This window comes from Ramlibacter sp., assembly GCF_041916345.1.
Taxonomy (GTDB): domain Bacteria; phylum Pseudomonadota; class Gammaproteobacteria; order Burkholderiales; family Burkholderiaceae_C; genus Ramlibacter.
Window position 1 is genome coordinate 1 of the sequence record NZ_JAYRZR010000002.1, and the last position, 57,377, is coordinate 57,377.

The window sequence follows — 57,377 nt, forward strand, 5'->3', positions numbered from 1 at the left end:
GCCACAGCCGGGCACCTGCGCAGCGTCCAGCGCCAGCCCGAGCGGATCAAGAGCTACTTCGAGCATGAGCCTGTTCGCTATGCGGCTTGATTCAACTTCATTGATGCCGACTCAATAGTAACGCCAACTCACCCCGTTTGGATCGTAGGCAGGGGCTGGAAAGAAGCTGGCGAGCTCAAAGTTGGGAGAGCTACGCCAAGATTTGTGGAGATTCTTGATGGAGTGCGGGCAGAGGTGAGTGGATGGACGCCTATCTATGCAACCACTGATACGAGCATCGTCTGGGTGCCGCAGTCGAACAAAGGTGAAAGCCTCTATCACCCTGGTACCTTGTACGACGTTTCGCGTAACAGGTATGTCATGGACGAAGAGCAGCCTCAATATTCAAAAGCCGCGTGGTGGGGCGAGGACCGCGGGCTGAAAGGCAAAAAACCCGGTAAAGAGCACCTCTACCGAGCCACGGTGTACAACATCGAGGTGGAGGATTTCCACACCTACTACGTGGGCGAGCGTGGGACCTGGGTGCACAACAAGAACTTGCAGATCAACTTGCAAGGCGGTACTGGTTTGACCGCGCGGGTCAACCCTACCGTTTTTCATACCCGGGCTGAACTTTTGGCCTACCTGCGCAAGAACGCTGCCTCGATTCCAAGCGATTCGATTTTCATCATCCGCAGTCAGTTCGAAAGCCAATATTTGTGGCGTGGCGAGCCGCAACCCCGAAGCGCGAAGTTTGAGGACAAGGTGCCGTCCCGTCTCTACAAGCGGACTCAGAACTCCAAGGGCGAGACCCTCCCCGTGAACTATGAGTACGCTGTTGTGTACCGCGATGCCCGCTATCCCGAACAGGAGCTGCGTTATCTGGCGGTCGAAGGCAGATTGGACGACTTCACCTTTGTCGACAATAAGTTGCTTCTCTTCAAGAACGACGACGAGCTTGGCGTTCTTGATTCGATGTATAGAACCGCCTTGCGATTTCAGCAGAATCCTGCCGCTGCCGAAAGAATGCTCTACCAGTTCAATCCCCGCTTGGATGGAAAGGCATCGGCGGAGCTGATCAGAGCGCAGAGTTTCTTGGATGATATCGTTGCCGGGAGAAAGGGATATGGCTTCGTTGACAACAGAACGCCGACCCCAGCTGAAGCCGCACTAAACAATCTCATCGCCCAGATGATTCAGGCGGGCCGGTTTCTAGTGAGAGACGCACCGTTGTCTGCCTATACACCGCAACCGCAGGAGGTGCTTGAAGAGGGCGCTGGACTCAGCGTCGGTGAACTCGAACTCGACCATGTCTACCTTCAGCTGCAGCAGGCGCGCCAGTATTGGCTGGACCAAGGTGCCTCTTTGTCGCAGTTGAACAAGGCTCGCTTTGCGGTAGCCGACCTGCCCGCGGGGTGGGCCGCGCGCGCTGATGGCGATCATCTGATCACGCTCGACGCCCGTGGTGCAGGCTGGGGCTGGTATGTGGATGCAACGCCTGCAGACAATAGCGAGTTCATGCCGGTGTCGGCAGATCCGACCACGCAGAACGCCCTCGGCGACTACGACGCCCCTGTGGGCGGGCCTGCGGCAGGCAAGCTCGATCTACTTACAGTGCTGATTCATGAACTGGGCCACGTGCTCGGCATGCCCAGCACTGCCTTCTCAGACAATGTCATGAGCAGGTATCTTGCCCCTGGTCAGCGTCGGCTCCCCGATGCGGTCGACATCGCAGCTCTTGAGGCTAGCGGTATGCCGTACTACGTGGGTCCGAGCATCGTCTTTGTGCGACCGCCCGACGAGGTGGCCGTCTCTGTGACTGGACCTAGTACGCAAGCAGGCCCAGTGACGGTTGCGCAAGCGTACGAGCTTGCCGGCTGGCAACTGACAGCGGGTAGCGGTCGATCTGTCGTCGATGCGGGCGGACCTGTCACTTTGAGTGAAAGCGCAACGAGCCACACCAGCCTAGCGCAAGCCTTCCACCTCGGAGCGAACGACCGCTACCTCACCTTCACAACTGATCGCCTTGACCTGGATAGTGGTTCCACCGGCCCAGCCGACGCTTTCGAGGTCGCCCTGCTGGACCCCACCTCCTACGACTCGCTGCTCACCGATGGGAGCGGCAACGCAGGCATCGGCCTGCCCCTCGGCGACGCCGCCCTCAACATCCAGCGTGGCCCAGACGGCCAGTTGGTCGAACGCCGCAGCACCGGCATCACCAGCGTCACGAACGCCGACGGCAGCGTCACGTACAGCATCGACCTGCGTACCCTGAACGCAGGCGCGAACGCTGGCCGCGCTGTGCTTCTGAGCTTCGACCTCATCGGCTTCGGCGCCGCCGACAGCCAGGTCACCATCCGCGACATCCGCACAGGCAGTGCACCGCAAACCGTGGACGACACGGTGACCACGGCCGAAGACACGCCGCTGGTCATCGATGCACTTGGCAATGACATCGACGCCACTCAGCCAGGCAACGTCCCTGCCATCGTGAGCGGCCCGGCCCACGGCATCGTCTCGGTCAACACCGACGGTACCTTCACCTACACCCCCAACCCCAACTACCACGGCCCCGACAGCTTCACGTACAACGTAGGCCCGGCCGCTGGCGGCGTGGCTGGCGTGGACGTCTCCAAAACGGCGACGGTCCACATCCAGGTGACCTCCGTGAACGACGCGCCCATGGTTTCGCCGGTGGGAGCGTCGACGGCCGAAGACACGCCCCTGTCGCTCAGCCTGCTCGCGCAGGCCACCGACGTGGATGGCGATGCGTTGACGCTGTCGCTGGAAGGCTCCGACGGGCCGCAACACGGCACGGTGCAGCTGCTGGATGGCGGCGTGGTGCTCTACACCCCCGACGCCAACTACTACGGCACGGACAGCTTCACCTACACCATCAGCGACGGCCAGACGAGCGTGAGCGCGCGGGTAGATGTGCAGGTGACGGCCGTCAACGACACGCCGACCCTGGGCGACCTGTCCATCACTCTGGCCGAAGACGGCTCGGCGCTGGTGAATCCGCTGGAGGCCGCCAATGACATCGACGGTGATGCGCTCACGCCCGCCATCGTCAACGGCCCGCTGCACGGCACGGTGACGCTCAACGCCGACGGCACCTTCACCTACCAGCCCGACGCCAACTACAGCGGCGCGGACAGCTTCACCTATACGGTGTCAGACGGCGAGTTGGTGTCGCAACCCGCGACGATCCACGTCACGGTCACCCCCGTGAACGACGCGCCGACGCTCACCGGCCAGTCGCACACGATGGCCGAGGATGGCGCTGTGGCGATGGACCTGCTCGCCACCGCCGCCGACGTCGACAGCACGACCCTCGCGGTGAGCATCGTGAGCGGGCCCGCGCACGGCACGCTGACGCTCAACGCCGACGGCACGTTCAGCTACCGCCCTGAGGCGGATTACTTCGGCGCCGACAGCTTCACCTACCGCGCGGGGGATGGCGAACTTGAGAGCGGCGTTGCCACGGTGAGCATCGATGTGACGCCCGTCAACGACGCACCTGTGCTCGCCAATCAAGCCCAGGCCGTGCCGGAAGACGGTGCGTTGGATATCGACTTGCTCGCCAGCGCGGCCGACATCGACAGCACCGCCCTGGCCGTGCTGATCGTGGACGAACCGCTGCACGGCACGCTCATCGCGAACGCCGATGGGACTTACGGCTACCGTGCCAATGCCGACTACAACGGCCCCGACAGCTTCACCTACACGGTGAACGACGGTTCGCTGCTGTCAAACGTCGCCACCGTCAGCATCTGGGTGACGCCTGTCAACGACATGCCGACGCTGGACGACCAGTCGTTCGCAGTTGCCGAAGACGGCTCGTACGCGGGCGATCTGCTCGCAACCGCCGATGACATCGACAGCACCAGCCTCACGCCGCTGGTCGTCGACGATCCGGCGCACGGCACGCTGACCGTGCACGCAGACGGCACGTTCACGTATGTCGCCGACCCGGACTACTTCGGTCCCGACAGCTTCACCTACGTGGTGACCGACGGTGAACTGATGTCCGAAGTGGCGACCGTCACCATGACTGTGACGCCGGTGAACGACGCGCCGACCTTGGGGGGCCAAACCCATACGGTCGCCGAAGATGTGGAGCTGGCGGGCAACCTGCTGGCGACGGCGGCCGACATCGAGTGCGCCACGCTGGCCGCCACCATCGTGACCGGCCCGAGCCACGGCACGGGGACCGTTAGTGCCGACGGCACCTTCAGCTACCAGCCGCACGCCAACTTCAACGGCACCGACACTTTCACCTATACGGTGACGGATGGCGACCTGGTCTCGAACGTGGCGACCATCGCGATCGACGTCAGCGCCGTGAACGACGCGCCGACCCTTGCGGGGCAGACGTTGACGGTCGCTGAAGACGGTGACCTCGCGGGCAACCTGCTGGCGAGCGCGAGCGACATCGACAGCGCCACGCTCACGGCGACCATCGTCACAGGCCCGAGCCACGGCACGGTGACCGTTAGTGCCGACGGCACCTTCAGCTACCAGCCGCACGCCAACTTCAACGGCACCGACACTTTCACCTATACGGTGACGGATGGCGACCTGGTCTCGAACGTGGCGACCATCGCGATCTACGTCAGCGCCGTGAACGACGCGCCGACCCTTGCGGGGCAGACGCTGACGGTCGCTGAAGACGGCGACCTCGCGGGCAACCTGCTGGCGAGCGCGAGCGACATGGACAGCGCCACGCTCACGGCGACCATCGTCACAGGCCCGGCTCACGGTACGCTGGCCCTGAACGCCGACGGCACCTTCGGCTACAAGCCGGACGCCAACTACAACGGCGCTGATAGCTTTAGCTACACAGTGACCGACGGCGAGCTGGTGTCCAACGTAGCGACCGTCACGATCGGCGTCACTGCCGCCAACGACGCTCCCGCGCTGGCCGGCCAATCGCTCGTCCTTGCCGAGGATGGCGAGTTGACCGGCAACCTGCTGACGAGTGCGGCTGATATCGACAGCGCCGCCCTGACGGCGACGATCGTCGACGGCCCGTTCCACGGCACGCTGACGCTGAACGCCGACGGCACCTTCAGCTACAAGCCGCATGCGGACTACAACGGCACCGACAGCTTCAGTTACACCGTCACAGACGGTGAACTGGTGTCGAACGTCGCGACGGTCACGATCGGTGTCTCGGCGGTGAACGACGCCCCGACGCTGGCAGACCAGTCGCACACGGTTGCCGAGGACGGCGACCTCGCAGGTAGCCTGTTGGCGAGCGCTGCCGACATCGACAGCGTCGTGCTTACGGCGGCCGTCATCGACGGTCCGACCCACGGCAAGGTGACGGTCAGCGCAGACGGCACGTTCAGCTACAAGCCGCACGCGAATTACAACGGCCCGGACAGCTTCACCTATACGGTGACGGACGGCGATCTGTCGTCCGGCGTAGCCACCGTGACCATCACCGTGACTCCAGTCAACGATGCTCCCACGACGGGTGACCAGTCGATGTCTGTTGCAGAAGACGGGGTTCTTGCCGGCAACCTGCTCGCCGCTGCCGCGGACATCGACAGCAGTGCGCTGACCGGCAGCATCGTCTCCGGTCCGACGCGCGGAACCGTGATGCTGCATTCGGACGGAACCTTCACGTACCGGCCCACCGCTGACTACAACGGTCCGGACAGTTTCACCTACACCGTCACCGACGGCGAGTTGGTGTCGAACGTTGCGACCGTCACCATCGGTGTCACGGCCGTGAACGACGCCCCCACGCTGGCGGGTCAATCGCTCGTCGTGGCCGAGGACGGCGAGCTGACGGGGAACTTGCTCGCGACGGCGACCGACATCGACAGTTCCGCGCTGACCGCGTCGATCGTCAACGGCCCGGCCCACGGTGTGCTGACTGTCAATTCGGACGGCACCTCCAGCTACAAGCCGACCGCCAACTACAGCGGCACTGACAGCTTCACCTACACGGTGACGGATGGCGACTTGGTGTCCAGCCTGGCGACTGTCACGATCGCCGTGACGCCAGTCAACGACGCGCCGACCGCGGGAGATCAGTCGATGACGGTCGCTGAGGACGGCGTGCTTTCCGGCAGCCTGCTGGCTGCCGCCGCCGACATCGACAGCGTGGCGCTCACTGGCAGCATCGTCTCCGGCCCTGCCCATGGCGCGGTGACTCTGCACGCAGACGGTACGTTCACCTACCAGCCCGACGCCAACTACAACGGCCCGGACAGCTTCACCTATGCGGTGACCGATGGCGGTCTCGTCTCGAACCTCGCGACGGTCACGATCGGCGTTACGGCCGTGAACGACGCGCCGACCCTGTCGGGCCAAGCGCTGACGGTTGCCGAAGATGGTGAACTGACGGGCAACCTGCTGGCCGGCGCGGCCGACATCGACAGCGCCCCTCTCACGGCGACGATCGTCGACGGGCCGGCCCACGGCGCGTTGACGGTCAACGCCGACGGCACCTTCAGCTACAGGCCCCACGCCAACTACAACGGCACCGACTCCTTGACCTACACGGTGACGGACGGCGAACTGGTGTCCGTCGTCGCCACGGTCACCATCGTCGTGACGCCAGTCAACGATGCGCCCACGGCGGGCGACCTGTCGCTTGCCGTTGCAGAAGACGGGGTGCTCACCGGCAGCCTGCTCGCGGTTGCCGGGGACATCGACAGCACGGCGCTGTCGGGCAGCATCGTCTCCGGCCCGATGCATGGCGCGGTGACGCTGCATGCGGACGGTACATTCACCTATCGACCGGCTGCGGACTACAACGGTCCTGACAGCTTCACGTACACCGTGACCGACGGTGACCTGGTCTCGGATGTGGCCACGGTGACGATCGGTGTCGCTGCGGTGAATGACGCGCCGACCCTGGCGGGCCAAGCGCTGACGGTTGCTGAAGATGGCGAGCTGACCGGCAACCTGCTGGCTGGTGCCAGCGACATCGACAGCGCTACGCTGACGGCGACAGTCGTCGACGGCCCCGCCCACGGGACGTTGATCGTCAACGCCGATGGCAGCTTCAGCTACAAGCCGGCTGCCGACTACAGCGGCCCAGACAGCTTCACGTATTCCGTCACCGATGGTGCATTGGTGTCGAACGTTGCCACGGTCACGATCGGCGTGACCGCGGTCAACGATTCGCCCTCATTGAGCAGCCAGACGCTGACGGTCGCCGAAGACGGCGTGCTGACCGGAAACCTGCTGGCAAGCGCGGCAGATGTCGACAGCGCCACACTGACGGCCACGGTCGTCACGGGTCCGGCCCAAGGCGTGCTGACGGTTCACGTGGACGGCACCTTCAGCTACAAGCCGAACGCTAACTACAGCGGCCCGGACAGCTTCACCTACAAGGTGAACGACGGCAGCCTGGACTCGGATACAGTCACGATGAGCATCGACGTGACGGCAATCAACGACGCCCCGGTGGCCGGCGCGTTCAACGCGGAGCTGAACGAAGATTCCGCTGTCAGCTTCACGTTGCCGGCCAGCGACTTAGACACGCCCGCAGCGCAACTGCACTACTTGGTCGTGAACGCTCCGCTGCACGGCACGGTGCAGCTGACGACCCATGCGGACGGTACCGTGACGGCGAAGTACACACCGATCGCCAACTACAACGGCACCGACAGCTTCACTTACAAGGTGAGCGACGGCACGCTGGAGTCAAACGTCGCCACCGTGAGCTTCAACGTCAAGGCCGTCAATGATCCGCCGACGTGGACCAGCACGCCGCCGACGCGCTTCGAGATGTCGAACATCACCGGCCCGGACAGCGGGCGCGTCTTCAAGGTGGCCGGCCCAGCCGGCAGCACGACCACGCTGACGTTCGACTTCACCTCGCGCGAAGCTTCGTATGACAACGAGATCGGCCTGTTCCGCGTCGATGACGCAGATGGCCGCATCGGCAACCTCATGCCCAACGACGCCGGCTATGCCAAGGCCGCGCTAGCGTCAAACCGCGCCATCGTGATCTTCGCTAGCGGCGCCGACGAGGGCGCGGTCAAGACCGTGACGCTCACGGGCGGCCAGTTCGTCGGTACTTACCTGATCCAGGACGGCACCACATCCAAGTGGCGCCACAAGAACCCGAACAACCAGACCAGCAAGGAGCCGGTGGCGTTCTTCTCGCTGGCGCAGGCCAATCCCGATGGCGACTTCGACCACATCAAGGCCGACTGGAGCGTGGACTCGGCCGGCCGCCCGACGCTGGCCATCCGGTGGGAAGATCTCACTGGCGGCGGTGACCGTGACTACGACGATGCGGTGATCACGGCCACCGGGCTGCGCTCGACTACTCAGAAGGCCTTCGTCTACGACGCAAGCGCTGTCGATGTGGATGGTGACACCGTGACGTACTCGATCAAGCAGGCGCCGAGCGGCGTGGCCATCAATGCGGCGACCGGCCAGGTCACCTGGGCCAAGCCAGTGGCAGGCAACCACACGTTCACGGTGTCAGTGACCGACGGCAAGGGCGGCGTGGCCGACCAGACCTTCACGCTGACCGTGGCGGAGGCCAACACGGCACCGACGGCGCGCAACGCGTCCTACGAGGTCGATCGCGACAGCAGCATCCGCATCGACCTGCGGGCGCTGATCGCAGATGCGGAAGGTGATGTGCTGACGCTGATGGTGAGCAACCCTGCAAAGGGTACGTTGACGAAGAACGCGGACGGGACGTACACGTACAAGCCGAATCGAGGGTACACCGGGACGGACACCTTCTCTTACACAGTCAGTGACGGGAGGACAAGTACAGCGGCGAAGGTCTCTTTGCAGGTGAGATGAGGGTGCTGATATGCGCACCAAGTCGGGCCCCCTGGCCTAGACGCCACGTTCACTCGTCCGTGCACACCCAACCTTCTGCTGATCCTGCCCTTCGCCCGCCGTTCCCTCGCAGGCATGATGTCCCCCACCCCGCACCTCCCCTCGGCCCATGCATGCCCCGCCTTCCCATTGCCCTCCAGCACCCCCGATCGCCGCTCGACTCGGCCGCCTCATCATGACTGCTGGCCTGGTGGCGGCCCTGTCCGCCTGCGGTGGCGGCGGTGGCGGACCCTCGGAGCCTGCCCAGCCTGACTTGCCGCCCACGGCCGCCAGCGGCCCTCACGAATTCGAGCAATGCAACGACGTGCCCACTGCCCTGAGCGTGGTCCGCGAGCAGGTGGATGGCCGCTGGCAGACGCGGCGCTATGTCGCGCGTGGGGCGCAGCCGCTGGCCCTGATGGTGGCCGCGGCGCCGCTGGAGACGGCGAAGAACCCTGAGGGGGTGCTGTCCCACGGCCCGCTGCTGGCGCAGAACTGCACGCCGGCAGGCACGGGTCGGGTGCAGACGCTGAGCGTGCGTGTGCGCACCGAGGGCTTCTTCGAAGGCGCCGCGGGCGATCACCTGGCGTTCGGCCTGCGGGCTTTCTATCCCACCGCCAACCGCGCGGGCGAGGAGGCGTACGACGCCATCGGCGTGATCTTCCACCGCTGGTGGGGTGGCGTGCTGGGTGAGCGGTTCCGGCGGCCCGGTGGCAATGCCATCGGCCCGGCCGAAGGGCCGCAGGTGGCGCTGCGCGATGGCGTGGATTACCTGTTGGAGATGGAGGCGCAGGCGCAGCAGGTGCGCTGGCGCGTGACCGTCACGGGCAGTGGGGAGAGCACCGGCTGGAAGAGCTATGCGGCCCCGGCCGACTTTGCGCCGGCCTCGGGCACGGGCTTTCTGATCGCGGTGCTGTGCAACGACGACAACGCGCGCTGCGAAGGCTTCGACCGCCCGTTCCGGGTGGATGTGCGGGAGATGGTGTTCGGCTGGTTGTAGCCCAGGGCGCCGTGTTCTACGCCCCGACCGGCACGTAACGGTCGCGATTGCCGGCCAGCCAGTCGCGGGACGCGCGCGAGTCCTGCTGTGAAGGGTGGAAGTCGCGGCGGAAGTACTCGCGCCAGGGTTGCCAGGTCTGGCGGATCAGGCCGCGGCGGCCGAACAGGTAGCTCGCGCCGCTGGTCCATGTGCGCCAGCGCCAAAGGGTGCCGTCACGATGGAGGTTGTTCAGCGTCTGGCGTAGCGTGTCGATGAGGAAGACGGTGGTGATGCGGCGCATCCACTTCACGCGCCACTCGTGGCTGCCGCCCAGGGCCTGGTACAGGTCGAACGCGGTGGACTTGTGCTCCGATTCCTCCGCGCTGTGCCAGAGCCACAGCGTCTTCAGCCGCGCATCCTGGTCGCCCAGCAGATCGGCGTTGGTCAGCATCCAGTCCGCGAAGATGGCGGTGAAGTGCTCGTTGGCAGCGGTGATGCCGAGCCAATGACGCACGTCCGCGCCTTCCATGAGCTTCAGGCGCTTGCGTGCACGCGGCTCCCAGTCGTTGACCAGGCCGAGCTTTTCCAGGTGGGCGTTGTACAGCCCGTGCAGGCGGCGGTGCGTGGCCTCCTGACCGATGAAGCCCTTCACCTCGGCCTCGAACTTCGCCTGCTGCTCGGGGGGCAGGGCCTTGAAGCCGTTGCGCACCGAGTCGATGAAGAACTGCTCGCCGATCGGGAAGCTCATCGACAAGGCGTTGAACAGCGCCGTGCGGAACGGGTCGCCAGCGCACCAGTGGCGCGCAATGGGCGCCTCCATGTCCACGAGCAGGCGGCGGACGACGAGTTCGGTCATTCAGGGCTCCGGATGGGGTAGTGTGGTACGTTCGGGTACCGGGCGCGATGATGGTGGGAAGGGCTGGTACTGTCAAGTACCGGGCCACGACCGACCGACAATCGCCGGGCCCGTCACGCCGGACCATGGCTGAAGCAGAAACCGCCATCACCGAACACCGCCACCGCCTGCTGGAAGGCATGGCACGCGCCGTGGCCGCCAAGGGCTACGCGGACACCACCATTGCCGATGTGGTGCGAGAGGCCGCTGTGTCACGCCGCACCTTCTACGAGCACTTCGCGACCAAGGCGGACTGCCTGGTTGCCCTGTACGAGGCGGCCAGCCACAACGCGCTGCGCGTGCTGCGCCAGTCGATCGACCCCGGGCGCGACTGGCAGGGGCAGGTCGAGCAGGCGATGCAGGCCTACCTGGCCTGCCTGGCGCAGAACCCCGTGCTGCTGCGCACGCTGTTCATCGAGATCCTGGGCCTGGGCCCGACCGGGCTGGCCGTGCGCCGGCGCATGAACGGCGAGCTGGCCGATTTCATGCTGCAGGTGATCAATGGGGAGGGCCGTGCGCGGCTGCAGCCGGAGCTGGCGATGATGGTGGTGGGCGCCGTGAATGAACTGGTCTTGCAGGCTATCGAGCAGGATCGTGTGCGCGATCTCACCCAGCTCGCTGCGCCGGCGGCCTCGCTGGTGCGTGCCGTGGTGGGCCGTTGAAGCCAGAAGGAGCCATCGCTTGAGCACCGAGCCGACGATCGACGGACTGGGCCTCACTTCGCGCTGGGTCGCGGCACTGCGCGAGCGGGAGTCGCTGCGTCCGGATCGCCTGTTCGATGATCCGTACGCCGCCGCACTGGCGGGTGACGCGGGCCGTGCGCTGGCGGCAGCGGTGGAGGCGGACTTGCCTGCCATGGCCGGCACGCGCGGCCTGGCCGTGCGCACGCGCTACCTGGACGACATGCTGGCGGCCGCCGTCGCGGAGGGGGTGCGCCAGATCGTGATCCTGGCGGCCGGCATGGATGCCCGTGCCTACCGCCTGCCGTGGCCGCCCGGCACGGTGATCTACGAGGTCGAACGCGGCGACGTGATGGCGCTGAAGGATCAGGTGATGGCCGATCTGGCGGCGCAACCGAAGGCCGAGTGCCGCCCCGTGCGGATCGACCTGCGTGAGGACTTCGCCGCTGCGCTGCGCGCGCAAGGCTTCCGCGACGGCGAGCCCGCGGCCTTCCTGGTGGAAGGCCTGCTGATCTACCTGCCGGATCGTGCCGCGGTGCTGCGCATCCTGCGCGAGGTCGCGGCACTCGGCGCGCCTGGCAGCTGGATCGGCCTCGACGTGGTGGGCGAACAGTTCCTGTCCTTGCCCATGGTCGACCCCGTGCAGCGCCGGCTGGCGGGCATGGAGGCGGGCTGGTTCTTCGGTACCGACGACCCGGCCGCCCTGCTGCGCGAGGCCGGGTTCGAGCGGGTGAGTGTCTCGGCCTCCTCGCGCTTGCCGTATGCGCCCGCGCGCCCGGCCGAGCGCCAGGAGGGATCGGCCAAGCTCGCCGGCGACGCGTACTACATGGTCACGGCCCGCCGCGGCGCGGGCCTGCTCAGTCGAGCTTGAAGCCCAGCGCGGGCAGCATCGCCTTCTCGCGGGCGAACTGTTCGCGCGCGTAGCGCAGGTAGCCCTCCGGGTCCAGCAGGTAGGGCTCGGCGTCGTGGTCTTCCAGGATGCGCAGCACGGCGGGCGCCGACATCGCCTGCCGAAACGCCTTGTGCAGCCGCTCCACCGTGGCGGGGGCCATGCCGCGCGGGCCGACGAGGCCGATGGGCGAATAGACCGCCACGTTGTAGCCCAGCTCCCTGGCGGTGGGCACCGCCCCCAGCCGCTGGATGCGCCGGTCGGTCAGCGTGGCCAGCACGCGGACCTTGCCCGAGAGGGCCACGGGGCCGACGCTGGGGTCGCCGTACACGTCGAGGTGGCCACCCAGCAGCGCCGTCATGGCCTCGGTGCTGCCCTTGTACGGCACCATGTTGAACCGGCCGCCCGCGGCGCGCGCGAGCTGCTCACCGGCGATGCGGTTCGCGCTGGCCACGCCCACGTTGCCGTAGCTGATGACGCCGGGCCGCGCCTTCGCGTCGGCCAGCAGCTCCTGCAGGGTCTGCCAGGGTGCGTCGGCGCGCACCACCACCATCGTCGACAGGCTGGCGAGGCCGATGACGTAGGTGAAGTCCACCAGCGGATCCCACGTGACCTTCTGCAGCAGCGGATGGCGGATCACGGCGTTGTGCATCAGGGCCAGGATGTGACCATCCGGCGCGATGCCCTGCGTGGCCAGGCTGGCCGTGCCCGGGATGGCGCCGCCTCCGGGCCGCGACAGGATCACCAGCGGCTGGCCCAGTTCGGCCGCCACCTGTTCGCCCATGGCGCGCAGCAGCACGTCGCCAAAGCCGCCGGGCGGCACCGGCAGGATCACCGTGATCGGCCGCGAGGGGAACGGCTCAGCGGCGGCGCGTGCCCAGGGCGTGGCCAGGGCACTGGCGCCCAGTACGCCGCAGACACGCCGACGGGTCAGCACGCCAGCTTCCACAGGGCCGAGAACGAGCGCAGGTAGCGGTGGTAGAGAAAGACCTCCCAGTCGGGCGAGGTGGCGGTGCCGCGCAGCAGGTAGTGCACGCCGGCGTTCTGCGCCGAGGGGGCGATCTGGATCAGCAGGTCGAGGCCGTCGAGGGTGAAGCGGTCCTCGCTGTCGGTGAAGGCCTGCGACGGCAGCGCCATCAGCGCATCGCGGCGCTTCAGGGCTTCACCGGCGTCCTGCCAGTCGCCGACACCGGCAACGAACTCGCCATCCACCACGTAGCACAGCGCGGAGCGGATCGCCTCCGCCTTCGCGCCGGCCAGCGTCAGGCGGGCCAGGCGCTGCCATTCGCGCAGCGCCTGCGTGATCGATTCGCGCGAGGTGGCGGCGGGGATCAGGTAGCGCACCAGGTCCTGCAGGGCATGCGACAACGCCACGTAAGAGGACTGGCGGATGCCAGCCTTCACGATGGTGTAGAGCTTGTCCTCGGTGGCCTCGACCTTGGACAGGTAGCCCTGGATGTCGTAGCGGTCGAGCACCGCGCGCTCGGGTGCGATGCCGGGCTGCCCCGTGCGCACGTACAGCTGCATGGTGCGGTTCCTCATCACCTCGCGGATGTGGTCGCACAGCTCCAGGCCGGCGTGGTCGGTCTCCATCACCACGTCGATCAGCGCCACCGATGCCATGCTGATCTCCGGCCGGCCGAGCGTGAGGCTGTTCAGCACCTCGATGCCCTGCGCCTTGCTGCCAGCGGTGTGCAGGCGGATCGGCAGGCCGTAGACCTTGAAGTGGCGCATGGCCAGGCGGGAGACCTCCAGCACGTCGGGCTCGTCGTCGACCAGGATGACGTTGAATTCGGACAAGTGCATGGCCAGGGGCTCCTTTCGCGGGGGCGGCTGTGAAGGAAAGTGGGTCGTGCCGGCTCAGTCCGGCACCGTGCGGGGCAGCGTGATTGTGACGGTCGTGCCGGCGCCTGGGGTCGATTCGACGTGGACGCCGCCCTTCATCTGCGCCGTGACCAGGGTGTGGACGATGGTCATGCCCAGGCCGCTGCCACCGCGGGACCGGCCAGTGGTGAAGAACGGCTCGAAGAGGCGCGGCAGGTGCTCCGGCGCGATGCCCTGGCCGAAGTCGCGGACGGTCAGCCGGTAGCCTTCCGTCGGCGCAGGGCCGTCATCGGCGAGCGTGAGCTCGACGCGCCCGCCAGCGCCTTCTGCATAGGCGTACCGCTGCACGTTGGCCAGCAGGTTCAGCAGCACCTGCGACAAGGCGCCGGCGTAGCCGGTCCAGGGGCCGGTGGGGTCGGCCATCGTGTTGTGCACCGTCACCTGGATCGGCGACTGGCGGCTGGTCACGGCGAACAGGTTCAGGGTCTCGGCCACCACCTCGGCCAGTCGGCACGGCTCACGCACATCGGTGATCTGGTTGACGGAGACCTTCTTGAAGTCCTGCACCAGCTTGTGCGCGCGCAGCGCGTTGCGCGCGATCAGGCCGGTCGCGTCGGTCAGATCCTCCGCCATCATCCGGCCTTCCTCGGTCTGGGCCAGCGCGGTCATCGGCGCCGACTGCATCCACTTGCCGAGCAGTCCGGCGGCGGTGTGGATGATGCCCAGCGGGGTGTTGAGCTCGTGCGCCACGCCGGCCACCATCTGCGCCACGGAGCGATGGCGCGCCAGCTCGGATTCATCGCGCACCAGGCGCTCGTTCTCGCGGCGCAGCCGGTCCATCGCCAGATGCGTGCCGACGCGTGCCAGCAGCTCGTGGGCGTGGAAGGGCTTGGCCACGTAGTCCACCGCGCCCAGCTCGAAGCCACGCACGATGTCGCCGGTATCCGCCCGGGCGGTGAGAAAGATCACCGGAATGTCGCGCCATGCAGGCGCGGCCTTGAGGCGCGCGCAGGTCTCGAAGCCGTCCATCCCGGGCATCACCACGTCGAGCAGGATCAGGTCAGGGCGCAGGGTCTCCAGCACCTGCAGGGCCTGCTGGCCGTTGGTGGCCACGCTGATCGCGTAGCCCTTGTCGCGCAGGATCGCCGTCAGCGCCTGGATGTTCGCGGGCGCGTCCTCCACGATCAGGATGCGGCTGGGCGGGCTGGGGGTGTTCATGTTGATGGGGCGGGCGGCTCAGCGAGCGCCTCACGCAGTGTGGCATGCGCATCGGCCAGCGCATAGGCGCTGACCTGGTCCGCGAAGCGCTGGAAGAGCGGCGGCGACAGGACCTGCTGGAACAGGCCGCGGTGGGCTTCCAGCAGCTCGGTCGCGCCGGCGTCGAAGCGTTCCAGCAGGGTCAGCATCTCGCGCATCACCTCGGCCTGCGCGAGCGTGTCGCCCTGGGCGGCCATGCTGGCCGATGCGGTGGGCACACCGATCTCGGGCTCCTGGGGCAGGGCGTTGATCACCTGGGCGACGAAGGGGCGCCAGGTGTCGCGGAAGGCTGCGTGCGCTTCAGCAACCGCGTCGGGCGCGGCGCGCGCCCGCAAGGCCTGTTCCAGCGCGCCGGCGGCGGCCTGGACCCGCACCGCGCCGAGGTTGGCCGCGACGCCGCGCACGGTGTGGGCCAAGTGCTCGGCACTGGGCCAGTCGCCGCGGTCCAGCGCCTGTGCGATCTCGTCGGCCGTCGTCGGCTGGCGCACGAACTGGCCCAGCAGCTTGGCGTACAGCGGGCGATTGCCGGCGAGGCGTGCGAGCGCACCGCGCACGTCCAGGCCCTGGATCCGCGACAGTCGATCCTCTTCGGGCGTTGGCGGCTCCTTGGCCTGCTCCTGCGCCGGCTGCTGCATCACCGGCTGATGGTGGCGTGCCAGCGCCGCGAACAGCAAGGCCGGGTCGATGGGCTTGCTCACGTGATCGACCATGCCAGCCGCCAGGCAGCGCTGGCGCTCCTCCAGCGTCGCGTGGGCCGTCATCGCGATGATGGGCAACGCCGCGAGGCGCGGCTCAGCGCGGATGCGCGCGGTAGCCTGGAAGCCATCCATCTCCGGCATCTGCAGATCCATCAACACCAGGTCGTAGTCGCGTCGCTCGTCCACCAGCCGCTGCACGGCCTGGCCGCCGTGGTGGGCGATGTCCACCGTGATGCCCGCGCCTTCCAGCAGCTCGGCGGCGACCTGCTGATTGATCTCGTTGTCTTCGACCAGCAGCACGCGTAGCCCGGGAAAGCGCGGCATCGCAACGGCTGCCTCGGCCGTGTCCTGCGAGGCATCTGGCGCACTGGCGCCCACGGCCGCGACCAGCGAGTCGATCAGCATCGTGCGCGTGACCGGCTTCAACAGGTAGCCATCGAGCTGCAACTGTTCCGCCTCTTCGCGGATCTCCTCGCGGCCGAAGGCCGTGACCAGCACGAGGGCGGGTGGCTTCTTCAGCGAAGCGTCGTCGCGGATGCGGCGGGCCGCCTCCAGCCCGTCCATCCCGGGCATGCGCCAGTCGAGGTAGACCACGTCATACGGTTCGCTCGCGTCCATCCCGCGCACGGCGGCCAGGGCCTGCGCACCGGATTCCACCACGCTGACCTGGCGGACGAGGCCGGCGAGCGCCTCCTGCAGGATCTCGCGCGCGGCCGGGTTGTCGTCGGCCACCAGCACGCGAAGCCGTGCCAGCTCACCCGGCACGGGGGCGACGGTCGCCCGTGCGCTGCCCAGGCCAAAGGAGGCCGTGAAGGTGACGGTGGTGCCCTGGCCGGGCGTGCTGGCGAGGTCGATCTCGCCCCCCATCAGCTCCACCAGCCGGCGGCAGATGGTCAGGCCCAGGCCGGTGCCGCCATGCTTGCGGGTGATGGACATGTCGCCCTGGGTGAACGGCTCGAACAGGCGATCCGCCTGCTCCTGCGTCATGCCGATGCCGGTGTCCTGCACCGAGAAGCGCAGCTCGCAGCGGTCATCGGCCTGGGTGATCAACGCCACCCGCAGCTGGATCTCGCCGCGATCGGTGAACTTCACCGCATTGCTGACCAGGTTGGTCAGCACCTGCCCGAGGCGAAGCGGATCGCCGCGCAGCACCGGCGGCACCGAGGGGGGCAGGCGGGCCAGGAACTCCAGGCCCTTGTCATGGGCCTTCTGCCCGGTGACGGTGATCACGCTGTCCAGCACCTCGTCGAGCGCGAAATCGGTCGTCTCCAGGCTCAGCTTGCCGGCCTCGATCTTGGAGAAGTCGAGGATGTCGTTGATCACCGCCAGCAGCGAGGTGCCCGCCGCATGGATCTTGGTCAGGTAGTCGCGCTGCTTCGGGTTCAGCGGTGTGCGCAGCGCCAGATGCGACAGGCCGATGATCGCGTTCATCGGCGTGCGGATCTCGTGGCTCATGTTCGCGAGGAACAGCGACTTCATCTGCGTGGCCTCTTCGGCCCTTTGCCGGGCGCTGGTCAACGCCTTCTCGAGCTGCTTGAAATCGGTGATGTCCTGGGTCACGCCGTAGATGTCGGTGGGCTCGCCAGCGGCGTTCTTCACCACGTGGCCGAGCGCGTGGATCCAGACGATGCGCCCGTCCACGGGCCGCTTGTAGGCGTAGGTGGAGTCGTAGACCGGAATGGTGCCCGCCACCGCCGCATTGAACTGCGCCATGGTGGCTTGGGCCGCCTCCTCGTCGCCCGCGAAGACGTTGCGCGACCACTCGTCGATGCGGTACCGATGGTCCGGGGCCGGCAGGTCACCGAAGATGCGGGCTGCCCGCTCGGACGAGTTGTACCAGCCGGACCCGTCCAGCGGCACATGCCAGTAGCCCGACTTGGTGAGGTCCAGCGCGCTGTCGGCCAGGAAGTTGATGTGGCGCAGCGCCGCCTCGCTGGCGCGCACCTGGTCCAGCAGTTGCTGCGTGCGCTGGCTGCGCTGCAGCATGTCGAGCTTCAGCGCCACCAGGGGCGCCAGCTCGTCGAGCAGGGCCCGCTGCTGGGGTGAGAGCTCGGCTTCCGTGGCGATCTCCAGCACGGCCAGCACCGCGTCGGAGGCGACGATGGGGACGGCCGCCCGGGCGCGCGGGCCACCGCCGGGCGGCTCGGTCCGATGCATCACGCGGCGCTGCACGGCGGCCTGGCCGGCCAGCCCTTCACCCGGAGAAAAGGCCGCGACGCCGGCCCCTGTGTCCAGCCCGTGGCCGCCGGCGAAGTGGAAGCGCCCGTCCTGCGCATCGAACAGGTGAAATGTGCCTCGCCCGCCACCGATCATGGGCATCAGCGCCGCCAGCAGCGGCGGGCCCAGTTCGGCAGGACGCTCGGCGCCGAGCAGGCGATCGGCAATGCCCGCGAGGCAGGTCTTCACCCACAGATGACGGTCGGCCTCGGCCATGTCCTGCCGGTAGCGCTCGATCGACCGGGCCAGCGCGCCGATCTCGGTGGCATCGTTCAGGAAGCCGATGGTGGCGCCGTGCTCGCGTGCGGTGATCGCGCGCACGCTGGCATCCATCTCGGCGAGCGGGCGCACCACACGCCGCTGGTGGAACAGCACCAGGCCCGCCAGCACGATCACGGCCACGCCCAGCAGGGCCAGGAGCACCCGATCCATCCAGGCGTGCCGTGCCAGCAGCAGGCTGGTGAGGGCCAGCGCCGAGAGCAGGACGATCACGACTGTGGTGACCTGGCTGGCGCGGCGGATGTTCATGCGCGGGGGCCAGTTTAGCTTGCGTGCCCCGTGCGGCAAGCCCCTGCCGGCTGCGCACGAAAAAGCCCGCCGAAGCGGGCTGGGATCAGGCGTGCGGGCCGATCAGCTGTGGAACTTCACCACCAGCGGCACGATGAGCAGGGCCACGATGTTGATGATCTTGATCAGCGGGTTCACGGCGGGGCCGGCGGTGTCCTTGTAGGGGTCGCCCACGGTGTCGCCGGTCACGGCTGCCTTGTGCGCCTCGGAGCCCTTGCCGCCGTGGTTGCCGTCCTCGATGTACTTCTTGGCGTTGTCCCAGGCGCCGCCGCCCGTGCACATGGAGATTGCGACGAAGAGGCCGGTGACGATGGTGCCCATCAGCAGGCCGCCCAGCGCCTTGGGGCCGAGCGCGAGGCCGACGATGATCGGCACCACCACGGGCAGCAGCGACGGGATCATCATTTCCTTGATGGCGGCCTTGGTCAGCATGTCGACGGCCACGCCGTACTCGGGCTTGGCCGTGCCTTCCATGATGCCCTTGATGGTGCTGAACTGGCGACGCACCTCGATCACCACCGAGCCGGCGGCGCGGCCCACGGCCTCCATCGCCATGGCGCCGAACAGGTAGGGGATCAGGCCGCCGATGAACAGGCCGACGATCACCATCGGGTCGCTCAGGTCGAAGCTGATCTTCTGGCCGTAGGTCTCCAGCTTGTGGGTGTAGTCGGCGAACAGCACCAGCGCGGCCAGGCCGGCGGAGCCGATGGCGTAGCCCTTGGTCACGGCCTTGGTGGTGTTGCCCACGGCGTCCAGCGGGTCGGTGATGTCACGCACGGAGGAGGGCAGCTCCGACATCTCGGCGATGCCGCCGGCGTTGTCGGTGATGGGGCCGTAGGCGTCCAGCGCGACCACGATGCCGGCCATGCTGAGCATGGAGGTGGCCGCCACCGCAATGCCGTAAAGGCCGGCCAGGGCGTACGCCACGATGATGGCGGCGCAGACGAACAGCACGGGCCAGGCGGTGGAACGCATGGAGACACCGAGGCCGGCGATGATGTTGGTGCCGTGGCCGGTGGTGGAGGCCTGCGCGATGTGGCGCACGGGCGAGTACTGCGTGCCGGTGTAGAACTCCGTGATCCACACCAGCGCGCCGGTGAGGATGAGGCCCACCGCGCAGGCGCCGAACAGGCGGATCTGCGAGCCGGTGGCGCTGATCGAGTTGTCCGGCATGATCCAGACGGTGACGCCGTAGAAGGCGATCAGCGACAGCACGCCGGCGATGGCCAGGCCCTTGTACAGGGCGGGCATCACGTTCTTCATGCCCGGCGAGGCCTTCACGAAGAAGCAGCCGATGATGGAGGCGACGATGGACACGCCGCCCAGGGCCAGCGGGTACAGCACCGCCTGCACCGAGGCGCCGGCCACCAGCAGGGCGCCGAGCACCATGGTGGCAATCAGCGTCACGGCATAGGTCTCGAACAGGTCGGCCGCCATGCCGGCGCAATCCCCCACGTTGTCGCCCACGTTGTCGGCGATCACGGCGGGGTTGCGGGGGTCATCCTCGGGGATGCCGGCTTCCACCTTGCCCACCAGGTCGGCGCCGACGTCGGCGCCCTTGGTGAAGATGCCGCCGCCCAGGCGCGCGAAGATGGAGATGAGCGAGGAGCCGAAGGCGAAGCCGATCAGCGGATTGAGCAGCTTGGCCAGGCTCTTGTCGGGGGTGAGGTTGCCGTTGCCCACCAGGAACCAGTAGAAGGCGGTCACGCCCAGCAGGCCCAGGCCCACGACCAGCATGCCGGTGATGGCGCCGCCGCGGAAGGCGACGTCGAGCGCCGGGCCGATGCCCTTGGTGGCCGCCTGCGCGGTACGCACGTTGGCGCGCACCGAGACGTTCATGCCGATGAAGCCGCAGGCGCCGGAGAGCACGGCGCCGATGACGAAGCCCACGGCCGTCTGGCCGTCGAGGAAGGCGCCGATCAGCACTGCGAGCACCACGCCGACGATGGCGATGGTCTTGTACTGTCGTGCGAGATAGGCTGCCGCGCCGGCCTGGATGGCCGCCGCGATTTCCTGCATGCGTGCATTGCCCGCGTCCTGCGAGAGGATCCAGCTGCGGGCCCAGAAGCCATAAGCCACGGCCGCGAAGCCGCAGACGAGCGCCAGGATCAGCGCCGAGTTGCCAGTCATCGAAATTTCTCCTGTAGGTCGCTTGAGTCGTCGAGGGGCGCCACGCTAGCGGCACCCCGCTGCGTTGCTTCCTCGTCGCTCCGGGCTCGGAGACGATTGGCCAACGCAGGGACTATAAGGGCAAAGACGTGACGGATTCACGTCAGCGGCAGGAAAGTGCGGGGTGCGAAACTAGAATTCAGGGTTTCCCCCGATTTGCCCGTTTCATCCCTTACAACGAAACCATGTCCCTCGATCAAGTCACCCCCGGCAAGCATGTTCCCGACTCGTTCAACGTGATCATCGAGATCCCCATGAATGCGGATCCCGTGAAGTACGAGGTGGACAAGGAGACCGGGGCCATCTTCGTGGACCGCTTCATGTCGACGTCGATGCACTACCCGACGAACTACGGCTACGTGCCCAAGACCATCAGCGGCGATGGCGACCCGGTGGACGTGCTGGTGATCACGCCGGTACCGCTGATCCCCGGCGTCGTCGTGCCTTGCCGGCCCATCGGCATCCTGAAGATGCAGGACGAAGCCGGCGATGACGCCAAGGTGCTGGCGGTCCCCATCGACAAGGTGCTGTCGATCTACACCCAGTGGCAGAAGCCCGAGGACCTGAACCCGCTGCGCCTGAAGACCATTGCGCACTTCTTCGAGCACTACAAGGACCTGGAGCCCGGCAAGTGGGTCAAGGTGCTGGGCTGGGAAGGCCCTGAGGCCGCCCGGCAGGAAGTGCTGGAAGGCATCGCCAACTACAAGAAGGCGCACGGCTGACGCCGTGGCGGGCCTTCAGGCCCGGTGCGGGTCGGGGTAGATCAGGCCCTTGAGGCCCAGCAGGCCGAAGCGGTCGAAGGGGCGCCAGCCGCCCTCCGGCTGCGCCAGGCGGTCAGCGACCGCGAACCAGGCACTCGGGTTGAGCCCGATGCCGAAATGGCTGGCCACCACCTCGATGTTCTCGATCTCGGGGTGGTCGTGCCGCTGGATGCTGCCCTGCCACGCCACCACGCCGTCCGAGCGCGAGTAGACGCTGGTCGTCGGCACCGGCGGCGCCTGCGGCAGATCGAACTGCGCATGTTCGCGGTCGATGTCGCGCCCGCTCGTCAGCTCATACAGCCGCCAGGCGTTGGTCGACTTGGGGTGGCCCGAGAACGGCGTGCCCAGCGTGATCACGCAGCGCACGCACTCCGGCAGCTCCTTGGCCAGCTCGCGCGCATACACACCGCCGAGGCTCCAGCCCACGAGGCTGACCTTGCGGCCGGTTGCCTCGCAGGCCTGTCGCACGTCGCGCTTGGCGCGTTCCAGCACACCGGCCCGCGGGCCGAAGTTGAAGCCCTGGTTCCAGCCCTCGGTGTCGTGGCCCATGGAGGCCAGGTAGCGCCGCAGGGGCAGGGTGGAGGCATCGCTGGCCGAGAGACCGGGGAACACCAGCACGGTGTGGCCGTCGCCGCGTGGGGCCCGCTGCAGGGCGGGCCATGCCGGCAGCACGGCGCCGAACTCCCACGGGGCACGGAATTCGAGGGCGAGCAGGGCCAGGCTGGGGGGGGCGTGGGGGGCGGTGGAGGGCGTGCGAAGGGCCATGGGCGGGGAGAACTGCAGTCCTGCCTGGGTTGGGATCTCCCACGCTAGCACCTTTGGCGCGCCCCGCGCCCCGCGTTTGCCCGTGTTTAGGGGGGCGGCCCGAATTGCGCGTCACCTTGGCGACGCGAAAGCGGGTTCAGGCGGGTCGATCCCGCTGCCGGCCGACGTGCGCGCCTCAATCCGGCCTGCGCAGCGGGCTGCGGGCGGCCAGGTGCTGCAGGTAGCCCTGCACGCCGTCGCCCTCGCGGTCCAGGAAGCGCTCCACGGCCTGCGCGAAGCCCGGGTGGGCCAGCCAGTGCGCGCTGCTCGTTCGCACCGGCAGCAGCGCACGGGCCATCTTGTGCTCGCCTTGCGCGCCGCCCTCGAAGCGCCGGATGCCCTCGGCCAGGCACCAGGCGATGGGTTGGTAGTAGCAGGCCTCGAAGTGCAGGCAGTCCACGCGCTCCAGCGCGCCCCAGTAGCGGCCGTAGGCCACCTCGCCATCCACGGCGATCAGGCTGCTGGCGATGGGCTGGCCGTTTCGCTCGGCGATGAAGAGCACCCAGGCCTCAGCCTGCGTGCGCGCCATGCGGTCGAAGAAGTCCGGCTGCAGGTAGGGCAGGTTGCCGTGTTCGAGGTAGGTGCGTTCGTAGCAGCGGTAGAAGAAGGCCCAGTCCGCTGGCGTGATGGCCGCGCCGCGCGCGTGGCGGAAGGTCACGCCGGCCTCGGCCACCTTGCGGCGCTCCTGCCGGATCTTCTTGCGCTTGTCCTGCGTCAGCGTGGCCAGGAAGCCCTCGAAAGCTTCAGCGCGGCCGGTTTCCCCGCCGGGCCGCCCCAAGGGGAAACCAGCCCCCTCGGGGGGCAGCGCTGCCCCTTCAGGGGCGAGCGTGGGGGCCGCATTCTGCCAATGGAACTGGATGGTGTGGCGCTGCAGCAGCTCTGACTGGACGCACGCGGCGATGTCGTCCTCATTGCCGAACAGCAGGTGGAAGGACGACAGGCGCTGCTGGCGGCACCATTGCAGCACCGCCTGCAGGAGTGCCGCGCGTTCAGCCGGGCCGCGGGCCAGCAGGCGCGGGCCGGGGACCGGCGTGAACGGCACGGCGCACAGGGCCTTGGGGTAGTAGCGCAGGCCGGCGCGCGCATGGGCCTCGGCCCAGGCCCAGTCGAACACGTACTCGCCGAACGAATGGGTCTTCAGGTACAGGGGGCAGGCGGCCACGAGGGCATCGCCTGACCACAGCGTGAGGTAGCGCGAGGCCCAGCCCGTGTCCGCGCAGGCGCTGCCACTGGCATGCAGGGCATCCAGGTAGGCGTGTCGCACGAAGGGCGTGGGCTCGGCGCAGCCGTCCACCAGCGCGTCCCAGTCGCGCGCGGGCGGCATGGCGCCCTCGGGATACACCCGGATGACATAATCCTCGGCCTTGTCTGGCACGGCTTCCATGGCTCTCACAATCTGCACGGCGCAACTGAACGTCACGGTGGGTGACATGGCGGGCAACGCACGCCGCATCATCGACGCGGCGCGTGCCGCCTACGAGCAGGGCGCGCGTCTGGTGCTCACGCCGGAGCTCTCCATCTGCGGCTACCCGGCCGAAGACCTGCTGCTGCGGCCCGCGTTCATCGCCGCCTGTGATGATGCCGTACGCGAGGTGGCCCGCGAGCTGGCGGGGTTGAAGGGCCTGCATGTGGTGGTGGGCCACCCGACGGGGGATGCCCTGCGGGACCGCTCGGTGCAGGTGCAGCGGCGCTACAACGCGGCCAGCGTCCTGGGCGAAGGCCGCATCCTGGAGACCTACGCCAAGCGTGAGCTGCCCAACTACCAGGTGTTCGACGAGTACCGCTACTTCACCCGGGGGCAGGGCACCTGCGTGTTCCAGGTCGAAGGCGTCAACGTCGGCCTGCTGATCTGCGAGGACGCCTGGTTCGAGGAGCCGGCCCATCTGGCGCGCGCGTCCGGGGCCCAGCTGCTGGCGGTGCTCAACGCTTCGCCCTTCCACACCGGCAAGAGCAATGAGCGCGTGGCCCGCATGGCGGACCGCGCACGCGCCGCCGGCCTGCCGCTGGTGTACGCGCACCTGGTCGGCGGGCAGGACGAGGTGGTCTTCGACGGCGCGTCGTTCGCCGTGCAGGCCGATGGCACGCTCGCCGCGCGCGCGCCGGGCTTCCGTGAAGACCTGTTCATGGTGCAGGCCGAGCCCACGCCGGATGGCGTCCGCCTCGCGGGCCGCGTGGACGCCGCACCCGACACCGACGCCGAGCTGTGGCACGCGCTGGTGCTGGGCGTGCGCGACTACATCGGCAAGAACGGCTTTCCCGGCGTGCTGCTGGGTCTGTCGGGGGGCATCGATTCCGCCCTGGTGCTCGCGATCGCGGTCGATGCGCTGGGCGCGGACAGAGTCCGCGCGGTGATGATGCCCTCGCCCTACACGGCCGACATCTCCTGGATCGACGCCGCCGAGATGGCGCGGCGCATGGGCGTGCGCTACGACGAGATCTCCATCGCGCCCATGTTCGAGTCGTTCAAGACCGCGCTGGCGGCGGAGTTCGCCGGCCGCCCCGAGGACACGACGGAAGAGAACATCCAGGCCCGCATCCGCGGCGTGCTGCTGATGGCGCTGTCCAACAAGTTCGGCAGCATCGTGCTGACCACCGGCAACAAGAGCGAGATGGCCACCGGCTACTGCACGCTGTACGGTGACATGGCCGGCGGCTTCGCGGTCATCAAGGACCTGCTGAAGACCACGGTGTTCCGCCTGGCGCGCTGGCGCAACGCGAACGATCCGTATGGCACCGGCGCCGACCCGATCCCGGAGCGCATCATCACGCGGCCGCCCAGCGCCGAACTGCGGCCCAACCAGGTGGACCAGGACAGCCTGCCGCCCTACGAGGTGCTGGACGACATCCTCTCGCGCTACATGGAGTGGGACCAGAGCATCGAGGAGATCGTCGCCGCCGGCTTCGACCGCCCGACCGTGGAGCGCGTGGCGCGGCTGATCCGCATCAACGAGTACAAGCGTCGCCAGGCGCCAGTGGGGATTCGGGTCACCCACCGCAGCTTCGGCAAGGATTGGCGCTATCCTATTACCGGCAAGTTCCGAGCCTGACCGTCCCCGCATCCCCCTGGAGAACCCATGAAGCAGATCACCGCCATCGTCAAGCCTTTCAAGCTGGAGGAGGTGCGCGAGGGCCTGGCCGAATGCGGCGTGACCGGCCTCACGGTGACCGAAGTCAAGGGCTTCGGCCGCCAGAAGGGCCACACCGAGCTCTATCGCGGCGCCGAGTACGTGGTCGACTTCCTGCCCAAGGTCAAGGTCGAGGTGGTGGTGAAGGACGAAGACGTGGATCGCTGCGTCGACGCCATCGTCAAGGCCGCGCGCACCGGGAAGATCGGTGACGGCAAGATCTTCGTCACCACGGTCGAGCGCGTGGTGCGCATCCGCACCGGCGAAGAGGACGAGACGGCCGTCTGATCAGAACTGGCTCACGTCCACGCCGCGCGGCCGCGTGCCGGCGGCCTGCACCAGGGCCTGCAGCAGCGGGGCGGGCGCCTCGCCCACCGTGATCAGGTCCATCTGCCAGTCGCTCATGAAGCCGTTGGCAACGCTTTCCCGCAGGAAGCCGAGCAGGCGCGTGTAATACCCGCCGCTATCCAGCAGGCCGACCGGCTTGGCGTGGTAGTCGAGCTGGCGCCATGTCCAGGCTTCGAAGAATTCCTCCAGCGTGCCGATGCCACCCGGCAGCGCCAGGAAGGCGTCCGCGTGCTGCGCCATCAGGCTCTTGCGCTGATGCATGTTGTCGACCACGTGCAGCTCGGTGCAGTCGGTCTTGGCCCATTCGCGCTCCACCAGGGCGCGCGGGATCACGCCCACCACGCGCGCGCCGGCGGCCAGGGCGGCATCGGCCAGCACGCCCATGAGGCCGTTGTTGCCACCGCCGTAGACGAGCTGGCCGCCGTGCGCGCCGATCCACTGGCCCACCTCGGCGGCCGTGCGGGCGAACGACGGATCGGCGCCGGGGCGGGAGCCGCAGTAGACGCAGATGGAGAACGTCGGCTGGGTCATGCTTGAAACCTCTGCAGGAGCGCGGCGATCCAGATGCCGGCCGCCAGGAGCAGGGCCAGCAGCACGGCGGCGCTGCCCATGTCCTTGGCGCGTTTGGACAGCGCATGCCACTCGGGGCCGATGCGGTCGATGGCGGTCTCCACGCCTGTATTGAGCAGTTCCACGATCATCACCAGCATCACCGAGCCGGCCAGCAAGGCCGTCTCGACCCAGCTGCGGCCCAGCCAGAACGCCGCCGGGATCAGCACCACGGCCGCGCAGGCCTCCTGCCGGAAGGCGGATTCGCCCCAGCCGGCGCGCAGGCCTTGCAGCGAATAGCCGGTGGCGTGCCAGATGCGGCTGAGACCGGTGCGGCGCTTCTGCGGATTGACCTCGGCGGCCAGGGCCTCATCGGGAGCGGACATGCACGCATTCTCGCCGAGTTGGGTGACGGATCAGCGTGGCGGCGGTGCGTCCACCAGGCGGGTGCCAGCCCAGACGTCGTGCCAGAACTGCCGCTCGCGCTGCAGCCGGCTGGACAAGGCCCACACGGCCACCCAGCCCAGGAAGAGGGCGGTCAGCTGCCAGCCGGTGAAGGGGCGTGCCTGCAGGGCGGCCAGGGGCGGCACCACCCAGATCCAGCAGTACAGGTAGCGCAGCAGGGCGCGGCCCTGCGTCACGGCCCGGCCATGGCGGTCCACCACGCGGATGCGCCAGGTGCGCATGGCGAGCGTCTGGCCCTTGGACCAGCACCACACGCAGTAGACGCCGCACACGACGAACAGGAAGCCCTGCAGCAGTTCGTGCCGCGGGTCCATGGCGTGGCGCATCTGGCCGGCAATGCTGAACACGAGGCCGGCGCTGAACAGCACGCCGAACAGCAGCATGCCCTCATACAGCCAGCAGGCCATTCGCCGCGCGAGCGACGGCGCGGTGAGATCCACGGGGCTGCTCAAGGCTGGACCATGAGCGCCCCGGGCGGGGGCAGCAGGGTGTGGTGGTCGACCTCGGCGGCGCCGGCGATGCGCGGCGTACGGGCATCCGGCCGCTGCGGCGCGGGGGTGCGGGTCAGCTTCTGCGGCGGCACGGGCTGCACGGCGGCTGCCGTGGTGGGGGCAGGCGGCTTCGCCTTCTGGGCCCCGGCCGCGAGGCGCCGCTTTTCCTCGGCCGAGAGGGCCTGGTACGCCTCCCACTTGGCCTTGCGGTCATCGGCGGGCACCTTCTGCGTCTCGGCGAAGTTCAGCCGGGCCTGGGTGCGCTGCTGCGGCGAAAGGGCCGCCCACTCGGCCATGCGGCTGTGCAGGCGCGCCTTCTCGGGCGGCGGCAGGGTGGCGTAGTTCTGCGACAGGGCGATCCACTTGCGCTTGTGCCCTTCGGACAGCGTCGACCAGGTGACCTGCAGCGGCGCCAGGGCCTGCTTCTGGGCGGCGCCCAGCTCGTTCCAGGTGGGGGAGGCCTCGGCACGCGGGGTGGCGGGCGTGGCGGGCCTGGCGCGGCCGTTGGCCTGCGCCACGGTGGTGGGGCTCGTGTGAAGGCCGGGGCCGGCCTGCGCCTGCATCACAGCCGCCGCAGCCGCGCCGCCCGCGAACACGAGCGCCCCCACGGCGACCAGCCAGGGTGCACTCAGGCGATTCGGGCGGGTGGCCGGCATGGAGGCGTCGGGAAAGGGTCAGTCCGGGTGGGACTGCAGGAACTGGATGAAGCCCGGGTCGGTGTAGGCGGCCGGCGGGAGGTCATCGGTCAGGAGGGCGGCGTCGACTTCGGCCAGTTCGCTGGCGCGGCGGTCGGCCTGGAAGCCGTGCAGCGTGACCAGGCCCGCCACCAGGGCGATGAGCGGCAGGACGGACGCGATGCGCGTCCACAGGCCGCCTTCTTCCGGCAGGGCGAGCGAGCCCGCGCCGCCGCGGCTCACCACGATGGGGGAGGGGGCCACCTTGCGGCTGGCCACCGCCCGCACGCGCGCGGCGCGCAGCCGCTCGCTCACCTCGTAGGGCAGATCGGCCTCGGCCGCCGACAGGCGCGCGGCGACACGGCGGCCGAACTGGTCGGCCGCGTGCTGCTGTGCTGAGATGGTCGTCATGGATGGATCCCTTTTGCCTTCAGAGCCTTGCTGAGGGCCTGAAGTGCCCGTGAACAATGCGTTTTCACGCTGCCCACCGAGCAACCCATGGCCGCTGCCGTCTCGGCGACGTCCATGTCCTCCCAATAACGCATCAGGAACGCCTCCCGTTGACGCGCTGGGAGCTCCAGGATCTCCGCTTCGATGTCACGCAAGATCTGCGCCCGGCGCACGGTGTCTTCCGAGCTCTCCGTGGCCTGGGACTCGTCTGCGGCGTCGTAAGTTTCCAGCAGATCGAAATCCCCGTCTTCGCCTGCGGCTTCGAAGTCCCCCAGATTGGAGAACAAAGCATTACGCGTCTTCTGCCGGCGGAACCAGTCGAGCGTGCTGTTCGACAGGATGCGCTGGAACAGCATGGGCAGCTCTTCGGCCGGCTTGTCGCCATAGTGCTCGGCCAGCTTGAGCATGCTGTCCTGCACGATGTCGAGCGCGGCTTCGTCGTCGCGCACGTGGTAGACCGTGCGCTTGAAAGCCCGCCGCTCGACGCTTCGCAGGAAGTCGGAGAGTTCGCGTTCGGTGGCCAAGGCGTCCGGGCTGGTGGGCAGGGGCCGGGTCTGCAGCGTGGGAAGCGCAGGCGGCGCGGCATTATGGCACCGGTGCGACGCACGGCTGGGCAGGGGCTTGCTGCGGTGCGATAATGCGCCCGCAAGTCAAAAGGCAAACGAGCCCGGGTCCGGCGGCGCAATCGGCCTGCCCATGGCACGAGGTTCTAAGTCCCGACGCAGCTTCACGAGAGCGTGTGAAGGGGCACCCCAAGGTTCTGTTTCAGGAAACCCGAAAGGTTGATCATGGAAATCTCGAAGGCGGAAGTGTCCGCCGCCGCTGCCTCCGGCAGCTATGCCACCGCCACCGGTGGTGCCACGCAAGAACTCCGCGGCGCTGAAATCCTCGTCAAGGCCCTGCAGGCCGAAGGCGTGAAGTACGTCTGGGGCTACCCGGGCGGCGCGGTACTGCACATCTACGACGCGTTCTACAAGCAGGACACCATCCAGCACGTGCTGGTGCGGCATGAGCAGGCCGCGGTCCATGCGGCTGACGGCTACGCGCGCGCCACCGGCGACGTCGGCGTGGCCCTGGTCACCTCGGGCCCCGGTGTCACCAACGCGGTGACCGGCATCGCCACCGCCTACATGGACAGCATCCCGATGGTGATCGTCACCGGCCAGGTGCCGACGGCGGCCATCGGCCTCGACGCCTTCCAGGAGTGCGACACGGTCGGCATCACGCGCCCCATCGTCAAGCACAACTTCCTGGTGAAGGACGTGCGCGACGTCGCCGAGGTCATGAAGAAGGCCTTCCACATCGCCCGCAGCGGCCGCCCCGGCCCGGTGGTGGTGGACATCCCGAAGGACGTGTCGTTCAACAAGACCCCCTACGCCGGCTACCCGGACAAGGTGGAGATGCGCTCCTACAACCCGGTGCGCAAGGGCCATGGCGGCCAGGTTCGCAAGGCGGTGCAACTGCTGATGGCGGCCAAGCGGCCCTACATCTACACCGGCGGCGGCGTGATCCTGGGCAATGCCACCGACGAGCTGCGCACCCTGGCCAACCTGCTGGGCTACCCCGTCACCAACACGCTCATGGGCCTGGGCGCCATGAGCGGCACCGATCCCAAGTTCCTGGGCATGCTGGGCATGCACGGCACGATCGAAGCCAACAACGCGATGCAGAACTGCGACGTGCTGCTGGCCGTGGGCGCGCGCTTCGACGACCGCGTGATCGGCAACCCCAAGCACTTCGCGCAGAGCGAGCGCAAGATCATCCACATCGACATCGACCCCTCGTCGATCTCCAAGCGGGTGAAGGTCGACATCCCCATCGTGGGCGACGTGAAGGAGGTCCTGGCCGACCTGATCGCCAACATCCGCGAGGCGGGCGTGCGGCCCGATCCGGCGGCGCTGGGCGCCTGGTGGGAGCAGATCGACGGCTGGCGCAAACGCGACTGCCTGAAGTACGACCGCGGCAACAAGGAAGTGATCAAGCCGCAGCACGTGATCGAGACGCTCTGGAACCTGACCAAGGACGTCGACACCTACATCACCTCCGACGTCGGCCAGCACCAGATGTGGGCGGCGCAGTTCTACAAGTTCAACGAGCCGCGCCGCTGGATCAACTCCGGCGGGCTGGGCACGATGGGCGTGGGCATCCCGTATGCCATGGGCATCAAGCTGGCCAAGCCCGACAGCGAGGTGTACTGCATCACGGGCGAGGGCTCGGTGCAGATGTGCATCCAGGAGCTGTCCACCTGCCTGCAATACAACACGCCGATCAAGGTGATCAGCCTGAACAACCGCTACCTGGGCATGGTGCGCCAGTGGCAGGAACTCGACTACGAGGGCCGCTACAGCCACAGCTACATGGACGCGCTGCCGAACTTCGTGAAGCTGGCCGAGGCCTACGGCCACGTGGGCATGCTCATCGAGCGCCCGCAGGACGTGGAGCCCGCCCTGCGCGAGGCCCGCAAGCTGAAGGACCGCACGGTCTTCATGGACTTCCGCACCGACCCGACGGAAAACGTCTGGCCGATGGTGAAGGCGGGCAAGGGCATCACCGAGATGCTGCTGGGCAGCGAAGACCTCTAAACCTCAAAGGACGGCCGGGCTATCGCGTGTCGAGCCTGCTGCTTACCGGCAGCGGGGGAGGGCACCGAAATGCCTGCGCCGCAGACTCATGAAACACATCATCGCAGTGCTGCTGGAGAACGAGCCTGGCGCTCTCTCCCGCGTGGTGGGCCTGTTCTCGGCCCGTGGCTACAACATCGAATCGCTCACCGTGGCGCCGACGGAAGACCCGTCGCTGTCGCGCATGACGATCCAGACCACCGGGTCGGACGACGTCATCGAGCAGATCACCAAGCACCTCAACCGCCTCATCGAGGTGGTGAAGGTGGTCGACCTCACCGAAGGCGCCTACACCGAGCGCGAGCTCATGATGGTGAAGGTGCGCGCCGTGGGCAAGGAGCGTGAGGAGATGAAGCGCATGGCCGACATCTTCCGCGGCCGCATCATCGACGTGACCGAGAAGAGCTACACCATCGAGCTGACCGGCGACCAGAGCAAGAACGACGCGTTCCTGGTGGCCATCGACCGCAGCGCCATCCTGGAGACGGTGCGCACCGGCGCCAGCGGCATCGGCCGCGGCGAAAGAATCCTCCGCGTCTGAAGACGCCCCCCCAATTCCAACGACTGATTTCTAGGAGAGAACCATGAAGGTCTATTACGACAAGGACTGCGACCTGAGCCTGATCAAGGGCAAGACCGTCGCCATCATCGGCTACGGCTCGCAGGGTCATGCGCACGCGCAGAACCTCAACGACAGCGGCGTGAAGGTCGTGGTCGGCCTGCGCAAGGGCGGCGCCAGCTGGGACAAGGTCGGCAAGGCCGGCCTGAACGTGATGGAAGTCAACGACGCCGTGAAGTCGGCGGACGTCGTCATGATCCTGCTGCCCGACGAGCAGATCGCCGAGGTGTACCGCAACAACGTGGAGCCGAACATCAAGCAGGGCGGCTCGCTCGCCTTCGCCCACGGCTTCAACGTGCACTACAACCAGGTTGTGCCGCGTGCCGACCTCGACGTGTGGATGGTCGCGCCCAAGGCCCCCGGCCACACCGTGCGCAGCACCTACACCCAGGGCGGCGGCGTGCCCCACCTGGTGGCCGTGCACCAGGACAAGTCGGGCCGCGCCCGTGACCTGGCCCTGAGCTATGCGATGGCCAATGGCGGCGGCAAGGCCGGCATCATCGAGACCAACTTCAAGGAAGAGACCGAGACCGACCTGTTCGGCGAGCAGGCCGTGCTGTGCGGCGGCGCGGTCGAACTCATCAAGATGGGCTACGAGACGCTGGTGGAAGCCGGCTACGCCCCCGAGATGGCCTACTTCGAGTGCCTGCACGAGCTGAAGCTGATCGTGGACCTGATCTACGAAGGCGGCATCGCGAACATGAACTACTCGATCTCCAACAACGCGGAGTTCGGCGAGTACGTGACCGGCCCTGAGGTCATCAACGAGCAGTCGCGCGAAGCCATGCGCCACGCGCTCAAGCGCATCCAGAACGGCGACTACGCCAAGATGTTCATCCTGGAAGGCCGCACCGGCTACCCCAGCATGACGGCGCGCCGCCGCAACACGGCCGCCCACAGCATCGAGGTGGTGGGTGCCCAGCTGCGCGCCATGATGCCCTGGATCGCCAAGAACAAGCTGGTCGACCAGACGCGCAACTGACGAGGGTGCCGTCATTCCCGCGCAGGCGGGAATCCAGGAGGCGGCCGGATGGCCGCCTTTTTTTCGCCCGACCCCCGCGCGCCTTAAACTACCGTCATGCACGATCCCCAGCCCGAGTCCGCCGATGGCATCGTGGTGCGCAAGCGCCGCAAGGGCATCTACATCCTGCCCAACCTGTTCACGCTGGCGGCGCTGTTCGGCGGGTTCTATGCCGTGGTGATGGCCATGAACGGCCGCTTCGACCTGGCGGCCACGGGCGTCTTCGTGGCCATGGTGCTCGACAGCCTCGACGGGCGCGTGGCCCGCATGACCAACACGCAGAGCGCCTTCGGCGAGCAGATGGACTCGCTCTCGGACATGGTGTCCTTCGGCGCCGCGCCCGCGCTCATTGCCTACGAGTGGGCGCTCAAGGGCCTGGGGCGCTGGGGCTGGATCGCCGCGTTCGTCTACTGTGCCTGCGCCGCGCTGCGCCTGGCTCGCTTCAACGTGAACACTGCGGTCGTGGACAAGCGCTACTTCCAGGGCCTGCCTTCCCCGGCGGCGGCGGCGCTGGTGGCGGGCTTCATCTGGCTGATGACCGAGTACGGCATCAAGCCCTACGACGTGAACTGGGTGATGTTCGCCATCGCCCTGTACGCGGGCCTGACGATGGTGACGAACGTGCCGTTCTACAGCTTCAAGGACATCAGCATGAAGAAGAGCGTGCCCTTCGTCGTGATCGTGCTGATCGCCCTGGGCATCGCCGTCATCAACATCCACCCGCCGGTGGTGCTGTTCGGCATGTTCGTGATCTACGGCCTGTCGGGCTATGTGCTCTATGGCTGGCGCAAGGCGCGCGGCGAGCGCGCCAGCGTCATCAGCACCTCCACCGACGAGCCGGAAGAAAGCGGGCTGCACCGCTAGCCCTTGCGGCCGGTGCATCTGTGCTACATTCAATGACCATGAAGCGAATCGCGCTGGCCCTACTGCTATCCCCCCACGGGCGGAGACGGTAGCGCACGCGCATTTCCCGGATCACGGCCCGTATGCACCAGCAGCGGGCCGTTTTTCTTTGTCGGGGCTGCTGGTTCCCACCCACCGAGCGAGAAGAACCATGCCGATGTTGAAGAACCCTGCCGCCAAGTACCGCCCGTTCGCGCCGGTCGTCCTGAAGGACCGCACCTGGCCCGACGCGGTGCTGACGAAGCCGCCCGTGTGGTGCAGCGTCGACCTGCGCGACGGCAACCAGGCCCTGATCGAGCCGATGGACATCGAGCGCAAGCTGCGCATGTTCCGCATGCTGGTGGCGATCGGCTTCAAGGAGATCGAGGTCGGCTTCCCGTCTGCCTCGCAGGTCGAGTACGACTTCCTGCGCAAGCTGATCGAGGAAGACCTCATTCCGGCCGACGTGACGATCCAGGTGCTCACGCAGGCGCGCGAGCCGCTGATCCAGCGCACCTTCGAGGCCCTGCAGGGTGCCCGCCGCGCCATCGTGCACCTGTACAACGCCACGGCACCGGTCATGCGCCGCGTGGTGCTGGGCCTCGACGAGGACGGCATCGTCGATCTGGCGGTGACGAACGCGCGCCTGTTCCAGCAGCTGGCCGCGCGTCAGCCCCAGACGGAGTGGATCTTCCAGTACTCGCCCGAGATGTTCTCCGGCACCGAGCTCGCGTTCGCCAAGCGCGTGGTCGACGCGGTGACCGAGGTCTGGCAACCGACGCCCGATCGCAAGTGCATCATCAACCTGCCTTCGACGGTGGAGCATTCCACGCCCAACATCTTCGCGGACATGATCGAGTGGATGCACCGGCACCTGGCGCGCCGCGACAGCATCGTGCTGTCGGTCCATCCGCACAATGACCGCGGCACGGGCACCGCGGCCGGCGAGTTCGCGGTGATGGCGGGCGCCGACCGCCTGGAAGGCTGCCTGTTCGGCAACGGCGAGCGCACCGGCAACCTGGACCTGGTCAACGTGGCGCTCAACCTGTACAGCCAGGGTGTGGACCCGGGCCTGGATTTCTCCGACATCGACGAGATCCGCCGCACCGCCGAACACTGCACGCAGCTGCCGGTGCACCCGAGGCACCCGTACGCGGGCGATCTGGTCTACACCTCGTTCTCGGGCAGCCACCAGGACGCCATCCGCAAGGCCTTTGCGGCGCGCCGCGAGGGCGACCTCTGGGACATGCCCTACCTGCCGCTCGACCCCAAGGACCTGGGCCGCTCCTACGAGGCCGTGATCCGCGTGAACAGCCAGTCGGGCAAGGGCGGCATCGCCTACCTGCTGGAATCCGAGTACGGGCTGGAGCTGCCGCGCCGCCTGCAGATCGAGTTCAGCCAGGTGGTGCAGGCCGTCATGGATGCGAACGGCACCGAGCTCACGGCGGCCGACCTGTGGCGACTGTTCGAGGGCGAGTTCGCGCTCGACCGGTCGGCCGTGGCGCACCAGGTGCTGGCCATGGGGGCCGGCGAGGAGGTGACGCTCGATGCGCAGGTGAGCGCGGGTGATGCGACCTGGCAGATCCAGGGCACCGGCAACGGGCCGATCGCCGCCTTCGTCGACGGCCTGTCGAAGGCCACCGGCGAAAGCATCCGCGTGCTCGATTACCATGAGCACGCGATTGCCGCCGGCGCCGATGCGCGGGCCGTCGCCTACCTGGAAATGCGGGTGGGCGACCGCACGCTGTTCGGCGTGGGCATGGATTCCAACATCGTCTCGGCGTCGCTCAAGGCCATCGTGTCCGGCCTGCAGCGCGCGCGCCAGACCAGCCAGCAGGAGGCAGCATGTCCGACCAATTGATCATCTTCGACACCACCTTGCGCGACGGCGAGCAATCGCCAGGCGCCTCCATGACCAAGGACGAGAAGCTGCGCATCGCGCGCCAGCTCGAGCGCCTGCGCGTGGACGTCATCGAGGCCGGCTTCGCGGCCAGCTCCAACGGCGACTTCGAGGCGGTGAACGCGATTGCCGCCGCCATCAAGGACTCCACCGTCTGCTCGCTGTCGCGTGCCAATGACCGTGACATCGCCCGCGCGGCGGAGGCGCTGAAGCCCGCAGCCCGCGCGCGCATCCACACCTTCATCGCCACGTCGCCGCTGCACATGGAGAAGAAGCTGCGCATGACGCCCGATCAGGTGCTGGAGCAGGCGAAGCAGTCGGTGCGCTTCGCGCGCAACCTGTGCGGCGACATCGAGTTCTCGCCCGAGGACGGCTACCGCAGCGAGGTTGATTTCCTCTGCCGCGTGCTGGAGGCGGTGATCGCCGAGGGCGCGACCACCATCAACGTGCCCGACACGGTGGGCTATGCGGTGCCCGAGCTGTACGGCAACTTCATCAAGACCCTGCGCGAGCGCGTGCCCAACTCCGACAAGGCGATCTGGTCGGTGCATTGCCACAACGACCTGGGCATGGCCGTGGCCAACTCGCTCGCCGGCGTGAAGATCGGCGGCGCGCGCCAGGTGGAGTGCACGATCAACGGCCTGGGCGAGCGCGCGGGCAACTGCTCGCTCGAAGAGGTGGTGATGGCGGTGAAGACGCGCCGCGACTACTTCGGTCTCGACGTGAACATCGACACGCGGCACATCGTCGCGGCCAGCCGCATGGTGAGCCAGACCACCAGCTTCGTGGTGCAGCCGAACAAGGCGGTGGTGGGCGCCAATGCCTTCGCCCATGCCAGCGGCATCCACCAGGACGGCGTGCTCAAGGCGCGCGACACCTACGAGATCATGCGCGCGGAAGACGTGGGCTGGAGCGCCAACAAGATCGTGCTGGGCAAGCTCTCGGGGCGCAACGCCTTCAAGCAGCGCCTGCAGGAACTCGGTGTGCAGCTCGACAGCGAGGCCGACATCAACAGCGCCTTCACCAAGTTCAAGGAACTGGCCGACCGCAAGAGCGAGATCTTCGACGAGGACATCCTCGCGCTGGTGAGCGACGAGGCAGTCACGCACGACCAGGAGACCTACCGCCTGGTGTCGCTGCGCCAGCACAGCGAGACCGGCGAGCGGCCGCAGGCCGAGGTGGTGTTCTCGGTCGACGGCAAGGAGGTGCGTGGCACATCCGATGGCAACGGGCCTGTCGACGCCTCGCTCAAGGCCATCGAAAGCCACGTGAAGAGCGGCGCCGAGATGGTGCTGTACTCCGTCAACGCCATCAGCGGCTCCACCGAGAGCCAGGGTGAGGTGACAGTGCGGCTGCAGAACTCCGGCCGGGTCGTCAACGGCGTCGGCGCCGACCCTGATATCGTTGTCGCGTCAGCCAAGGCGTACCTCAGCGCGTTGAACAAGTTACAAAGTAAAGCAGACCGCGTGGCGGCACAGGGCTGAGGGTTAGCCCCTATAATTTGTGCGAAATCTTAGGATATGTTCCTAAGTGCTTGATTCATGTATGTTTTCCGTCCCTTCCCTGGGGTTCGCGCGGTCGAGGTGCCAGGAAGTTCCCCGAGGGATGTCGCGAGGAGAGACACGTTTTGAACAGGTTCGCACAATCCCTGGCCTGCGCGCTGCTGGCCCTGGCCTTCGGGACGGTCGCCCACGCGCAGTCCGAGTCGCGCGTGGCCAAGCGCGATGGCAAGCCCACCGTCACCAAGAAGGCGCGCGTCAGCAAGTCGTTTGATGCCCAGTCGGGCAAGGTGGCCAGCCGGCCGGCGAAGCGCAGCGTGGTGCGTGCCGCCGTGCCGCCACGCCCCTCGTACGGCCAGCTCGCCGGCCTGCACACGGTGCAGGACGACCTGGACCTCAAGTCCTCCGTGGCGCTGGTCATCGACCAGGACACGCGTGAGGTGCTGCTGCGCAAGAACGACATGGCGGTGCTGCCCATCGCCTCGCTCACCAAGCTCATGACCGGCCTGCTGGTCAGCGAGGCCGGCCTGCCCCTGGACGAGCCGATCACGATCACCCAGGACGACGTCGACACCGAGAAGGGCACCGGCTCGCGCCTGAAGGTCGGCACCACGCTCTCACGCGGGGAGCTGATGCACCTGGCGCTGATGGCCAGCGAGAACCGCGCCGCCCATGCGCTGGGCCGCACCTACCCGGGCGGCCTGAACGCCTTCGTGGAGGCGATGAACCAGCGGGCCCGCCAGCTCGGGATGAACGACACCCGTTACGTGGAACCCACGGGCCTGTCGAGTCGCAACCAGTCGAGCGCGCAGGATCTCGCGCGCCTGGTCGCCGTGGCGGGCAACGACCCCATGCTGCGTGAACTGTCCACGTCGCCCGCGCATGAGGTCGATCTCGGCACGCGCACGCTCAAGTTCAACAACACCAACCGGCTGGTGCGCAACCCCGAGTGGGACATCGTCCTGCAGAAGACGGGCTACATCTCCGAAGCCGGCCAGTGCCTCGTGATGCAGGCCAAGGTGGCGGGCCGCAAGCTCATCATGGTGTTCCTGGATTCGGCCGGGCGCCTCAGCCGCATCGGTGACGCCGAGCGCGTGCGCCGCTGGGTGGAGGCCACGCCGCAGCGCATCACCCCGCCGACTTCCGGCACGCTCGCGCCCAGCGGCAACATCGTGATCCGCCAAGTCAACGGCTGATTGCACCACCGCCCGGCGGTGGCGGCTTTCAGGCCGCCATGCGCTGGGTGGGCGGCTTGTGGCCGAGCGCGGCCGAGATCTCGTTGGCGGTGGCCTGCAGCTTCGAGAGCCAGGCCTCGTCCAGCCGGTCGGCCGGTGCCGAGATCGACAGGCCGGCCACCAGCTTGTCCTGGTCGTCGTAGATGCCGGCGGCCATGCAGCGCACGCCCAGTTCCAGTTCCTCGTTGTCCCGCGCAATGCCGTACTGGCGCGCCTTCGCGAGCTCGCGCTCCAGCGCGGGCAGCTGGGTGATGCTGTTGCGCGTGTGGCCCGCCAGCCCGGTGCGGGTGGCGTAGGCGCGCACGCGCTGGGGGTCGTCCGCGGCCAGGAACAGCTTGCCGGTGGACGTGAGGTGCAGCGGGGCGCGCCCGCCGATCGCGCGCACCACCTGCATGCCAGAGCGTTCGCTGTAGGCGCGCTCGACATAGACGATCTCGTCGCCCTGGCGCACGCTCAGGTTCACCGGTTGCTGGATCTGCTTGTGCAGCTCCCGCATGGGCGCCAGCGCCGCGTCACGCACGTTCAGGCGCGCCTTCACCAGGTTGCCCAGTTCGAGCAGCCGCATGCCCAGCCGGTAGCTGCCGGCCTCGGGACGATCGACGAAGCGGCCCACGGCCAGGTCGTTCAGGATGCGGTGCGTGGTGGAAGGGTGCAGGCCGGTGCGCGCACTGATTTCCTTGAGCGAGACCGCGTCCTCGCGGGAGGCCAGCACATCGATGAGCGCGAACATGCGCTCGATGACCTGGATCGTCGGGGTGGCGTGGGGCTGGGAATCGGTCTTTCGCATGCCACGCCATCTTATCTGATGAAATGGAACGGGGCCGCGAATCCGGCGACGATGGGCCGGCAATGGCGGGCCAGTGGAACCTCAGGTATGGGCGGGGCCCTGCGCGGCGACCCAGCGCCCGTCGACCAGCACCTCGTGCGGGTTGAAGCGCGCCTTGTAGCTCATCTTCGGGCTCTCGCCGATCCAGTAGCCCAGGTACACATGCGGCAGGCGCAGCTTGCGCGCTTGCTCGACCTGCCAGAGCACGCTGTAGGTGCCGTAGCTGGACCCGCGGTCGGGCTCGTAGAACGTGTAGACGGCGGAGATGCCGTCATTCAGCACGTCGAGGATGGACACCATGCGCAGCGCGCCGGGGGTGCCGTCGGCGTTGCGCTCACGGAACTCGACCAGGCGCGAGTTCACCCGGCTCTGCAGCAGGAACTGCGTGTACTGATCGATGCTGTCGTGGTCCATGCCGCCACCGGCGTGGCGCCCTGTCTGGTAGCGCAGGTACAGGTGGTAGTGCTCGGGCACGAAGCACAGCTTGAGCACGCGGGCCATCAGGTTGCCGTGCTGCTGCCAGGCGCGGCGCTGGCTGCGGGTGGCCCGGAACGCATCGGCCTTCACGCGCAGGGGCACGCAGGCGCGGCAGCCGTCGCAATACGGGCGGTAGGTGAACATCCCGCTGCGTCGGAACCCGTTGGTGACCAGGTCCGAGTAGGCGTCGTTGTGGATGAGGTGACTCGGCGTGGCGACCTGGGACCTCGCCTGGCGGCCCGGCAGGTAACTGCACGGGTACGGCGCCGTGGCGTAGAACTGCAGCGTCTGGAGCGGAAGGTCCTTGAGGTGCGTCACTCGGAGGCCGGCATGCGCAGGAGTGCGTTCCAGTATACGGGGAGGAACTGCCAGCGTGGTGTCTCTTCCGGGGTCACGCGGGCGAGGTGTTGCACAAAGTCGGCACGCGCGATCTCGCGTGCGCCCAGCGAGGCGAGGTGCGAGGTGTTCTGCTGGCAGTCGATCAGTGCCACGCCCGCCTGTCGGCACCACGCCACGAGCGCGGCCAGCGCGAGCTTGGAGGCATCCGGCACGCGGGTGAACATGGACTCGCCGAACACGGCGCGTCCGATGGCCACGCAGTAGAGGCCGCCGGCCAGCTCACCGTCGATCCACGTCTCGACACTGTGGGCGTACCCGGCGCGATGCAGGTTCACGTAGGCCTCGACCATGTCCGGCACGATCCAGGTGCCGGACTGGCCGTTGCGCGGACTGCCGGCGCAGGCGCGGATGACGCGCGCGAAGTCGTGGTCGAAGCGGATCTCGAAGCCCGGGTCGCGCAGCAGTCGCGCGAGCGTCTTGCGCAGCGAGCGGTGCAGCCGGAACTCACCGGTGTAGAGCACCATGCGCGGGTCGGTGCTCCACCACAGGATGGGCTGGTCGTCGCTGAACCACGGGAAGATGCCATTGCTGTAGGCCCGCCGGAGGGTGTCCACATCGAGCGCGCCGCCGGCTGCGAGCAGGCCGGGCGCAGGCTGCCGTTCGTCCCACGCGCGCGCAGGGTCGGGGAAGGGGTCACCGGGTTGAAGCCAGGGCAGTCGCATCGCGGCATCCATTGTGCCGATGCAGCGATGGTGCCTGGGCGCGAGTGGCTCAATCGCCAGCGGCGCGCCGCAGGCGCCGCTGGCGCTCCTGCCGGATCAGGATCGCCCAGCCTGAATACACGAGGGCGTAGGCCGCCAGGCCCAGCACGACGCCGGCCAGCGGAAAGCCCACCAGCAGGGCCGGCCCCCACGAGGCCACCTGCTCCCAGATCGCGGCGGGCCAGGTTGCCGGTGCGGTCCAATCGAACGCCGTCGCGACCTCTGAGGGCGTTCCCGCCACGCCCGGGGGGACGACAAAGGAGCCGAGGAAGGCCGAGAGGCCCCAGATCGGCGCCATCGTGAAGGGATTCGTCAGCCACGTGGCCGCCGCCGCCGCGGCGACGTTGGCGCGCAGCGCAACGGCCGCAGCCATGGCCGCCGGCATCTGCAGGGGCACCGGGAACACGCCAATGCCGATGCCCAGCGCCACCCCCAGCGCCACGCCGCGCCGGTGCAGCACCCACAGGCGGGGATGTTCCCGCAGGTAGTGGCCCAGCCAGGCGAACCCGCGCGTCTGTTCCATCGTCTCAGCGGTGGGCAGCCAGCGGCGAAGGCGCTTCTTGAATTCGGCCATGGGGCAGCAGGTCTTGCGTGAAGAATGGCGCCGGAGGAATGGACGCGCCCGGCAAGAAGGCGCACGCCTGACCGAGACTTTAGCAGCGGCCAGCCGCCGAGGCCACTTCCGCGGCTAAAGTCCGCGACCATGAACGTGATCCTGTTTCTCGGCGGCCTGGGCCTGCTGGTGGTCGGTGCCAACACGCTGGTGAGAGGGGCGTCCGGCCTGGCGCTGTCCTTCGGCATCAGCCCGCTGGTCGTCGGGCTGACCATCGTCGCCATGGGCACCAGTGCGCCCGAGGTGGCCGTCAGCATCGGCGCCGTGATGGACGGCCGCAACGACATCGCGATCGGCAACGTCGTGGGCAGCAACATCTTCAACGTGCTGTTCATCCTGGGCCTCAGCGCCTTGATCACGCCACTGGTGGTGAACATCCAGCTGATCCGGCAGGAGGTGCCGATCATGGTGGGGGCCGGCCTGGTGCTGCTCGCGCTGTCGCTCGACGGGCGGGTGTCCATGCTGGACGCCGGGCTCCTATCGGCGCTTCTCGTGGCCTACACCGTGTTCCTGATCATGCAGTCGCGCCGCGAGACGCAGGCTGCGCAGGAGGAACTGGCCAGCGAGGTCCATCCGGTCGCTGCCGGTGCGTGGGACAGCCACTGGGCCGCGCAGATCGGCCTGATCGTCGCGGGTCTGGTCGCCCTGGTGTTCGGTTCGGACTGGCTGGTGCAGGCCTCGGTGAACTTCGCGAAGGCCATGGGTGTGAGCGATCTCGTCATCGGCCTCACGATCGTCGCGGCCGGCACCAGCATGCCGGAGGTCGCGACCAGCATCACGGCCGCCATCAAGGGTGAGCGCGACATCGCCGTCGGCAACGTCGTCGGCAGCAATACCTTCAACATCCTGGGCTGCGTCGGTCTGTCCGGCCTGGTGTCGGGTGACCTTGGCCTGAACATCGCGCCGGCCCTGCTGGCCTTCGACATCTGGGTGATGCTGGCCGTGCTGCTGGCCTGCCTGCCGGTCTTCATGACCGGTCGCGAGATCGCGCGCTGGGAGGGCGGCGTGTTCCTGGGCTACTACGTCGCCTACGTGACCTATCTCATCCTGGCGGCGCAGCAGCACGACGCGCTGCAACGCTTCTCCGGCGTCATGCTCGGCTTCGTGGTGCCGCTGACAGTGGTGACCCTGGTGGTGGTCATGATCCGTCGGCCGGCGAAGGCCGATGGGCCGTCGTGACGGGGCCATGCACAACGGGGCCATGCAAAAAGGCCAGCAGGCATGAACCTGCTGGCCTTTGCATTTCTTGGCTCCCCGACCTGGGCTCGAACCAGGGACCTACGGATTAACAGTCCGGCGCTCTACCGACTGAGCTATCGGGGAACAGCCTTCGATTATAGCCACATTTTTTCGAGGTTCCGCAGCCGCCTCATCAAAGTGATGCCGTGAGGGCCAGGCGCACGGTGCGTGGCGCACCCGGGTACAGGTAGACGTGACCGAACTGGTAGGGCGATTCGCGCCACTGGCGGCGATCGGCGAGGTTGTCGATGCCCAGCGACCAGGTGGTGTCGATGCCGTTCACGCGGCGTTCGTAGCGCAGGCTGGCGTCGACGCGGGTCCACGCGGGCAGGGTGATCGAGCCATCGGGCAGCACGCTGCGCTGTCCCTCGTGTGAAAGTTGCCCGGCCAGCTCCAGCCCTGGCACCGCGGGCAGCTTCCAGCCGGCCTGCAGCCGCAGCACCTGGCGCGGCACATTCGTCGGCCGCTGGCCGTTGACCGCGGGCTCCGCGATGCTGCCCTTGCGCTTCGCGTTCAGCAGCGTCAGGCCGCCGCCGACTCGCCACGGGCCCTCGCGCCACTGGCCGCTCACCTCCAGTCCGCGGTGCAGGGCCGAGCCGTCGTAGCCGCCCACGCAGGGCGTGAGGCCCAGGCGCGAGCAGGCGTCGAGGTTGCTCACGGGGCGCTGGATGCGGAAGGCCGCGAGCTGCCAATCAAGCGCACCGTGCGTCCCCTTGAACCCGGCCTCGATCTGCCGTGACTTCAGCGCAGGGAGCGCGGCACCGGCGTTGACGTACTGCGAACTGCGATTGGGCACCACCTGCGACTCGATGCCCAGGCCCCAGCTGGCATAGGCCAGGGTCTTCGGCTGCAGCTTCCAGCTGAGCGCCAGCCAGGGCGTGGTGACGGCCTGCTCATAGGCCGTGGGGCGGGAGCCATCGGTGCGCACGCTGTCACGGTCCAGCCGCGTGTGGCGCAGGCCCAACCAGGTGGTGAGGCGGTCGTTCCAGCGGATGGCATCCTGCAGGCTGAACTCCAGTGCGTTCTCGTCGCGGTTCGTGTTCTGGTCGGTCAGTGTGGGGTCGGCTGGCAACACGGCGGTGCCGTCCACCTGGCCAATGCCGACCCAGTTGTAGGCCTGCATCTGGAAGCGGTTGCGCACGCGGCTGGCCTGCACGCCCAGCGTGAGGTCGTGGCGCGCACCGCCCGTGGCCCACTGGCCGTGCAGGCGCAGAGCCGCGGCGTCCTGCCGGCGGCGCTCGTTCTCGCTGCGGAAGTCGTACTGGTCGAAGCTGCCGTCGCTGCAGTAGCGGTCGTAGTTGTTCTCGGTGCTGCAGCCGTAGGGGAATGCCATGCGGTCGTCGGTCTTGAGCCGTTGCGAACCCAGTTGCGCCACCCAGCGCCAGCCTGCGCCCAGCGTCTGCTCGTAGCGCAGCGTGCCGGTGAGGCCTTCCATCACCACGGGCAGGGCCCAGGGCTGGTTGTTGAGGTTGAGGCGCGGGTCGGGCACCGCGGGCAGGGCGGTCCCCAGCAGGCTGAAGCCGGCCTGGCTGGGCTGCGACTGACGGCTCCACTCGAACTCACCTGCCAGCACGCTGTCGCGCGTTAGCCTCCAGTCGGCCGCGAAGGCCACCAGGCTGCGTTCCCCATCGAGTTGCCGGGTCTGCGGGCGCAGGCGCTCCTGCGCCACGTTCAGCCGGTAGCCGAAGACACCGCCATTGCCGGCCCGACCACCCAGGTCCACCGCGGCCAGCACGCTCGCGCGCTCGGTCCACTCCAGCCGCACGGTGCGCAGGTCAGTGGCGGTCGGCCGCTTCACCGCGTAGTTCACCAGGCCGCCCGGCGCGCTGGTGCCGGCCTGGATGCCGCTGGTGCCCTTGAGGATCTCGATGCGGTCCTTGTTGTCCAGTGGAATCGCCGTCTCGGCGCTGATCGGCAGGCCTTCGCGGCGGTAGTTGAAGCGGTTGTCCAGCGTGAAGCCGCGGATGCTGAGGAAATCCCAGTAGCCGGGTGCGTTGTAGGCATCGGCCACCGAGGCGTCGAAGCCGGTCAGGTCGGCCAGTCGCCGGGCGCCCGCGGCCTCCATGGCCGAACGGCTGACGATGCTGGCGGCCAGCGGCAGCTCCTGCAGGGGCACGTCGCCAAAGCCGGTGACATCGGCCGGGCGGGCAGCGCCTCCGCCAGTGATGACCACCGGCTTCAGCGTGGCCTGCTGGGCGTGCGCCTGCGCGGCGGTGAGCGCGATCAGCAGGGCGACCGCGCGGTGGATGGGATGGTGGGTTGCCACGACGTCTTCCTTCAACGTTTGGTGGCAGGTCGGCTTGCGGAGGGCGGGATCGCGTGGCCCGGGAGAAACGGGTCACACCGCCTGGTGCTTGCTTCCCTGCGCGAGGATTACCTCAATCAGGTTCAAAGGGACTTTCTCAGTCGCGGCCGGCGAAGGCCGCAACACCCCTAGCGGATGCCTGGCGAACAAGGCGTCAGGCAAAGCGAATTCTAAGGCGAATGAAAAGGCCCGCGCGAAGGCGGGCCTGGTGAGGGGCGCGATGGGCGCTCAGTCAAATACCGGCGACTCCACGCCCAGCACCTTGTGCAGCTTCGGGCTGGTGGTGGTGTACTGCAGGTGGATCTTGCCCTTCTCGGGGAAGATGATGGGCGCGGCGCCGAAGGCGGCCAGCGCGCATTCATGGAAGCCGGAGAGGATGAGCTTCTTCTTGCCGGGGTAGGTGTTGATGTCACCGACGGCGAAGATGCCGGGCACGCTGGTGGAGAACTTCTCGGTGTCCACCACCAGCTGCTTGCGCTCAATGTCCAGGCCCCAGTCGGCAATGGGGCCGAGCTTGGGCGACAGGCCGAAGAAGACCAGCAGCATGTCCATCGGCACCACGCGCGTCACGCCGTCGCCGCCGGTGACCTTCACGCCGGTCATGCGGCCATCGGCCTCGTCGAAGCCGGTGACCTGGCCCACGATGAACTGCATCTCGTAGGCGTCGCACAGCGCCTTCATCTTCGCCACGCTGGCGGGCGCGGCCTTGAAGCCATCGCGCCGGTGCACCAGGATCACGCTCTCGGCCTTGTTCGGGCCCTCGGCGGTGAAGTTGAGTGTCCAGTCCAGCGCGGAATCGCCGCCGCCCACGATGACGAGGTTCTTGCCCGAGAAATCCGCCGGGTTGCGCACGCGGTAGAACACCTGCGAGCCGTCGAAGCGGTCCAGGCCTTCGACCTTCAGCGTGCGTGGCTCGAAGGCGCCCACGCCGGCGGCGATGAAGATGGTCTTGGTCAGGAACTGCGTGCCCTTGGAGGTGGCCACGAAGAAGCGGCCGTCGTCCTGCTTCTGCACCGTGGTGACCGTCTGGCCCAGGTGGAAGGTGGCGCCGAAGGGCTCGATCTGCTTGAGCAGGGCGTCGGTCAGTTCCTTGCCGGTGCACACCGGAATGGCCGGGATGTCGTAGATCGGCTTGTCGGGGTACAGCTCGATCGGCTGGCCGCCCGGATAGGCGAGCGAGTCGATGACGTGGGCCTTGATCTCCAGCAGGCCGAGCTCGAACACCTGGAACAGGCCCACCGGGCCGGCGCCGATGATGACGGCGTCGGTCTCGATGGGGCCGTCGTGCGCGCCGGCGGTGCGGATCACTTCTTGATTCAGTTGCGGTTCCATGATGCGTCAGCGGACGAGCTCGGACAGCTTGTCCGTCTTGTCCTTCCACTCGTCGGCATCCGGCAGGGCCGGCTTGCGCTTGGTGATGCTCTTCCAGCCCGGGGCGCGGGAGAGCTCGGCGTTGAGGGCGGTGAACTTGACCTGGTCCGCCGGGACGTCCTCTTCGGCGTAGATCGCGTTCACGGGGCATTCGGGAATGCAGACCGCGCAATCGATGCACTCATCGGGGTCGATCACCAGCATGTTCGGCCCTTCGCGGAAGCAGTCCACGGGGCAGACGTCCACACAGTCGGTGTATTTGCAGCGGATGCAGGATTCGGTGACGACGTGAGTCATTGTGGTGCGCGTGGCAGGGGAAAACCCTTGATTTTATTGGCAATCTCGCAAGGCGCCGGCCGGATTGTGCGTGGCCGCACCGGCGCCAGGGTTGCGAAAAGTCAACGGATGCGGCTCTCAGGCGACGAGAACGGCCCCTGCGGTCTTGTGCGAGGCCGTGTCCACCAGCACCAAGGCGCCCAGCGCGCGCGAGCGCACATAGGGCAAAGTGGCCAGTGGTTCCTGCAGTTGCAGCTCCACTTCGCCGATGGCGTTGGGGGCGAGCTGGGTGGCTTCCTCCTCGGCGAGCGTGTGCACGTCGAGCTGGTGCACGATGCGCCGCACACGGGCCTTGACCCAGCGGTGGCCGTGCAGGGCCCAGTAGGTGCGGCCGGCCACCAGGGGCTCATCGTCCAGCCACGCGACGGTGGCCTTCAGCTCGCGGCTGGGCTCGAAGTGGCCTGGCGACAACAGCCAGTCGCCGCGCGAGACGTCCACCTCGCGGTCCAGGACCACGCCGGCACTGTGGCGGGCGATACCGACAGCGGGTTCCCGCACCGCGTTCAGCACCTGGGCTACGCGGGCGGTCTGCCCGCCCGGCAGCACGGTGACTTCATCGCCTGGCGACAGCGTCCCGGTGGCCAGGCGGCCCCAGAATACCCGGCGGCCCTGCGAGGTGTCGGCGGAGGAGGCGAACTTCTCCACCCACTGCACCGGAAAGGCCGCGGCCTCCTGTGTCTCGGGCGGTGTCACGTCGAGCTGTTCCAGCCACTGCAGCAGGCTGTGGCCCTGGTAGCCGCACCAGCCGGGCTGGGCTTCCACCACGTTGTGGCCCTTGAGCGCGGAGATGGGCACGATGGCACGCGGCTGAACGCCCGCCGCGCGCGCAAAGGTCTCCAGCGCACCCCGGATGTGGGCGAAGGCCAGCGCGGGGTCTTCCACCGCGTCGAGCTTGTTCACCGCGAACAGGATGGCGGGCACCCGCAGCAGGTGGCACAGCAGGGTATGGCGGCGCGTCTGCGGCAGCAGGGTCAGGCCGGCATCGCGCCAGTCGAGCTTGGTGGCATCCACCAGCACCACGGCGGCATCGGCACTGGAGGCGGCCGTGACCATGTTGCGGGTGTACTGCTCATGGCCGGGCGCGTCACCGATGATGAACTTGCGCGCCGGCGTGGCGAAGTAGCGATAGGCCACGTCGATCGTGATGCCCTGCTCACGCTCGGCCGTGAGGCCGTCGGTGAGCAGCGCGAGATCCGTCTCGCCTGAGCGCGACACGCTGGCCAGCTGGTCCTGCAGGACGGCGCGGCTGTCGACGAGCAGGCGGCCGATCAGCGTGCTCTTGCCGTCATCGACGGAACCGCAGGTGATGAAGCGCAGCGCGGCGTCGTGGTCGTGCTCGGCATGGGCCAGAGCGGCATCGGCAGTCATCGTTTCCATCAGAAATACCCGTCCTTCTTGCGCTTTTCCATCGAGGCGTCGGAGGTCTTGTCGTCCATGCGGGTGGCGCCGCGCTCGCTCACGTCAGCGGCCAGCGTCTCGGCCACTACCTCGGTGGCGTTCGCCGCCGGGCTCGCCACCGGGCACGTGCAGGTGATGTCGCCCACCGTACGGAAGCGCACCGTGCGCGTGACCACGGTCTCGCCCTCACGCGGCGGCGTCAGCTCGGTCACCGGCACCAGCAGGCCGCGGCGCTCCACCACTTCGCGCTCGTGGGCGTAATAGATGGAGGGCAGGGCGATGGCCTCGCGCTCGATGTACTGCCACACATCCAGCTCGGTCCAGTTGGAGATCGGGAACACGCGGAAGTGCTCGCTGGGCTGCAGCCGGGTGTTGAACAGCGTCCAGAGTTCCGGGCGCTGCGCCTTGGGCTGCCACTGGCCGAAGCTGTCGCGGTGGCTGAAGATGCGCTCCTTGGCGCGGGCTTTTTCCTCGTCGCGCCGCGCGCCGCCGATCAGGGCGTCGAAGCGGAACTCCTCGATCGCCTCCAGCAGCGTGACCGACTGATGCGCATTGCGGCTCTCGCCGGGGTGGGCCAGCCGCACGGTGCCGCGCTTCATCGATTCCTCGACGCTGCGCACGATGAGTTCAGCACCCAGTTCGCGCGCGCGCTGGTCGCGGAAGTCGGTCACCTCGCGGAAGTTGTGGCCGGTGTCGATCATCAGCAGCGGGTAGGGCAGGCGGCCGCGGCCGAAGGCCTTCTCGGCGCAGCGCAGCAGCACCAGCGAGTCCTTGCCGCCGGAGAACAGCAGGGTCGGCCGCTCGAAGGCGCCAGCGACCTCGCGCAGGATGAAGATGGCCTCTTCCTCCAGCGCATCCAGGTGGCGGTTGCTGATGGGCGCCAGCAGGCGCGGCTCGGTACGGGCGTTCATGCGGCCACCTGTTCAGTCTGCTTCACGTCGGTCGGCTTCACGTGCAGGCCGCATTCCTTGGCGGCCTCGTCTTCCCACCACCAGCGGCCGGCGCGGAAGTCCTCGCCCAGGCTGATCGCCCGCGTGCACGGCGCGCAGCCGATGCTCGGGTAGAACTCGTCGTGCAGCGGGTTGTAGTCCACACCGCGCGTGCCGATGTAGTGCCAGACGTCGCCCCAGCTCCAGTTGGCCAGGGGGTTGAGCTTCACCCGGCCGGTGACGGCTTCGTCTTCAGCGTCGATCAACGGCACCTCGGCCCTGGCGGCCGATTGCTCGCGGCGCAGGCCGGTGATCCAGGCCCGGTGGCCCTCCAGCGCACGCTCCAGCGGCTCCAGCTTGCGGATCTGGCAGCAGGCCTTGCGCAGCGCGATGCTGCGGTACATGGCGTCCTGGCCTTCGCGCTGGACGAAGTGCACCACGGCCTCCTGGCGCGGCTCGAACACCCGCACCGTCAGGCCGGGCGTGGCCTGCGTGCGGGCCAGCAGCGCCAGCGTCTGCGCGTGCAGCGCGCCGGTCTGCAGCACGAACACGGGGATGTCGAGCTGCAGGTCGCGGATCAGGTGGGTGATGACGACGTCCTCCGCGCCCAGGCTGGAGGCTTGGGTCACCGGGGCGAAGCGCACGGCGGCGTGGCGCAGCAGCGCGCGGGTCTCGGACAGGCGGGCTTCGAAGTCCTTCGAAGGGCGGGCGTTCAGGTCGATGGCGCTCATGTCAGCCTCTCGCGAAGCGGGGATGGGGCGTCACGGTGTCGCCCTGGTAGAAGCCGGGGAAGCGGCTGAACTGGCGTGCGGCATCGGCCGGGTCCTTGCCGGCCTTGAGCACGGCGCTGGTGAAGCCGGTGCGCTCCATGTGGACCAGCTGGTCGATCAGCACGTCGCCGGTGGCGCGGATGTCGCCCCGGAACCCGCGCCGGCGGCGCAGCATGCTGGCCTGGCTGTAGGCCCGGCCATCGGTGAACTTCGGAAAGTGCAGCTCGATGCGCTCCACGCCCTCCAGCGGCAACTCGGCCACCTCGGCGTCATTGGCCAGTCGCAGCACGCCGGGTGCCTCGGCGGCGGTCGCGTCCTGGTCTTGCAGCAGCGTGATCATGCGGCCTCCTTCTCGGTCAGGCGGGTGGCATTGGCGGCGGCCTTGAAGGGCTCGTGGCCCACGCGGCGCAGCGTGTCGATGAACGTCTCGGTCCGGCCTTCGGCCGCCGGTTGGCGATGAGTGCGGTAGGTGTCCAGCAGCGCCTCGATCACCTCCGGCACCTCGGCGGCGGAGAAGGACGGTCCGACCACCTTGCCCGGCGTCACCGTGCCCGAGAGCGCCGAGCCGTCGGAGCCGCCCAGCGTGACCTGGTACCACTCCTGGCCGTCCTTGTCGACGCCGAGGATGCCGATGTGCCCCGTGTGGTGGTGCCCGCAGGAATTGATGCAGCCGGAGATGTGCAGGTCGATCTCGCCCAGGTCGTGCAGCTCGTCCAGATCCTGGTAGCGCTGGGTGATGGCCTCCGCGATGGGAATGGAGCGCGCGTTGGCCAGGGCGCAGAAGTCGCCGCCCGGGCACGCGATCATGTCCGTCAGCAGGTGGATGTTCGGCGAGGCGAAGCCGGCCTTGCGGGCGGCTGCCCACAGCTCGGGCAGATCGTCCTCGCGCACCCAGGGCAGCAGCAGGTTCTGGTCATGCGTGACGCGGGCCTCGCCGGCCGAGAAGCGCTCGGCCAGATCGGCCGCCTGTTCCAGCTGGTCGGCGGTGGCATCGCCGGGGGCCTGGCCCAGGCGCTTGAACGAGAGCGTGACCGCGCGCAGGGCCGGATCGCGATGGGGCGCCACGTTGCGTTGCAGCCAGCGGTGGAAGCCGGGATCCGACTCGGCGTCGGCGCGCACGATCCGGTGCACCTGCGCCTGCGGGCCGGTGCGTGCCGGCGCCAGCGCGGGCGGCGCGAAGCAGGCAGCGACGCGGTCGAACTCGGCCTGGGTGATGGTGTGCGGGGCGCCGTCCTGTTCGACGATGGCGCGGTACTCCGCCTCCACCTCGTCGATGTAGCGCTGCCGTTCGGCCTTGATCAGGATCTTGATGCGCGCCTTGTACATGTTGTCGCGGCGGCCCCAGCGGTTGTAGACCCGCACCACCGCCTCCAGGTAGTTCAGGATCTCCTGCCACGGCACGAAGGCCCGGATCACGGGTGCGACGACGGGCGTGCGGCCCATGCCGCCGCCCGCATGCACGCGGAAGCCCAGGCGGCCGTCGGTGTCCGTCACCATCTGCAGGCCCACGTCGTGCCACTCGATGGCCGCGCGGTCCTCCGCCGCGCCCGAGACGGCGATCTTGAACTTGCGCGGCAGGAACGCGAACTCGGGGTGCAGCGTGCTCCACTGGCGAAGGATCTCGCAGTAGGGGCGCGGATCGGCGATCTCGTCGACGGCGATGCCCGCCCGCTCGTCGCTGGTGATGTTGCGGATGCAGTTGCCGCTGGTCTGGATGCCGTGCATGTCCACCGAGGCCAGCAGGTCCATCACGTCGGCGCTGCGATCCAGCGGAATCCAGTTGAACTGCACGTTCTGCCGGGTGGTGAAGTGGCCGTAGCCCGAACGCAGGCGCGTGCGCACCGGCGTGCCGCCACGCACCGGCACCTCGGCCAGCGCATCCTGCTTCGCCTGGGCCTCGCGCAGCAGGGCTGCATCCGGGCGGTCGTAGTCGCGTGCGATGCGCGCCAGCACGCGCAGCTGCGCGCTGGACAGCTCGCCGTAGGGCACGGCCACGCGCAGCATGGGCGCGTAGCGCTGCACATACCAGCCGTTCTGCAGGCGCAGCGGCCGGAACTCGTCGTCGGTCAACCGGCCGGCCTGCCAGCGCTCGAGCTGGTCGCGGTACTGCGCGGCGCGTGCGTGGACGAACTGGCGGTCGAATTCGGTGTAGCGGTACATGCGGCTCCCATGCCTGGCCCCCAGGGGGCCGGAGCCGCGAACTCTAGGCAAAGGGCCTGCGAAGTCCAACGATTATTTTCTTCAGGCCATATCCGGATAAGCTTATGCGCGAGCATTCACGCGGCCTGGCGGGCGGTTTTCGCGGCGGTCCGGATATGGCCATCTGGGCATGCGAAGCGCCCGGCTTCATAATGGCCGCAGCACAACAGCCAAGGGCGCTGCCCTGGGACAGGGGATGGCACAGAGGGTCTTCATCAAGGTGGTGGGCTTCTCCGATGAGGAGCGGCATGCCATCAACACCTTGTTCCGCGTGTCGGAGCACAGCGAGACAGCCTACCTGCTCTGGGCGCCCGAGGCGCCCGAGCCGGCGCGGGTGGCGCTGCTCGACGGCGACAGCTGGGAGGCCCGCCTGGAGGCGGAGTCGCCTTCCAAAGCCCAGGTGAAGATGATCTGGGTGGGCTCGCACCCGCCCTCGCGCGTGTGGCGCAACTTCCCGCGCCCGCTCGCCTGGCCCGACGTGATCCAGTCCCTGGACGCCCTGTTCGAACCTGAGCAGCCGCTGGACTTCGACCTCGGCGCGGTGGCGCCCACCGACCGTGATCAGTCCGGCAAGCGGGCGCTCATCGTGAGTGCCAGCCGCGAGGACCGGCTTTACTTCCGGGCCCGCCTGGCGTTGGCGAACCTCACGCAGGCCGACGACGCCGAGAGCGGCGCCCAGGCGATCGAGCTCGCACAGCAGAGCGCCTACGACCTGGCCATCGTCGACTTCGCGCTGGCCGACATGGATGCCTGGGTGGTGCTCAAGCAGTTGCGGCAAGGGCGACACCCGATCCCGCATCTGGCGATGGCCAACGCCCCGCGTTCCCTGCCGGACCACGTGCGGGCCTGGCTCACCGGCACGGAGGCCCTGTTCGGCCGCCCGCCGCATCCCGGGCGGCTGCACGCCTGGCTCATCGGCTTGTGAGGCGCCCCGGATCGAGGGCGTCCGCCAGGGGCGTCTCGACCGGCAGGGGCTCGGCGTGCAGACGGGCCACCAGCAGCTCGGCGGCCAGCACCGCGAAGGTGAGACCGCGCGAGCCCAGCGCGGTGCTCACGCCCAGGCCGGGCGCCATCCAGCCGGCCAGTGGCCGGCGGTCGCGCGTGACGCAGCGGATGCCCGTCCAGGCCTGGGCGGCACCGGATGCAAACGCGGGTGCCAGGGCCTGCGCCAGCGCAGGCGAGAGCACCGCCAGACGGGCCTGATTCGCGGTCTGGTCCGCCTCGCGCGGGGTGGCATCGGCGTCGTCGCGGCTGTAGGTGGCGCCGACCAGCCAGGCCCGGCCGCCGGCGACGGGCACGTCCGGCAGCATGTGGCCGTGCCCATGCACGGGCGTGGCGGGCCAGTTCGCGGGGGAGGCGCCATCGGCATGCAGGCCCCAGCTCACCTGGCCGCGCACGGGATGGGTGCGGATCGCGTCGCCGGTCAGGGCGGCGGTGCCATGGGCCGCGCAGACGACCACGACGGCAGCCGTCGCCAGCGTATCGCCGGTCTCGCCAAGCAGTTGCCAGCCCGTTGGCACCGGTTCGATGTGGCTCACCCGCACGCCACACCGCACCGACACACCGGGCGCGGCCAGCCACGCGCGCACCAGCGCCGACGGCTTCACCCAGGCGGCGCGTTCGTGCCACCAGGCGTGATCGGTCGACGCCAGGCCTGCCGCGGCCAGTTGCGCCGGCGTGGCGACCCGCGTCCAGGGCAGCAGGCCTTCGCCCAGCGCAGGCGGCGGACGCGCATCCTCCAGCCGGCACTCGAGGGCGCCATCGGGGCCCCAGTCCTCGCCCGGGCGCAGCAGCCGCTGGGCCTCCAGCCAGGTGAGGCGGATCCCGGCGCGGGCAATGCGCGACAGCGGGTTGTCATCCGGCGACTGATACGGCGCCATCAGCCCGGCGGGCAGGGCGGATGCGCCGCTGGCAGGCGCGTCCGCTGCGTCGAATACCTGGACCTGCCAGCCGCGTCGGGCCAGGCTGGCCGCGACGGCTGAACCCGCAAGACCGGCGCCCACGACGACAGCCATGCCGGGTGTGGGGGGCGGTGGTTCATCCACATCGGGGCGCGGCCATGAGGGATCGAAGCGACCTGCGGTGCGGTGGCGCTTGGGCGGCAGGCCCGGCTGCCGTTCGACCACGAAGCCGCAGGTGGCCAGGTCACGTCGCACCTGGCCGGCGGCCGTCCAGGTGGCCACGTGCGTGCCCCGGCGGCACAGCCGCGCCACGGCCTTCAACACCGGCAGCGACCACAGCTCCGGATTGCGCGCCGGGTCGAAGCCGTCGAGGAACACCGAGTCGGCACGGAAGTCGAGCCCGCGCAGCAGGTCGCCCGCATCGCCGATGCCCAGGGTCAGTGCAACGCGGCCGCCCTCGAACACCAGGCGGTGCAGGCCCGGCGTGAGGCCTTCCCATTGCCGCGCGAGCGCCTGCGCCAGGGGCACGAGCTGCGGGTCGACGCTGGCTGCGCACAGCAGGTCCGACGCGGCGACCGGCCAGGCCTCCAGCGAGACGTAGTGCAGCAGGCGCGGCCGGGCTTCATCCTGCTGCCAGGCGTGCCAGGTCGCGAGGAAGTTCTGCCCGAGCCCGAAGCCAGTCTCCAGGATGCGCCAGTGCGCTGCCCCGGCCCAGGCCCGTGGCAGATCGCACCCGCCCAGGAACACATGGCAGGCCTGCGCCAGCCCGGTGTCGGCGGGCCGGTAGACGTCGTCGAATCGAGGGCTGCGCGGCGTGCCGTCAGCGCCCCAGTCGACGGCCTCGGCCACGGCCTACTGCGCCGGCGGCACGTAGCCCGCGGCCTGGTCGGCGCCGGCGCCGAAGAAGTGGTTCTCCATCTGGCGCTTGAGGTACTCGCGCGCACGCTGGTCTGCCAGGTTCAGCCGGTTCTCGTTGACCAGCATGGTCTGGTGCTTCAACCACTGCTGCCAGGCCTCCTTGCTGACGCTTTCGTAGATGCGCTTGCCCAGTTCACCGGGATAGGGCGGGAAGTCGAGGCCTTCGGCCTCCTGGCCGAGCTTGATGCAGTGGACGGTGCGTGCCATGGGGACGCCTCCTGGGCGTGCGATGGAAATGAGCTTATGGCGATATGCAAGGAAGAACTCTGTCGTTCCCTTTGCGGCAGGCGGCTTCCAGAATGCGCCGCATCCGAAACGAAAGGGACGCACCTATGAGCCAACGCCGAGACTTTATCAAGATTCCCCTGGCCGCCGCCGTGGCGACTGCCGTCACCCTGCTGGGCACAGGCGTGATGGCGCCCGCCAGGGCGCAGGCGCAGCCGATCACGCTGCTCAACGTGTCGTACGACCCGACGCGTGAACTCTACGTCGAGTTCAACCAGGCCTTCGCGAAGCACTGGAAGGCGAAGACGGGGCAGGACGTGACGATCAAGCAGTCACATGGCGGCTCGGGCAAGCAGGCGCGCTCCATCATCGACGGGCTGGAGGCCGACGTGGCCACGCTGGCGCTGGCCGGCGACACCGATGCACTGGTGAAGAACGGCGGCTGGCTGGCCGCCGACTGGCAGAAGAAGCTGCCGCACAACGCCTCGCCCTACACCTCCACCATCGTGCTGGTGGTGCGGCAGGGCAACCCCAAGGGCATCAAGGACTGGGATGACCTGGCGAAGCCCGGCATCAGCGTGATCACCCCCAACCCCAAGACATCCGGCGGCGCGCGGTGGAACTACCTGGCCGCGTGGGAGTTCGCCAAGCGCAAGTACGGGGGCGACGCCAAGGCGAAGGAGTTCGTCGCGAAGCTCTATGCCAACGTGCCGGTGCTCGACACCGGGGCGCGCGGCTCATCGATCACCTTCGCGCAGCGCAACCAGGGTGACGTGTTCATCTCGTGGGAGAACGAGGCCTACCTGCTGGAGAAGGAATTCGGCAGCAAGGTTGACGTGGTCTATCCGTCCATCAGCATCCTGGCCGAGCCGGCAGTGGCAGTCGTCGACAAGGTGGTGGACAAGCGGGGCACGCGCGCCGTGGCCGAGGCATACCTCCAGTACCTCTATTCGGAGGAAGGGCAGGACATCGCCGGCAGGCACTTCTACCGCCCCGCCGTGTCGGCGAAGGCTCAGGCGAAGTACGCAAAGCAGTTCCCGAAGCTCAACCTGTTCGGCATCGACCAGGCCTTCGGCGGCTGGGAGAAGGCCGCCCGCGAGCACTTCGCGGACGGCGCCAGCTTCGACCAGATCTACACCCGCAAGTAGCGGGGGCGATCAGCCGCGCCCCGTGGCTCAGGCCGCGACGCTGGCGCGGGCCTCGTTGGCCGCGCTCGCCGCGTGGGCGACGATGTCGCCGGCCGCGGCGGCCAGCGCCTTCGAGCGGGCTTCGTCCCCCATGGCCAGCCCCTCGGCGCGCACGAAGCTCACATCGGTCACGCCCAGGAAGCCCAGCACGGCCTTGAGGTAGCTTTCCTGGTGGTCCATGGCGGTCGCCGGGCCGCTGGAGTAGATCCCGCCGCGGGTGGAGGCGACGATCACGGTCTTGCCACCCGCCAGGCCTTCCGGGCCTTTCTCGGTGTAGCGGAAGGTGCGGCCGGCCTGTGCGATGCGGTCGATCCAGGCCTTGAGCTGCGAGGGGATGGTGAAGTTGTACATCGGCGCACCGATGACCACCACGTCGGCCGCCAGGAACTGGGTCACCAGGCGGTCCGTCACCGCGTTCTCGCGGCGCTGGACGTCGGTCAGGCCGGCGGCATCGATGCCCAGGCGAAAGCCCAGCGAGTCCATGTTCAGGTGCGACGGTGCATTCACGTCGAGGTCGAGGTGCTCCACCTGCGTGCCCGGGAGATGGGCGATCCATTGGTCGACGATCTGGCGGGTGAGCTGGCGCGACACCGACTGGGCGGCGAGCGGGCTGGAATCGATGTGCAGCAGTTTCATTTCACGTTTCCTTGCAGTGAGGACCCCGGCGGGGTGCGTGGGAATGATTGTGCGGATGATGTCAGACGGTGATAAGTCGGCAAAATTGAGCCAGATTGTCCTGAATATGGATCGAATGACATGGCCCAACCCGACCTGAACGACCTGTTCTACTTCGCCGAGGTGGTCGATCGGGGGGGCTTCGCGGCCGCCGGGCGGGCCCTGGGCATCCCGAAGTCGAAGCTCTCGCGCCGGGTGGCCGAGCTGGAGGCCCGTCTCGGCGTGCGCCTGTTGCAGCGGACCACGCGCAAGCTCTCGTTGACCCGTGCTGGCGAGGTCTACCACCGTCACTGCGTGGCGCTGCGCGAGGCCGCGGAGTCAGCGGATGAAGCCATCGCCGCGGTCCAGCAGGCGCCACGCGGCCTGATCCGCGTGGCCTGTCCGATCACGCTGGCGCAGAGCAGCGTGGGGGACGTCGTGGCGCGCTTCCTGGCGTCGCATCCCGAGGTGCGCATCGACATGCAGGTCGGCAACCGGGTCGTCGATCTGGTGGAGGAAGGCA

47 protein-coding genes, 1 tRNA gene and 1 riboswitch (1 of these 49 running past the window's edge) are annotated in these 57,377 nt (G+C 68.2%); of the genes, 18 read left to right on the forward strand and 30 right to left on the reverse strand.

Translation table 11 applies throughout. From position 1 onward, the window contains the following. Positions 1-360 precede the first annotated feature (360 nt). Positions 361-8,769 carry a tandem-95 repeat protein gene (locus ACE3T5_RS00615; protein ID WP_374663339.1) on the forward strand — a complete coding sequence of 2,803 codons (8,409 nt, stop codon included), beginning with the start codon at positions 361-363 and terminating at the stop codon, positions 8,767-8,769. A gap of 214 nt (positions 8,770-8,983) precedes the next feature. Next, positions 8,984-9,787 (forward strand): hypothetical protein, encoded by an 804-nt coding sequence (locus ACE3T5_RS00620; RefSeq protein ID WP_374663341.1) that lies wholly within the window; start codon positions 8,984-8,986, stop codon positions 9,785-9,787. A gap of 16 nt (positions 9,788-9,803) precedes the next feature. Here the strand turns inward: ACE3T5_RS00620 and ACE3T5_RS00625 are convergent, their stop codons facing one another. Next, the gene (locus tag ACE3T5_RS00625; RefSeq protein ID WP_374663343.1) at positions 9,804-10,622 is read right to left on the reverse strand and encodes a metal-dependent hydrolase; all 819 of its coding nucleotides are present in this window, start codon (positions 10,620-10,622) and stop codon (positions 9,804-9,806) included. 125 nt (positions 10,623-10,747) lie between these two features. On the opposite strand from ACE3T5_RS00625, the gene ACE3T5_RS00630 reads away from it, so the two are divergent. After that, entirely contained in the window at positions 10,748-11,323 is a 576-nt protein-coding gene (locus ACE3T5_RS00630) for a TetR/AcrR family transcriptional regulator (protein ID WP_374663345.1), read from the forward strand. Positions 11,324-11,342: 19 nt separating this feature from the next. Next, the gene (locus ACE3T5_RS00635; RefSeq protein ID WP_374663347.1) at positions 11,343-12,212 is read left to right on the forward strand and encodes an SAM-dependent methyltransferase; all 870 of its coding nucleotides are present in this window, start codon (positions 11,343-11,345) and stop codon (positions 12,210-12,212) included. Here ACE3T5_RS00635 and ACE3T5_RS00640 read toward each other — a convergent pair. From ACE3T5_RS00640 to ACE3T5_RS00660, 5 genes are all read right to left on the reverse strand, one after another. Then, positions 12,199-13,167, reverse strand: coding sequence for a Bug family tripartite tricarboxylate transporter substrate binding protein (locus tag ACE3T5_RS00640; protein WP_374663349.1), 969 nt, complete (start codon positions 13,165-13,167; stop codon positions 12,199-12,201). The genes ACE3T5_RS00635 and ACE3T5_RS00640 overlap by 14 nt on opposite strands. Then, complete coding sequence (locus ACE3T5_RS00645) at positions 13,161-14,036, reverse strand: hypothetical protein (RefSeq protein ID WP_374663351.1); 876 nt, start codon at positions 14,034-14,036, stop codon at positions 13,161-13,163. The genes ACE3T5_RS00640 and ACE3T5_RS00645 overlap by 7 nt, the downstream gene beginning before the upstream one ends. Positions 14,037-14,090: 54 nt before the next feature. Then, entirely contained in the window at positions 14,091-15,272 is a 1,182-nt protein-coding gene (locus tag ACE3T5_RS00650) for a response regulator (RefSeq protein WP_374663353.1), read from the reverse strand. Further along, a complete protein-coding gene (locus ACE3T5_RS00655; RefSeq protein ID WP_374663355.1) occupies positions 15,269-18,754 on the reverse strand; it encodes a response regulator in 3,486 nt (1,161 codons plus the stop codon). Before ACE3T5_RS00655 ends, ACE3T5_RS00650 begins: the two co-directional genes overlap by 4 nt. A 102-nt stretch (positions 18,755-18,856) precedes the next feature. Beyond that, positions 18,857-20,923: a sodium-translocating pyrophosphatase gene (locus ACE3T5_RS00660; RefSeq protein WP_374663357.1), complete on the reverse strand. Its 2,067-nt coding sequence runs from the start codon at positions 20,921-20,923 to the stop codon at positions 18,857-18,859. A gap of 224 nt (positions 20,924-21,147) precedes the next feature. Between ACE3T5_RS00660 and ppa the strand changes: the two genes are divergently transcribed. Beyond that, entirely contained in the window at positions 21,148-21,684 is a 537-nt protein-coding gene (gene ppa / locus ACE3T5_RS00665; protein WP_374663359.1) for an inorganic diphosphatase, read from the forward strand. Positions 21,685-21,699: 15 nt separating this feature from the next. Here the strand turns inward: ppa and ACE3T5_RS00670 are convergent, their stop codons facing one another. Together ACE3T5_RS00670 and ACE3T5_RS00675 are read right to left on the reverse strand one after the other, a co-directional pair. Next, positions 21,700-22,488 carry an esterase/lipase family protein gene (locus ACE3T5_RS00670; RefSeq protein ID WP_374663361.1) on the reverse strand — a complete coding sequence of 263 codons (789 nt, stop codon included), beginning with the start codon at positions 22,486-22,488 and terminating at the stop codon, positions 21,700-21,702. A gap of 175 nt (positions 22,489-22,663) precedes the next feature. Beyond that, complete coding sequence (locus tag ACE3T5_RS00675; RefSeq protein WP_374663363.1) at positions 22,664-23,911, reverse strand: GNAT family N-acetyltransferase; 1,248 nt, start codon at positions 23,909-23,911, stop codon at positions 22,664-22,666. Between ACE3T5_RS00675 and ACE3T5_RS00680 the strand changes: the two genes are divergently transcribed. After that, entirely contained in the window at positions 23,910-25,574 is a 1,665-nt protein-coding gene (locus ACE3T5_RS00680; RefSeq protein WP_374663365.1) for an NAD+ synthase, read from the forward strand. The genes ACE3T5_RS00675 and ACE3T5_RS00680 overlap by 2 nt on opposite strands. A gap of 27 nt (positions 25,575-25,601) precedes the next feature. Beyond that, the gene (locus ACE3T5_RS00685) at positions 25,602-25,940 is read left to right on the forward strand and encodes a P-II family nitrogen regulator (protein ID WP_374663367.1); all 339 of its coding nucleotides are present in this window, start codon (positions 25,602-25,604) and stop codon (positions 25,938-25,940) included. Here the strand turns inward: ACE3T5_RS00685 and ACE3T5_RS00690 are convergent, their stop codons facing one another. The 6 genes from ACE3T5_RS00690 to ACE3T5_RS00715 are packed head-to-tail and all read right to left on the reverse strand — an operon-like array spanning position 25,941 to position 29,153. Beyond that, positions 25,941-26,531, reverse strand: a complete 591-nt coding sequence (locus ACE3T5_RS00690; RefSeq protein ID WP_374663369.1) for a TIGR00730 family Rossman fold protein — start codon at positions 26,529-26,531, stop codon at positions 25,941-25,943. It abuts the gene before it with no gap. Beyond that, complete coding sequence (locus ACE3T5_RS00695; RefSeq protein WP_374663371.1) at positions 26,528-26,935, reverse strand: diacylglycerol kinase; 408 nt, start codon at positions 26,933-26,935, stop codon at positions 26,528-26,530. The genes ACE3T5_RS00690 and ACE3T5_RS00695 overlap by 4 nt, the downstream gene beginning before the upstream one ends. A gap of 30 nt (positions 26,936-26,965) precedes the next feature. After that, positions 26,966-27,466 (reverse strand): RDD family protein, encoded by a 501-nt coding sequence (locus ACE3T5_RS00700; protein ID WP_374663373.1) that lies wholly within the window; start codon positions 27,464-27,466, stop codon positions 26,966-26,968. After that, positions 27,463-28,161 (reverse strand): DUF3106 domain-containing protein, encoded by a 699-nt coding sequence (locus ACE3T5_RS00705; protein ID WP_374663375.1) that lies wholly within the window; start codon positions 28,159-28,161, stop codon positions 27,463-27,465. The genes ACE3T5_RS00700 and ACE3T5_RS00705 overlap by 4 nt, the downstream gene beginning before the upstream one ends. Before the next feature lie 18 nt (positions 28,162-28,179). After that, positions 28,180-28,590 (reverse strand): DUF3619 family protein, encoded by a 411-nt coding sequence (locus ACE3T5_RS00710; protein WP_374663377.1) that lies wholly within the window; start codon positions 28,588-28,590, stop codon positions 28,180-28,182. Next, on the reverse strand, positions 28,587-29,153 hold the full coding sequence (locus tag ACE3T5_RS00715; RefSeq protein ID WP_374663379.1) for an RNA polymerase sigma factor: 567 nt from the start codon (positions 29,151-29,153) through the stop codon (positions 28,587-28,589). Before ACE3T5_RS00715 ends, ACE3T5_RS00710 begins: the two co-directional genes overlap by 4 nt. A gap of 264 nt (positions 29,154-29,417) precedes the next feature. Here ACE3T5_RS00715 and ACE3T5_RS00720 point away from each other — a divergent pair, with 264 nt between their 5' ends. From ACE3T5_RS00720 to ACE3T5_RS00750, 7 genes are all read left to right on the forward strand, one after another. Beyond that, the gene (locus ACE3T5_RS00720) at positions 29,418-31,211 is read left to right on the forward strand and encodes an acetolactate synthase 3 catalytic subunit (RefSeq protein ID WP_374663381.1); all 1,794 of its coding nucleotides are present in this window, start codon (positions 29,418-29,420) and stop codon (positions 31,209-31,211) included. A gap of 88 nt (positions 31,212-31,299) precedes the next feature. Beyond that, positions 31,300-31,791, forward strand: a complete 492-nt coding sequence (gene ilvN, locus ACE3T5_RS00725) for an acetolactate synthase small subunit (RefSeq protein WP_204734889.1) — start codon at positions 31,300-31,302, stop codon at positions 31,789-31,791. Between the two features lie 43 nt (positions 31,792-31,834). Further along, the gene (ilvC, locus tag ACE3T5_RS00730; protein WP_374663384.1) at positions 31,835-32,851 is read left to right on the forward strand and encodes a ketol-acid reductoisomerase; all 1,017 of its coding nucleotides are present in this window, start codon (positions 31,835-31,837) and stop codon (positions 32,849-32,851) included. 96 nt (positions 32,852-32,947) lie between these two features. Continuing rightward, positions 32,948-33,754 carry a CDP-diacylglycerol--serine O-phosphatidyltransferase gene (pssA, locus tag ACE3T5_RS00735; protein WP_374663386.1) on the forward strand — a complete coding sequence of 269 codons (807 nt, stop codon included), beginning with the start codon at positions 32,948-32,950 and terminating at the stop codon, positions 33,752-33,754. Between the two features lie 196 nt (positions 33,755-33,950). Then, a complete protein-coding gene (gene leuA, locus ACE3T5_RS00740) occupies positions 33,951-35,633 on the forward strand; it encodes a 2-isopropylmalate synthase (RefSeq protein ID WP_374663388.1) in 1,683 nt (560 codons plus the stop codon). Next, positions 35,618-37,156, forward strand: a complete 1,539-nt coding sequence (locus ACE3T5_RS00745; RefSeq protein ID WP_374663390.1) for a 2-isopropylmalate synthase — start codon at positions 35,618-35,620, stop codon at positions 37,154-37,156. The genes leuA and ACE3T5_RS00745 overlap by 16 nt, the downstream gene beginning before the upstream one ends. Positions 37,157-37,299: 143 nt before the next feature. Further along, complete coding sequence (locus ACE3T5_RS00750; protein WP_374663392.1) at positions 37,300-38,367, forward strand: serine hydrolase; 1,068 nt, start codon at positions 37,300-37,302, stop codon at positions 38,365-38,367. Positions 38,368-38,395: 28 nt separating this feature from the next. On the opposite strand, the gene ACE3T5_RS00755 is transcribed toward ACE3T5_RS00750, so the two are convergent. The 4 genes from ACE3T5_RS00755 to ACE3T5_RS00770 form a co-directional block, all read right to left on the reverse strand. Next, a complete protein-coding gene (locus tag ACE3T5_RS00755) occupies positions 38,396-39,193 on the reverse strand; it encodes an IclR family transcriptional regulator (RefSeq protein WP_374663394.1) in 798 nt (265 codons plus the stop codon). Positions 39,194-39,274: 81 nt separating this feature from the next. Then, a complete protein-coding gene (locus tag ACE3T5_RS00760) occupies positions 39,275-40,027 on the reverse strand; it encodes an arginyltransferase (protein ID WP_374663396.1) in 753 nt (250 codons plus the stop codon). Next, positions 40,024-40,770, reverse strand: coding sequence for a leucyl/phenylalanyl-tRNA--protein transferase (aat, locus tag ACE3T5_RS00765; RefSeq protein WP_374663398.1), 747 nt, complete (start codon positions 40,768-40,770; stop codon positions 40,024-40,026). Before aat ends, ACE3T5_RS00760 begins: the two co-directional genes overlap by 4 nt. A gap of 49 nt (positions 40,771-40,819) precedes the next feature. Further along, positions 40,820-41,383: a DUF2062 domain-containing protein gene (locus ACE3T5_RS00770; RefSeq protein WP_374663400.1), complete on the reverse strand. Its 564-nt coding sequence runs from the start codon at positions 41,381-41,383 to the stop codon at positions 40,820-40,822. Positions 41,384-41,512: 129 nt separating this feature from the next. Between ACE3T5_RS00770 and ACE3T5_RS00775 the strand changes: the two genes are divergently transcribed. Then, positions 41,513-42,601, forward strand: coding sequence for a calcium/sodium antiporter (locus tag ACE3T5_RS00775; RefSeq protein WP_374663402.1), 1,089 nt, complete (start codon positions 41,513-41,515; stop codon positions 42,599-42,601). Positions 42,602-42,669: 68 nt separating this feature from the next. On the opposite strand, the gene ACE3T5_RS00780 is transcribed toward ACE3T5_RS00775, so the two are convergent. From ACE3T5_RS00780 to ACE3T5_RS00820, 9 genes are all read right to left on the reverse strand, one after another. Then, positions 42,670-42,745: transfer RNA gene (locus tag ACE3T5_RS00780), tRNA-Asn, on the reverse strand. 49 nt (positions 42,746-42,794) lie between these two features. Beyond that, positions 42,795-44,927 carry a TonB-dependent siderophore receptor gene (locus tag ACE3T5_RS00785; protein WP_374663404.1) on the reverse strand — a complete coding sequence of 711 codons (2,133 nt, stop codon included), beginning with the start codon at positions 44,925-44,927 and terminating at the stop codon, positions 42,795-42,797. 76 nt (positions 44,928-45,003) lie between these two features. Then, a riboswitch (TPP riboswitch) is annotated at positions 45,004-45,106 on the reverse strand. Between the two features lie 88 nt (positions 45,107-45,194). Further along, on the reverse strand, positions 45,195-46,298 hold the full coding sequence (locus ACE3T5_RS00790; RefSeq protein ID WP_374663406.1) for an NAD(P)/FAD-dependent oxidoreductase: 1,104 nt from the start codon (positions 46,296-46,298) through the stop codon (positions 45,195-45,197). A 6-nt stretch (positions 46,299-46,304) separates the two neighbouring features. Then, positions 46,305-46,634: a ferredoxin FdxA gene (fdxA, locus tag ACE3T5_RS00795; RefSeq protein WP_374663408.1), complete on the reverse strand. Its 330-nt coding sequence runs from the start codon at positions 46,632-46,634 to the stop codon at positions 46,305-46,307. 117 nt (positions 46,635-46,751) lie between these two features. Beyond that, positions 46,752-48,041 (reverse strand): sulfate adenylyltransferase subunit 1, encoded by a 1,290-nt coding sequence (locus ACE3T5_RS00800; protein ID WP_374663410.1) that lies wholly within the window; start codon positions 48,039-48,041, stop codon positions 46,752-46,754. A gap of 8 nt (positions 48,042-48,049) precedes the next feature. Then, complete coding sequence (gene cysD, locus ACE3T5_RS00805; protein WP_374663412.1) at positions 48,050-48,982, reverse strand: sulfate adenylyltransferase subunit CysD; 933 nt, start codon at positions 48,980-48,982, stop codon at positions 48,050-48,052. After that, on the reverse strand, positions 48,979-49,731 hold the full coding sequence (locus tag ACE3T5_RS00810; RefSeq protein WP_374663414.1) for a phosphoadenylyl-sulfate reductase: 753 nt from the start codon (positions 49,729-49,731) through the stop codon (positions 48,979-48,981). The genes cysD and ACE3T5_RS00810 overlap by 4 nt, the downstream gene beginning before the upstream one ends. A 1-nt stretch (position 49,732) precedes the next feature. Next, on the reverse strand, positions 49,733-50,110 hold the full coding sequence (locus tag ACE3T5_RS00815) for a DUF934 domain-containing protein (RefSeq protein WP_374663416.1): 378 nt from the start codon (positions 50,108-50,110) through the stop codon (positions 49,733-49,735). After that, positions 50,107-51,930 (reverse strand): nitrite/sulfite reductase, encoded by a 1,824-nt coding sequence (locus ACE3T5_RS00820; RefSeq protein ID WP_374663419.1) that lies wholly within the window; start codon positions 51,928-51,930, stop codon positions 50,107-50,109. Before ACE3T5_RS00820 ends, ACE3T5_RS00815 begins: the two co-directional genes overlap by 4 nt. A gap of 235 nt (positions 51,931-52,165) precedes the next feature. Between ACE3T5_RS00820 and ACE3T5_RS00825 the strand changes: the two genes are divergently transcribed. Then, the gene (locus ACE3T5_RS00825) at positions 52,166-52,894 is read left to right on the forward strand and encodes a response regulator (RefSeq protein ID WP_374663421.1); all 729 of its coding nucleotides are present in this window, start codon (positions 52,166-52,168) and stop codon (positions 52,892-52,894) included. Here ACE3T5_RS00825 and mnmC read toward each other — a convergent pair. Together mnmC and ACE3T5_RS00835 are read right to left on the reverse strand one after the other, a co-directional pair. Continuing rightward, positions 52,881-54,719, reverse strand: coding sequence for an FAD-dependent 5-carboxymethylaminomethyl-2-thiouridine(34) oxidoreductase MnmC (mnmC, locus tag ACE3T5_RS00830; protein ID WP_374663423.1), 1,839 nt, complete (start codon positions 54,717-54,719; stop codon positions 52,881-52,883). The two genes, ACE3T5_RS00825 and mnmC, sit on opposite strands and share 14 nt — an antisense overlap. 3 nt (positions 54,720-54,722) lie before the next feature. After that, positions 54,723-54,995 carry an oxidative damage protection protein gene (locus ACE3T5_RS00835; RefSeq protein WP_374663425.1) on the reverse strand — a complete coding sequence of 91 codons (273 nt, stop codon included), beginning with the start codon at positions 54,993-54,995 and terminating at the stop codon, positions 54,723-54,725. A gap of 125 nt (positions 54,996-55,120) precedes the next feature. Here ACE3T5_RS00835 and ACE3T5_RS00840 point away from each other — a divergent pair, with 125 nt between their 5' ends. After that, on the forward strand, positions 55,121-56,161 hold the full coding sequence (locus ACE3T5_RS00840; protein ID WP_374663427.1) for a sulfate ABC transporter substrate-binding protein: 1,041 nt from the start codon (positions 55,121-55,123) through the stop codon (positions 56,159-56,161). Positions 56,162-56,188: 27 nt separating this feature from the next. Here ACE3T5_RS00840 and ACE3T5_RS00845 read toward each other — a convergent pair whose 3' ends face one another. Continuing rightward, positions 56,189-56,836: an FMN-dependent NADH-azoreductase gene (locus ACE3T5_RS00845; protein ID WP_374663429.1), complete on the reverse strand. Its 648-nt coding sequence runs from the start codon at positions 56,834-56,836 to the stop codon at positions 56,189-56,191. 120 nt (positions 56,837-56,956) lie between these two features. On the opposite strand from ACE3T5_RS00845, the gene ACE3T5_RS00850 reads away from it, so the two are divergent. Beyond that, positions 56,957-57,377 carry the beginning of a LysR family transcriptional regulator gene (locus ACE3T5_RS00850; protein WP_374663431.1) on the forward strand. The gene runs 506 nt beyond the window's last position, so the window shows 421 of its 927 coding nt (coding positions 1-421); the start codon lies at positions 56,957-56,959; the stop codon falls past the right edge of the window.

What these genes read in the sequence shown, in the direction of transcription:
- ACE3T5_RS00615 (WP_374663339.1), top strand. Translation starts at nt 361, where the DNA reads ATGGACGAAGAGCAGCCTCAATATTCAAAAGCCGCGTGGTGGGGCGAG.
- ACE3T5_RS00620 (WP_374663341.1), top strand. Translation starts at nt 8,984, where the DNA reads ATGACTGCTGGCCTGGTGGCGGCCCTGTCCGCCTGCGGTGGCGGCGGT.
- ACE3T5_RS00625 (WP_374663343.1), bottom strand. Translation starts at nt 10,622, where the DNA reads ATGACCGAACTCGTCGTCCGCCGCCTGCTCGTGGACATGGAGGCGCCC.
- ACE3T5_RS00630 (WP_374663345.1), top strand. Translation starts at nt 10,748, where the DNA reads ATGGCTGAAGCAGAAACCGCCATCACCGAACACCGCCACCGCCTGCTG.
- ACE3T5_RS00645 (WP_374663351.1), bottom strand. Translation starts at nt 14,036, where the DNA reads ATGCACTTGTCCGAATTCAACGTCATCCTGGTCGACGACGAGCCCGAC.
- ACE3T5_RS00650 (WP_374663353.1), bottom strand. Translation starts at nt 15,272, where the DNA reads ATGAACACCCCCAGCCCGCCCAGCCGCATCCTGATCGTGGAGGACGCG.
- ACE3T5_RS00655 (WP_374663355.1), bottom strand. Translation starts at nt 18,754, where the DNA reads ATGAACATCCGCCGCGCCAGCCAGGTCACCACAGTCGTGATCGTCCTG.
- ACE3T5_RS00660 (WP_374663357.1), bottom strand. Translation starts at nt 20,923, where the DNA reads ATGACTGGCAACTCGGCGCTGATCCTGGCGCTCGTCTGCGGCTTCGCG.
- ppa (WP_374663359.1), top strand. Translation starts at nt 21,148, where the DNA reads ATGTCCCTCGATCAAGTCACCCCCGGCAAGCATGTTCCCGACTCGTTC.
- ACE3T5_RS00670 (WP_374663361.1), bottom strand. Translation starts at nt 22,488, where the DNA reads ATGGCCCTTCGCACGCCCTCCACCGCCCCCCACGCCCCCCCCAGCCTG.
- ACE3T5_RS00680 (WP_374663365.1), top strand. Translation starts at nt 23,910, where the DNA reads ATGGCTCTCACAATCTGCACGGCGCAACTGAACGTCACGGTGGGTGAC.
- ACE3T5_RS00675 (WP_374663363.1), bottom strand. Translation starts at nt 23,911, where the DNA reads ATGGAAGCCGTGCCAGACAAGGCCGAGGATTATGTCATCCGGGTGTAT.
- ACE3T5_RS00685 (WP_374663367.1), top strand. Translation starts at nt 25,602, where the DNA reads ATGAAGCAGATCACCGCCATCGTCAAGCCTTTCAAGCTGGAGGAGGTG.
- ACE3T5_RS00690 (WP_374663369.1), bottom strand. Translation starts at nt 26,531, where the DNA reads ATGACCCAGCCGACGTTCTCCATCTGCGTCTACTGCGGCTCCCGCCCC.
- ACE3T5_RS00695 (WP_374663371.1), bottom strand. Translation starts at nt 26,935, where the DNA reads ATGTCCGCTCCCGATGAGGCCCTGGCCGCCGAGGTCAATCCGCAGAAG.
- ACE3T5_RS00705 (WP_374663375.1), bottom strand. Translation starts at nt 28,161, where the DNA reads ATGCCGGCCACCCGCCCGAATCGCCTGAGTGCACCCTGGCTGGTCGCC.
- ACE3T5_RS00710 (WP_374663377.1), bottom strand. Translation starts at nt 28,590, where the DNA reads ATGACGACCATCTCAGCACAGCAGCACGCGGCCGACCAGTTCGGCCGC.
- ACE3T5_RS00720 (WP_374663381.1), top strand. Translation starts at nt 29,418, where the DNA reads ATGGAAATCTCGAAGGCGGAAGTGTCCGCCGCCGCTGCCTCCGGCAGC.
- ilvN (WP_204734889.1), top strand. Translation starts at nt 31,300, where the DNA reads ATGAAACACATCATCGCAGTGCTGCTGGAGAACGAGCCTGGCGCTCTC.
- ilvC (WP_374663384.1), top strand. Translation starts at nt 31,835, where the DNA reads ATGAAGGTCTATTACGACAAGGACTGCGACCTGAGCCTGATCAAGGGC.
- pssA (WP_374663386.1), top strand. Translation starts at nt 32,948, where the DNA reads ATGCACGATCCCCAGCCCGAGTCCGCCGATGGCATCGTGGTGCGCAAG.
- leuA (WP_374663388.1), top strand. Translation starts at nt 33,951, where the DNA reads ATGTTGAAGAACCCTGCCGCCAAGTACCGCCCGTTCGCGCCGGTCGTC.
- ACE3T5_RS00745 (WP_374663390.1), top strand. Translation starts at nt 35,618, where the DNA reads ATGTCCGACCAATTGATCATCTTCGACACCACCTTGCGCGACGGCGAG.
- ACE3T5_RS00755 (WP_374663394.1), bottom strand. Translation starts at nt 39,193, where the DNA reads ATGCGAAAGACCGATTCCCAGCCCCACGCCACCCCGACGATCCAGGTC.
- aat (WP_374663398.1), bottom strand. Translation starts at nt 40,770, where the DNA reads ATGCGACTGCCCTGGCTTCAACCCGGTGACCCCTTCCCCGACCCTGCG.
- ACE3T5_RS00770 (WP_374663400.1), bottom strand. Translation starts at nt 41,383, where the DNA reads ATGGCCGAATTCAAGAAGCGCCTTCGCCGCTGGCTGCCCACCGCTGAG.
- ACE3T5_RS00775 (WP_374663402.1), top strand. Translation starts at nt 41,513, where the DNA reads ATGAACGTGATCCTGTTTCTCGGCGGCCTGGGCCTGCTGGTGGTCGGT.
- ACE3T5_RS00790 (WP_374663406.1), bottom strand. Translation starts at nt 46,298, where the DNA reads ATGGAACCGCAACTGAATCAAGAAGTGATCCGCACCGCCGGCGCGCAC.
- fdxA (WP_374663408.1), bottom strand. Translation starts at nt 46,634, where the DNA reads ATGACTCACGTCGTCACCGAATCCTGCATCCGCTGCAAATACACCGAC.
- ACE3T5_RS00800 (WP_374663410.1), bottom strand. Translation starts at nt 48,041, where the DNA reads ATGACTGCCGATGCCGCTCTGGCCCATGCCGAGCACGACCACGACGCC.
- cysD (WP_374663412.1), bottom strand. Translation starts at nt 48,982, where the DNA reads ATGAACGCCCGTACCGAGCCGCGCCTGCTGGCGCCCATCAGCAACCGC.
- ACE3T5_RS00810 (WP_374663414.1), bottom strand. Translation starts at nt 49,731, where the DNA reads ATGAGCGCCATCGACCTGAACGCCCGCCCTTCGAAGGACTTCGAAGCC.
- ACE3T5_RS00815 (WP_374663416.1), bottom strand. Translation starts at nt 50,110, where the DNA reads ATGATCACGCTGCTGCAAGACCAGGACGCGACCGCCGCCGAGGCACCC.
- ACE3T5_RS00820 (WP_374663419.1), bottom strand. Translation starts at nt 51,930, where the DNA reads ATGTACCGCTACACCGAATTCGACCGCCAGTTCGTCCACGCACGCGCC.
- ACE3T5_RS00825 (WP_374663421.1), top strand. Translation starts at nt 52,166, where the DNA reads ATGGCACAGAGGGTCTTCATCAAGGTGGTGGGCTTCTCCGATGAGGAG.
- ACE3T5_RS00835 (WP_374663425.1), bottom strand. Translation starts at nt 54,995, where the DNA reads ATGGCACGCACCGTCCACTGCATCAAGCTCGGCCAGGAGGCCGAAGGC.
- ACE3T5_RS00840 (WP_374663427.1), top strand. Translation starts at nt 55,121, where the DNA reads ATGAGCCAACGCCGAGACTTTATCAAGATTCCCCTGGCCGCCGCCGTG.
- ACE3T5_RS00845 (WP_374663429.1), bottom strand. Translation starts at nt 56,836, where the DNA reads ATGAAACTGCTGCACATCGATTCCAGCCCGCTCGCCGCCCAGTCGGTG.